The following is a 55,610-nucleotide window of genomic DNA, read 5'->3' as shown; positions in this document are numbered from 1 at the left end:
CCGGCTCACCCATGTCGTGCCGCGTCCCCGAGGGTGGCGCCGCGTGCCTGCGTGTCTGCCCACAGGCCGGTTATCGCGTCGGATTGGACGCGTCCGCCGCGGCGGCGGAACTCGGCCAGCCACGCCGTGCGGGTGACTTCGCCGGCTCCGCGGAGGTACTCATATGCCTCGACGGCGATGTCGAGCCGTTCGGCGCGGGTCGTGTCGTCGTCGAGGGCGGATGCGGTATCCCCGTACGGCGGATGCGCATCCCCGACGATCGAGATGGAACGGAGCCGGCTGATCGGATCCGGGCCGTCGCCGAGGCTGTCGGGGGCCGCGGGCAGCTCCGGGGCGGGCTGCCTGGTCGGGTGGGCAGGGGAGGGTATCTCCGGTGCACCGGCTGCGGCGAGTGCGCGGATGCGGGCGCTGAGGTCGACCAGGAACGCGCTCATCACCACGACGAGGCCGTCGACGAGGACTGGCAGTAGGTGGGCGGCGGTCCCGTCCTCCCCGTAGCGGGAGGCCACGGCGACCATGTGCCGGTACGACACAAACGCGGCACCGCCGCCGAGCACGGTGGCGCCGAGCCAGACGGTGAGGCGGAGCCACCAGCGGGCCGGGGTGGGCGCCCGAGTGATGACCTCCAGCACGAAGAAGAGGGTGAGTGGCGCCCAGGCGCTGATGATCCGGGCGGGGGTGCTGTTCTGTGCGTGGAGGACGTTGGCGGCGGTGGTGCCGGCGATGCCGAGGGCGAGGCCGGTGACGACGAGCGAGCGGAGGCGGCGGAGCTGTCGGAGTTCCTCGTCGGGGCTCATCGGCTGGCCTGCTGTCCGGGGTCGTCGCTGCGGCTGAGGCTGCCGTGGTTGATGTCCCGGTGCCGGTCGCGGAGCTGTGCGAGCTCGGCGAGGTTGCGGCCGGTCTGGCAGAGCGGGCAGGCCGGGCAGGAGTGGATGGCGGCCATCAGCGGGCCACCGCCATGTTCCCGGTGGTGCCGTAGACGAGGCTGGTCTCACCGGCGGACAGGGCGACGAGCGCCCAGGCGGCGAGCGCGCCGTAGGCGATGTACCGGCCGGGGTGGACGCGGGCGAGCATCCACACTCCGGCGGCGGTGTTGTAGGCCCGGCGGGCGGCGATGACGGCCAGGAGGAGGGCGGCCGCCTCGCCGGCGTGGACGAGCAACGTGGGGTGGCTGGTAAGCAACACGAACCCAATGGCCAGGGCGAGTGCCTGACGGGGGCCGGTGCGAACGAGGACAGTGTGCACGGGTTCTCAGAGCTCCCGGTGATGTCGGGATGGATGGGGATCAAGGCCTCGGTCGCGGTGTTCCACCACCACGGCCGAGGCCGTCTTGCGTCAGCTGGCGGGCGGCAGGAGCGATGCCCAGCCGGCGAGGATGACGAGGCCGATCGCGACGGCGAGGCCGAGCAGGGTGACGCTGACCGTGATCGCCTCCCGCCAGTCGGGGCTGAGGTGGCGCCACCAGCGGCTCACAGCGGCCACAGCCGGTAGGTGACGATCGCCGCGCCGAGGCCGTAGAGGGCGATCACGGCGCTGCTGATGCCGATGGCGAGTCCGCCGAGGGTGACAGCGAGGCCGCCGGCCGCGCGGGCGGTGAGGCTGCGCCCGGGGGCCGGATCGACCGGCCGGGCGAGGCGGTGGTGCAGCGTGGGGTCGAGGTCGATCACGCGGCACCGTCGGCCAGGTCGGTGGTCTCGAACAGGTGGAACACGAACCCGCCGCGCGTCTGCGCGGTGCCGATGTACCGGACCGGGTCGACGTCGGCCGGCCAGCCGGTACCGACCACCTCGAACGCCCGAGCGACCGCGCCAGCCGCGCTCGGGTCGTGGGCCTCCCAGAGGAACAGGGCGCCGTTCTGCTCGGCGAAGGTCAGGATCTTCGCGCCGCGGGTGAGGTCGAGGTGGTTCTTGACGTCGGGGAGTGGGTGCTTCCACACGACGGTCTTCACGTGGCACCACCCGTCCGGCGCTGGATCTCGGCAACGGCCTCATCCCGGGCGAGCCTGACCGCCAGAACGTGCGCGCTGGCGGCGACGGCCTGCGAGTAGGCGAGCGACATGAGGGCGTAGTGGTTGCCAAGCTCGATGTCTTGCGATCGGTCGGCGGCCTGGGCGAGGTCGGCGGCCCGGTCTGCCATCTCTTCGGGGGTCACGCGGAGCCGCCCGTCGCCTCGAACGGGCCGTGGCGCAGCACGGCGTGCACCACGATCGGATCCTCCGTCTGGAGCACGCCGAACCTGTCGCGCGGATAGATCGTGAACTCGACGACGTTCCCGAGGCTGCCGGTGATGATGTTGCCGATGTCCTCGTGGTCCGTGTTCTGGAGTTCGCGGGCGACGATTTCCGCGATCCTGCGAGGGTCGGTCACGCGGCACCGCCCGTCCGGCGCTCCAGCTCGCGCGCCTCGGCGAGCACGGCCACGTACATGTCGCGGTGGCCGCACGGGTTGTTCCAGCCCTGCACCCAGTAGTAGGCCCCGTCGTCGCAGGAGTTGATCCCGAACGGCTCACCGCGACGGCCGCCGCAGACCGGGCAGAGCGCGGAGATAGTGATCTTCCGGGTGATCGGGGTGGTCAGGCCGGAGCCCCACGGCGCCTCGGCTGCCCGGTCGCGAACGGTGACCTGCATCGTGTCGGCGACCGCGGCGACCCGCTCGACGGCGGTCGGGGCGGTCACTGGTCGGCCTCGGCAGTGGTCCCGACGGCCAGGCCCAGCTCGATGCGGCGGGCGTAGGACTCCAGCGCGCCCTGTATGCCGCCCCTGAGCCATGCGCGTTCGGCGACCTCGACGTCTTCGGGCCGGATGACGAGCCGGGCGGGCTGGCCGCTGTCGGTGACGAGCGGCGAGGACGCGGCGGGCGGGGCCAGCTCGGGTGCCCGGTCGGCGAGGAGCCGGTTCACGACGCGGACCGCGGCGGCGGCCATGCCGCGGGGTGAGTACTCCGCGTTGCCCATGGCGGTGACGAGGGCGGTGGCGATCGCGTCCCGGTCGGTGTCGCCGAGCACGGCCGGGCTGCTGGCGGGGAGACGCTCGGCGAGCCGGGCGGCGAACACGTCGAGGGCGGCGCCGATCCCCTCGGGGTCGACGTCGGTGTCGTCGCCGTGGCCGACGTAGGCGGCAGCGCAGGTGATCCGGTCGTCGTCGGTGGGCGCGAGGACGCCAGCGATGGCGAGCGCGGCGGTGTCGTCGGGGCCGTGGACGATCCGCCGGGCGGCGTCGAGCTCCGCGGCGGCCTGAGTGAGGAGCCCCGGGAACGCTCGGCTGTCCGGGTCCGCTTCGCGGGCGAGGGCGGTGCCCTTGTTCGCCTCGCGCAGGTGGCTGTCGAGCTGGGCGCGCTCGGCGCCGGTGAGCGGCGGCCGGGCCGGGCCGTCGGTCGGGTTGGGCGGGTCGGTGCGGGTCATGATCCCCCTGTCGGGCGCCAGACGGGCGCCACAGGCCTTCGTGATGTTGGGCCACGCAGGTCAGAGGGCATTTCCAACAATGTGAGCGTGATGGTGATCCAGGCCGGCGCCGCCCGCAAGGTGCTCGACGCCAACCCCGATCTGGCGCGCGAGGCCATCCGTGCGGTCGAGACCAGCGGCCGCAGCGCGATGACCGAGCTGCGTCACGTGATGGGCCTGCTGACGATGAGTGGCGGTGCCCCGGATGGGGGGGACGACGGCCCGGGCCCCAGCCCACAGCCGGGGCTCGGCCGGGTCGACGAGCTGGTGCGGCGCGTTCGCGACACCGGAGTGGACGTCGAGCTGAGTGCGACGGGAACGCCGGTGCCGTTGCCCGCCGGCGTCGACCTGGCCGCGTTCCGCGTGGTGCAGGAGGCCCTGACCAATGCCGTCAGGCACGCCGCCGGGGCGCGGGTCCGGGTCGCCGTGGTCTACGCACCGGGTCTGGTCCGGGTCGAGGTGACCGACAGCGGCGGCGTCCGGGCGGCGGCCGCCGGGGCGGGCAGCGGCGCCGGGCTGCTCGGCCTGCGGGAACGGCTCGCCGTCTACGGCGGCACGCTGGCGGCGGGCCCGCGCCCGACCGGCGGGTACCGGGTGCTGGCCGAGATCCCGCTGGACGGCCCGTGACCCCGCCACGGGTGGTCGTCGCCGACGACCAGGCGCTGGTCCGGGCCGGGTTCCGGATGATCCTCACCGCCGACGGGATCGAGGTGGCCGCCGACGCCGCCGACGGCGCCCAGGCCGTCGACGCTGTCCGGCGGACCCGCCCGGACGTCGTGCTCATGGACATCCGCATGCCGGTGATGGACGGGCTGGAGGCCACCCGCCGGATCCTGAGCGGCACGGCGGAGGCGCCCCGGGTGATCATCCTGACGACGTTCGACGTCGACCAGTACGTCTACGCGGCGCTGACCGCCGGGGCCAGCGGCTTCCTGCTCAAGGACGTCAGTCCCGAACAGCTGGTGGCCGCCGTCCGGCTGGTCCGCGCGGGGGACGCGCTGCTCGCGCCGACGATCACCCGCCGGTTGGTGGAACGGTTCGCCTCACCGGAGCGGGTGGCCGCCGCGACGCACCGCGACCTGGCGACGCTCACCCCGCGGGAGCTCGAGGTCCTCCGGTTCCTCGCGCGTGGTCTGAGCAACGCCGAGCTGGCCGCACGTTTCCAGCTCAGTGAGGCCACGGTGAAGACTCATGTGGCCCGGATCCTCGGCAAACTGCGGCTGCGGGACCGGGTGCAGGCGGTCGTCGTCGCCTACGAGACGGGACTGGTCACCCCGGGGGGCCGCCCCTGAGCGGTCCGGTCGCGCCCGGACCCGGCCCGGCCGGACCCGACGCTTCGGGCCCGGGACCGGCCGCGTCGGCCCCGGGCGAGTCCGCCCCGGGCACCTCGGCCCCAGCTACCTCGGCCCCGGCTACGTCGACCCCGGCAGCACCGGTCCCGACCCGATCACGGCCCGACGCCTCGAGGAGGACGGGCTCCGCCGGCACCGACTCGAGGAGGCCCACCGCGAGCGGGACCGGCTCGAGCGGGTCCCGCTCGACATGGTGGGCACCGCGCAGCGCCGACGCCGCCGCGGCGATGAGGCCGAGCAGGGCCGAGGCCACGAACACGACGACGAGGCCGTCGTGGAACGGCGTTGAGATGAGGTGGGGGAAGAACTCGCGGCCGGTGACGGTCGCCCGGTGGTCCGGCGTCAGGTCGTCCAGCGTGCCGGTCGAGCTCAGCAGGTGCTCGACCGGGTTCAGGCCGAGCACCGCGGCGAACAGCGACGCGACCGGGGGCAGGGAACCGACCTGCTGGGCGACGTCGGCGGACACGCCCTCCGCCCGCAGGCCGGCGGAGAAGGCTCCCGGCAGGCTGCCCGCCAGCCCGGCGACCATGAGTGAGAAGAAGAGCCCGATGGACAGCGCGCCGCCGGCGTTCTGGAAGGTCGAGCGCATCCCGGATCCGACCCCGCGCAGGTGCGCCGGGACGCTGCTCATGATCGAGGACGAGTTCGGCGCGGCGAACATCCCGGCGCCGATGCCGTTCACGGTGATCAGCAGGCCGAACGCCCAGTAGGAGAAGTTGACGGGCAGCAGCATGAGGCCGACGAAGCTGCCCGCGAACACCAGCATCCCGGTGGTGGCCAGGCCGCGGGCGCCGGAGCGGTCGGACAGGAACCCCGACAGCGGGCCCGCCACGAGGACACCGGCGGTCAGTGGCAACAGGTAGATTCCGGCCCAGAACGGGGTGTCGTCGAAGTCGTAGCCGTGCAGGGGCAGCCAGATCCCCTGCAGCCAGATGATCAGCATGAACTGCAGACCGCCGCGCGCGACCGACACCGCCAGGCCGGCCGCGTTCCCGGCGCTGAAGGCCCGGATTCGGAACAGCGAGAGCTCGAACATCGGCGACTCGAACCGCTTCTCGATCACGACGAAGGCTGCCAGCAGCGCCACTCCCCCGATGAGCAGCACCAGGACCTTGGGGCTGCTCCAGGCCATCGCGTGGTTCTTGTAGGGCTGCAGGCCCTCGGTGACGGCGATCAGCACCGCCCCCAGGCCCACCGAGAAGGTGATGTTGCCCCACCAGTCGAAGCGGCCCCGTTCCGGGCGGTCCCGGCGCTCGGGCTCGCGCAGCGTCCGGTAGGCCCAGATGGTGCCGAAGACACCGACGGGCACGTTCACCCAGAACACCGCCCGCCAGTCCAGGACGGCCAGCACCCCGCCGGCGACCAGGCCGATGAACTGCCCGGCGAGCGCGGCGACCTGGTTGATGCCGAGCGCCAGACCGCGCTGGTCGGGCGGGAACACGTCGGTGAGGATCGCGGCCGAGTTGGCGGCCAGCATGGAGCCGCCGACCGCCTGCAGCACGCGCCAGCCGATCAGCCACATCGCGGCGCTGCGCCCGTGGAAGGGATCGAAGGACAGCAGGATGGAGGCGACGGTGAAGACCACAAAGCCGGCGTTGTAGATCCGCACCCGGCCGAACATGTCGCCCAGCCGCCCCAGCGGCACGACGAGCACCGCCTGCACCAGGCGGTATCCCATGATCATCCAGAGCAGATAGCTCACGTTACCGGGCGCCAGCGGATCCAGGTCGATGCCGAGGAAGATCGGAGGCAGGGCGATCAGGACGATGGAGCCGTCGAGCGCCGACATGAAGACCGCGGCGGTCGTGTTCGCCAGGACGGCCCAGCGGCGATCGCCGTGCTTGGTGACGGCCGCCATCAGATGCGCTGCGCCAGGCGCTCGAGCAGCGGCGCGGCGGCCTTCAGGCAGGCCAGCTCGTCGTCGTCGAAGCCGCTGGACAGCGCCCGCGCGAGCTGCTCGCTGCGGGCGTTTCGCCTGTCCCGCAGCGCCTCGCGGCCGGCGTCGGCGAGCGAGAGGATCACCCGGCGGCCGTCGTCGGGATCGGGCCGGCGTTCGACGAGGCCACGCTCCTCCAGGCCGCCGAGGGTCGCCCCCATCGACTGCGGGCTGATCGTCTCCTGCTTCGCGAGGGCCGCGGCGGTGGTCGGGCCGCCGCGCTCAAGGCGCACCAGGGCCGCGATCTCCCCGACGGTCAGCTCACCGTCGGGCTGTACCAGACGCAGCCGCCGCCCCAGCAGGCTCATGCTCAGCCGCAGCCCGGCCGCGATCTCGAGGAGGTCGGCGAGTTCGACGGGCCCGGCGGCGTCCGCCTCGACGATCTCAGCGTCAGCGAACATTCCGTCAGCCTAGACTTACAAGTCCAGCCTGACCAGATGTGTCCGGGTCAGTGGGCCGACGTCCCGGAATCGGGAGCGCCGGCCGGTGATCTGGGCTTACTGTTCGGGCATGGCTGACATCGCGCCGGTGGTTCTCGTCCACGGCCTCGCGTCGTCGAGCGAACACGGCTGGCGTGCAGCCGGCTGGATCGACCTGCTCCAGGAGACGGGCCGCGAGGTCGTCGCGGTCGACCTGCCCGGACACGGCCGCTCCCGCCGGGACACCGATCCGGCGGCCTACCCCGACGCCGCCGCCGAGATCGCCGAGGCGTTCGCCGGGCGCGGCGCCGTCGACGCCGTGGGCTTCTCCGCCGGCGCCCACCTGTTGCTCGAGTGCGCGGTGCGCGGGCTGGCGCCGTTCAACCGGCTCGCCCTGATGGGCGTCGGCCCACGGCTGCTGGAGCCCCGCCCGCAGCGGGGCCCGGTTCTCGGTGCCACACCGTCCGAGGACGACGGCACCGACATCCTGGCCCGCCTGATCCGCGGGCTCGCCCGGCGCGCCGGCAACGACATGGCGGCGGTGGACGCGTTCGCCCGCCGGCCGAGGCGGACGCTCACCACGGCCGAGCTGGCCACCGTCGGCTGCGAGGTCCTGATCGTCACCGGCGAACGGGACGAGGGGGCGGGCTCACCCGAGGAGCTGGCCGCGCTGTTCCCCAAGGCCACCGGACGGACCATCGAGGGCGCGGACCACTATTCCGTGCAGGCCAACCCGCGGGCGATGAACGCCGTGCTGGACTTCCTCGGCGTCTGACCGCCCCGGCGGGCAGGCGCGCGGCCAGGCGCCGACGGGTCGGCACCTGGCCGGCCCGCGGTCTCAGTCGACGTCGATGATCTGCCCGTTGCGGAACATGTCGACGAACAGCGCGTGGTCGTGGTGGACCTGGGCGCCGTAGTCGTGCGCGAACTCGACCAGGGACGCCGTGAACGCCTTCTCGTCCGCCGAGATCGCCTCGTGGATCGCGTCCTCGGTGGAGAAGCTGACCAGGTCGTGCTCGCTCTCGTCGTCGGCGACGGCGTGCATCCGCGCGGTCGACCGGCCGAGGTCGGCGACCAGGGCGAACATCTGCTCCCGCTCGTTCACCTCGGACCAGTCCAGATCCTGGGCGTACGGCGACACCTCGGCGACGAGCTGGCCGACRCCGTCGACCTCGGTGTGGCCGAGCCAGGTGTCGCTGTCGGCCTGCAGCGCCCGCTGCGAGACGGCCGTCCGATGGCCCTGGTGGTGGAAGTACTCCCGGATCCGTTCGTCGGAGACGAAGCGGCTGACCGCCGGGACCTGCCCCTGCTTCATGTACAGGACGACGTCGTTGTCGAGCGCCTCGGTCTGGCCCTCGACCAGCAGGTTGTAGGACGGCAGGCCGGCGCTGCCGATGCCCACCCCGCGCCGGGCGACGACGTCCTTGACGGTCAGCGACACCGGGCGGGTGCGCCGGCCCGGCGGCACCGTCGCCAGGTAGCGGTCGAACGCCTCGAGGACCTTCGCGCGGGTTTCCTCGTCAACCGCGGTGACGCCGTCGACCCGCGCGAAGCGCCGGTCGTAGTGCTCGACCACCGTGAGGTCGTCGAGCAGGCCGACCCGGGTGGAGCGCCGTGCCTGCTGCAGGAACGCGTGCACCACGCCCGAGGTGGACGTCCGGGTCAGCAGGTCCGCCGACGACCCGCCCTCGGCGAGGTCGCGGATCTTCTCCCGGTAGGCGTCCGCGCAGGCCTCGACGAGGCCCGTGATCACGGCGTCGCTGAGCGCCTTGGCGCGGCCCAGCAGCGCGAGGCTCGCCACCAGCCGGCGCAGGTCCCAGCGGAACGGCCCGACGTAGGCCTCGTCGAAGTCGTTGACGTTGAAGACCAGCACGCCGTTGCTGCTCATGTAGGTGCCGAAGTTCTCCGCGTGCAGGTCACCGTGGATCCACACCCGGCTCGTCCGCTCGTCGAGGAACGGGTCGTCGATGTCGTGGACGTCGGCGTAGAAAAGCGCGGCCGAACCCCGGTAGAACGCGAACGGCGAGGCCGCCATCTTCCGGAACTTGCGCCGGAACGCGCCCGGCTCGGCGGCCATCAGCTCGCCGAACGCCGCCGTGAAGACGTCCCCGATCACCTGGGCGCGCTCGGATTCGGGGGCGGACGTCGTCATGCGCTGCGCTCCTCCTCGCGCGACTACCACTGTGGTCCGCGCGTTATCCGTTCAGCATGCCAGCGCTTCCCGGCCGGGGGCCGGGCCGGGCCGGGGGCCGGTCATCTCAGCACGCGGGCGGGCCGTAGAACGCCGTCAGGCCCGCGACCGCGTCCGCCATCGCCGCCCGCAGCTCCGGGGGATCGAGCACCTCCAGCTCAGGGCCGAGGACGAGCAGGTCGCCTCGGGCGTGCCGGACCGACTCGATCGGGAGCTCGGCGCGCACCCAGCCGTCGGCGTCGGGGTCACCCGCGGTCTGCTCGACGGCCCGCGCCACCGCCGGGGCGAGCCGGAAGGGAACCATCCGCCGGCCCTCCGGCGACAGGCGCACCGTGGCGGTCCCCCGGTAGACGCCGGCCTCGTACCTGGCGGTCCACTGCTCCCAGTAGGCCGCCAGGTCGAACCGCTCCGGCCGTTCGAACGTCTCCGGCATCGCCTCGAGACCGAGAATCCTCGCGACCCGGTACACCCGCACGGACGCCTCGAACGCCTCCGCCGTCTCCGGTGTCTCCGGTGTCTCCGCGGGTGGAGCGTCCGCGATGTCGGCCCGGCCGTCGCCGGGGCAGGCGGCGGCTACGACATACCAGGTGCCGCTCTTGAGGACCACGCCGAGCGGCTCCAGCTCGCGGACGACCCGGCGCGGTGCGCGCCAGCGCAGGTAGGTGATCCGGATGCGCCGCCGCCCCCACACCGCACCGGCGACCTCGGCGAGCAGCGGCACCGGCTCGGCGGCGCGGAACCAGCCGGGCGCGTCGAGGTGGAACAGCTCCCGCACCCGAAGTGCCCGCTCACAGGCCTCGGCCGGGAGCGCGGCGAGCAGCTTGAGCTCGGCGGCGGCGACGACCGCGCCGAAACCGAGCTCGGCGGCGGCGTCCGGGAGCCCGGCGAACAGCAGGGAGTCAGCCTCGTCCGAGGTCAGCCCGGTCARCCGGGTGCGGTAGCCGGCGAGCAGCTCGTAACCGCCGGTGGCCCCACGCTCCGCCAGCACCGGGACGCCGGCCTCGGCGAGCGCGTCCAGGTCCCGGTAGACCGTGCGGACCGACACCTCCAGCTCGGCGGCCATCTCACGGGCCGTCAGCCGGCCGCGGGTCTGCAGCAGCAGGAGGACGGAGAGGAGCCGGCTGGCACGCACGACCGAATTCTCCCCCGTCTCCTTCTGTCATCTCCCGGCGATACCTGACAGGAGAAGTCAGTTATCGACGCCAGGATGGGTGTTGACAGCGCACCGACGCGTGGAACCAACGAGCGAAGGAGTTCGACCATGGCAACCACGGAGACCGCCCAGCCCAGCCAGGCCGCGCCCGTGACCTGGGCAGGGCTGATGCTCGACTGCCCGAACGCGAAGGATCTGGCGGCCTTCTACGGCGAGCTGACGGGCTGGGGCGTCGGCGGCGCGGACGAGGAGGGCGCCTGGGCGTTCCTGAGCCCGCCGGGCACCGAAATCATGATCGGCTTCCAGCGCGTCGAGAGCTACCAGCCGCCGAGCTGGCCCGACCAGTCCGCGCCCCAGCAGGTCCACCTCGACTTCCGCGTGGCGGATCTGGATGCCTCGATCAGCCTCGCGGAGAAGCTCGGGGCGACGCAGGCCGAGTTCCAGCCGGGGGGCGAGCGCTGGCGGGTGCTGCTCGACCCGGCCGGCCACCCGTTCTGCCTCTGCCCGCCGGCGCAGGAGGGCTGAGCGCGGCGTCCGCAGAGCGGCGGGTCGCGTTCATGTCACCTGTTCTTCGCCCGATGGTCGCGCTGGGCAGCCACAATTGTACGGATGTGGTACTTCCCGGCGGATCCTGACCCTCGCCCGATCCGATGACACCGGCGGACGGCGACACGCCGAGCGGCCGCCACCGGCGGCCCCGGCGGCAGCCCCGTGACGGTCGCGTCCGGACGGCGTTGCCAGTGGTCGCCACGGCGGGGCTGCTGCTGCTCTGCTCCGGCGCGGCGGCCCGGCCGGAGTCGGAGCCGTTGCCATCCGATCAGGCCGGCCGGTGGAACCTGGCGGATTCCAGGCCGCCGGGCACGGCGCCGACCGACGTGGCGAGCCTCACCGAGATCCCCGCGGGCCTCGACCCACTCGGAGAGGACTCTGGTGCGGCCGGCGATGGCGGTACCGACGCGACGACCGCCCCGGGGGACGAGACCGGCGGGGACGGGAGCGCCGGCAGCGGGAGCGGGAGCGACGACGGGTCGGGGCCGGCGGGCACTGTCATCACGGGTGGGCGGGGCGTCCCCGACCGCGTCCTCGACGCCTACCGCCAGGCCGCCGGGCGCGTCGAACGGGAGCTGCCCGGCTGCCACCTCCCGTGGGAACTCCTCGCCGCCATCGGGAAGATCGAGTCCGGCCACGCGGCGGGCCGGCCGATGGCCGACGACGGCACGGTGACCCGGCCGATCCTCGGTCCCGTCCTCGACGGCCGGGATGGGCGCGCGCTGATCCGTGACTCGGATGACGGCGTGTTCGACGGCGACACCACGCTGGACCGCGCGGTCGGCCCGATGCAGTTCATCCCGACCACCTGGCGGACGTCGGGCCGGGACGGGTCGGGCGACGGCCGCCGCGATCCGCAGAACATCCACGACGCGACGCTCGCCGCGGGCGGCTACCTCTGCGCCCACGGGCGGGACGTGAGCCGGCCGGACCAGCTGCGCGCGGCGATCTTCTCCTACAACCCGTCGACGTCCTATGTGAACGCCGTGCTGACCTGGATGACCGCCTATCGGGAGAAGGGCGCGACCGCGCTGCCCGGCGAGCCGGCGCAGGCCGGTGACCCGGAGCCGGCTATCCCGGAGCTGACCGCCCCGGAGCCGGCTGGCGGCCCCCTGGTCCCAGCCGAGCCCACGACGCCGGCTGAGCCCACCACGCCAGCTGAGCCCACCGCGCCGGCCGAACCGGGCACGCCGGCCCCCAGTGAGCCCCCGGCCGGGCCGGGGCCGTCGCTGCCTGCCGGCGGGGACGGAGGGCCCCGCGTCGAGGTCGTCCCGGAGGAGCACCGGCCGGGTGACGGGGGCGGGGTCGGCGAGGAGCCGGTGTCCGCGGCGCTGCGCGACCTTGGTATCGCGGTCACCGATCTCGCCGTCACACCGGTCGAGCTCGACGGCACCGCCGCCGGCTTCGAGGCGCTGGACCTGACCTCGGCGCGCCGCCCGGCTCCGGCCGGACCACTGCGGGTGGTGGCCACCGCCGCGACGGAGGCCGGGCGCCCGATCGCGAGAAGCGAGATCACGATTCCCGCCGAGCCGGACCGGCCCGCGCAGGCAGCGCCCGGGGGCACGGGAGCGGCGTCCGGGGCCGCTGGAACGACGCCCGGGGAGGAGAAGCCGACCCTGCTCGCGCGGCTTGCCGGCGGGGACCTCGCCGCGGCGGGCCTGCCCGCGGGAAGGTTCGTCCTCACCCTCGAGGCGCATGCCGAGTCCGGGCGCGTGTACACGGTGCGGCTGCTGGTCAGCCAGGTGAACGTGAAAGCCTTCGTCGCCCGCCCGGCGGCCACCGGCACTCCGCCCACCGGGCACGCGCCGTCCCCGAAGCCGCCGGCGTCCGCACCCGGGCCGTCTACCGGATCGCCCGCCGGCACACCGAGAACTCCCGTCCGGCCCGCCACTCCACCGGCCGCCTCGCCGCCAGCCACGTCGACACCGGCCACCTCAAAGCCGGCCACGTCTCCACCGGCCACCTCGCAGCCGGCCACCTCGCAGCCGGCCACCACGGCGCCAGCCGCGGTGGGGTCCGGCCCCGCGACGCCCACGGCGACTCGGACGGGTGACCCGGCGTCCGCGGCGCCGTAGGGCGCGTGTGCGGCGCGGCGCCACCGGGATGAGCACCGTGGAATGAGCGCCGCCGGGATGGCGGCCGCGGCGGGCCCGCTCGTCGAGGCGGCCGTGCGCGGTGCGTGGGCCGGGGACGTCCACGATGGTGGATGTCGGAACGTGGGTGTCGGAACGGGTCGGGAAAGCGGGTGTCGGTGAGGGCACGGACGAACGGGCGGGCGCCGGAGGTGCGGGCGGTGGGCGCCCGAGGTGCCGTGAACGAGGTGCTCGTCGTAGGCGACGGGGAGCCGGTGGTGCTGGTCGCGCACGCGTGGGGGGCGTCGGCGCGGGTCATGCTGCCGACGGTGGCCGGTGTCCCCGGGACGCTGGTCGCGGTGAACTTCCGCGGCTACGGGGGCTCGTCGCCCCGGCCGAACGGCTGGACGTACGCCGACCTCGCCGAGGAGCTGGCCGGCGTCGCCCGCGCGGTGGGGGCCAGCGCGGCGGTCGGGCAGAGCATGGGCGCGGGCGCGCTGCTCGCCCTGGCCGACGGCGAGCCGGACCTGTTCACGGCGATGGCGCTGCTGCTGCCCCCGGCCGTCGACGAGCCGATCCCGGCCGAGATCCACGAGATGTTCCGGCGCGTCCACGTCGCCAGGCTGGCCGGTGACCCGGCGGAGCTGCGGGCCGAGATCGCGCGGTGCATGTCCCCGGAGCTTCGGGACGCCCGCGGCGGCGCCGTCTACCTGCGCGCGTACGCGCTCATGCTGATGGCCTGCTCGGCGCCCACCGAGCGGCCGGGGAACGCGCCCGTCCCGGACCGCGCCCGGCTGGCGCGGGTGCGCGCGCGGACGCTGGTCGTCGGCCAGGAGGGCGACCTCATCCACCGCACGGAGACGGCGCTGGCCCTCGCCGCGGCTCTTCCCGCCGCCCGGTCACATGTGTTCCCGGCAACAGCACCGATGTGGAGCGAACGGCTCGCGCTGCGCACGCTGCTGACCGACCACCTGGCCCCGGCTGACACCCCGGCGCTGGCGGGTCATCGGGCGGTGACCGACCCGCCGGGTACGGCCGATCCGCTGAGCTGACCGTTCACCCGGCCGGTCGAGCCCCGCCCCGCGGCGCGCGGACGGCACGGTATCGTCGATGCCGGTCGAGGGGCGCTGCAACGGACCGAGGTCCGCCACGCTCGATCGGAACCTCATCCGCAAGGGCGCCTCCCACAACCGGGAGGTGTGCGCGATGGCAGGATCCGGATCGCTCGACGAGGTGTCGGTCCCCGCCGGCACTGTCGGAGGCGAGCAAGCCGAGGCCGGCGCCGGCGCACGGCCCGAAGGCGGCGGTGCCGTCCGGCCGGCGGCCACCGGCAGCGAACAGGCACTGCGGGAGCTGCTGGAGCAGCGGGTCGTCGTCCTCGACGGGGCCTGGGGCACGATGCTGCAGAACGCCGGCCTCACCCCCGCCGACTACCGCACGGAGCGGTTCGCCGACCACCCGAAGGACGTCAGCGGCGACCCGGACCTGCTGAACCTGACCCGGCCGGATGTCATTCTCGGCGTGCACCGGCAGTACCTGGCGGCCGGCGCGGACATCACGACCACGAACACGTTTACCGCGACGAGCATCGCCCAGGCCGACTATGGCCTGCAGTCGCTCGTGCGGGAGATGAACGTGCGGGGCGCGCAGCTGGCCCGCCAGGCCGCCGACGAGGCGGGCGGGCGGCGGTTCGTCGCCGGGTCGATCGGGCCGCTGAACGTCGCGCTCTCGCTGTCGCCGCGGGTCGAGGACCCGGCCTACCGGGCGGCAACCTTCGACGAGGTCCGGGACTCCTACGCCGAGCAGATCGAGGCTCTCGCCGAGGGCGGGGTCGACCTGCTCCTCATCGAGACGATCTTCGACACGCTCAACGCGAAGGCCGCGATCGCCGCCGCCCGCGAGGTCGCGCCCCAGCTGCCGCTGTGGATCTCGGTGACGATCGTCGACCTGAGCGGGCGGACGCTGTCGGGGCAGACCGTCGAGGCGTTCTGGAGCTCCATCGCGCACGCGAACCCGCTGGTCGTCGGGGTGAACTGCTCGCTGGGCGCCGACGAGATGCGCCCGCACGTCGCCGACCTCGCCCGCCTCGCGGGGACGTACACGGCCTGCCATCCCAACGCCGGCCTGCCGAACGCGTTCGGTGGCTACGACCAGTCCCCGGAGGAGGCCGGCCGGCTGATCGGCGAGTTCGCCGAGGCGGGCATGGTCAACATCGTCGGCGGCTGCTGCGGGACGACCCCGGCGCACATCGCGCGGATCGCCGCCGCGGTCGCCGGCGCGGCACCGCGCCCGGTTCCGGCGCTGCCGCCGCGCACCCGGTTCAGCGGGCTGGAGCCGTTCGAGATCGGCCCGGACACCGGGTTCGTCATGATCGGCGAGCGCACCAACGTCACCGGGTCGGCGCGGTTCCGCCGGCTGATCGAGGGCAACGACTTCCAGGGCGCCATCGACGTCGCCCTGGAGCAGGTGCGCGGCGGCGCGAACCTGCTCGACGTCAACATGGACGCCGACCTGCTCGACAGCGAGCGGGCGATGACGACCTTCCTGAACCTGCTGGCCACCGAGCCGGAGGCGGCCCGACTGCCCATCATGATCGACAGCTCGCGCTGGAGTGTGCTGGAGGCGGGGCTGCGCTGCGTGCAGGGCAAGGGCGTGGTCAACTCGATCAGCCTCAAGGAGGGTGAGGAGCCCTTCCTCGAGCAGGCCCGGCGCATCCGCGACTTCGGCGCCGGCGTCGTCGTGATGGCCTTCGACGAGCAGGGCCAGGCCGAGACCGCCGAGCGCAAGGTGGCCATCTGCGGCCGCGCCTACGACCTGCTCACCCAGCGGGTCGGGTTCCCGGCCGAGGACATCGTCTTCGACCCGAACGTGCTCGCCGTCGCCACCGGCATCGCCGAGCACAACGGCTACGCCAAGGCCTTCCTGGACGCGCTGCCGCGTATCAAGGAGCGCTGCCCCGGGGTGCACATCAGCGGTGGCATCTCGAACCTGTCGTTCTCCTTCCGCGGCAACGACGTCGTCCGCGAGGCGATGCACTCGGCGTTCCTCTTCTACGCCGTGCAGGCCGGGCTCGACATGGGCATCGTGAACGCCGGCCAGCTCGCGGTCTACCAGGACATCCCCGCGGACCTGCTCGAGCTCGTCGAGGACGTGCTCTTCGACCGGCGCGACGACGCCACCGACCGGCTCGTCTCGTTCGCCGAGACGGTGACCGGCAGCGGCACGAAGCGCGTCGTGGACCTGTCCTGGCGCGAGGGGCCGGTGGAGCAGCGGCTCTCCCACGCGCTCGTGCACGGCATCGTCGACTTCATCGAGGCCGACACGGAGGAGGCCCGCGCCGGCGCGGCCCGCGCGCTCGACGTGATCGAGGGCCCGCTGATGGACGGCATGAAGATCGTCGGTGACCTGTTCGGCTCCGGGAAGATGTTCCTGCCGCAGGTCGTGAAGAGCGCCCGGGTGATGAAGCGCTCCGTCGCCTACCTGGAACCGTTCATGGAGGCTGAGAAGCAGCAGGCGCTGCTGGACGGCACCGCCAGCTCCGACCGCAGCGGCAACGGCAAGGTGGTCCTCGCGACGGTCAAGGGCGACGTCCACGACATCGGCAAGAACATCGTCGGCGTGGTCCTCGGCTGCAACAACTACGAGGTGATCGACCTGGGGGTGATGGTCCCCGCGAAGGTCATCCTCGACACGGCGGTGGCCGAGAGCGCCGACGCGATCGGCCTGTCCGGCCTGATCACCCCGTCGCTGGACGAGATGGTCTCGGTGGCCGCCGAGATGCAGCGGCGCGGGCTGAAGCTGCCGCTGCTGATCGGCGGCGCGACCACCTCACGCCAGCACACCGCCGTGCGCATCGCCCCCGCCTACGACGCCACAACCGTCCACGTGCTGGACGCCTCCCGTGTCGTCGGCGTGGTCTCCGACCTGCTGGACAGCGACCGGGCCGCCGACCTCGCCGTGCGCAACCGGGACGAGCAGCAGCACCTGCGTGAGCAGCACGAGAAGCGCCAGCAGCAGCCGCTGCTCACCCTCGCCCAGGCGCGGGCGAACCGCGAGCAGGTCTCCTTCGACGAGCTGCCCGTGCCGGCGTTCACCGGCGTCCGCGTCGTCACGCCGGAGCTCACCGCGCTGCGCGAGATGATCGACTGGCAGTTCTTCTTCCTCGCCTGGGAGCTGAAGGGCAAGTACCCGGCGATCCTCGACCAGCCGGTCGCCCGCGAGCTGTTCGACGAGGGCAACACGCTGCTCGACCAGATCATCGCGGACGGCTCCCTGCGGGCCGAGGGCGTCTACGGCTTCTGGCCGGCCAACTCGGACGGCGACGACATCCTGATCGACGTCAGCGCTGGTGGTGGCACTGGCACTGGTGGTGGCACTGGTGGTGGCACTGGCGCGGCGGGCCGACTGCGGGTGCCGATGCTGCGCCAGCAGACCGCCAAGCCCGCGGGACGCCCGAACCGCAGCCTCGCCGACTACGTGGCCCCGGCCGGCGATCACCTCGGCGGGTTCGCGGTGGCCATCCACGGCGCTGACACACTCGCGGCCGCCTTCGAGGCCCGTCAGGACGACTACCGTTCGATCATGGTGAAGGCGCTCGCCGACCGGCTGGCCGAGGCGTTCGCCGAGTACGTCCACCTCGAGGCGCGCCGCGCCTGGTTCGAGCCGGGCTCCGAGCCGGCGCTGGAGGACCTGCACGCCGAGCGCTTCCGCGGCATCCGCCCCGCCTTCGGCTACCCGGCGAGCCCGGACCACAGCGAGAAGCAGGCCCTGTTCGACCTGCTGGACGCCGGCCAGGTCGGCCTGGGTCTGACCGAGTCCTTCGCGATGACCCCGGCCGCCGCCGTCAGCGGGCTGATCTTCGCCAGCCCGTCGTCGCGGTACTTCACCGTCGGGCGCATCGGCCGCGACCAGGTCGAGGACTACGCCACGCGACGCGGCCTGACGGTCGGCGACGTCGAGCGCTGGCTGCGCCCGAACCTCGCCTACGACCCCGAGTAGGGATCTCGTCCCGCGCGGCCGGCCAGAACCCGGCCGCGCGGGGCGCACCCCGCCTCTCTCCCCGCCTTCCCTTGTTCCGCCTTCGATGGCGGGCCCGGCGATGCCTCGGTCAGGCATAGCCGAACAACGGAGGAAAGGCGAGGACCACGATCCAGGCCCAGACGGCGTACACCGGCAGGTAAGAGGTCTGCCAGCGTTCGAGCGCCGCGAATGGCGTGTGCCGGCGGACCAGCCTCAGCAGGAGCCACGCCGACCAGGCGAGGTTCGCCAGCAGGATGACGTTCTCCCCGAGTGCCGCGGCCTTGTTGGGCGTGGTGCCGTACTCGGTGATGCGCCCGGTGATTGCCAGTAGGACCAGCACGTCGATGGCCAGCGCGCTTACCACCAGGGCGAGCTGCATTTTGTCGAACAGGTCGGGCGGGGCCAGCGGATCGCGGGCTGACATCGAGTAGAGCAGCAGCCCCAGGACGACGACCAGCAGCAGGTCGAACAGGATCAGCGCGTCACGCTCGACGTCAATGCCGGTGCTGGTCCAGCAGACGGCGACGAGGAAGGCCAGCAGGACTACCGTGAACAGCGGTGTGAACAGCCTGGTGAGCACCGGGGCGATGTTCTCGACCACGCTCTGCTTCGCCTCGACGAGCCACCCGGCCACGATGACCCCGGCTGCCGCTCCACAGGGAAGGAGCCACTGCGAGATGAAGTCGTCCGAGACGATTCCGATGGCTTCGAAGGTGCCGGCCGTGAACACGGTGAGCACACCGCCGCCGAGGGCGATGAGGACGAAGTAGACGAACCATTCGCCGGTGAAGCGGATGAAGTCCATACGTCTACGGGACGAGCGCCAGTCGTCCGCGGCATAGGCCAGGCCCACCACGAGCCACAGTGCGATCGGGAGGTGGATGCTGGTGAGGGCCAGTGACTGCGAGTTGTCGGCGACGGGATAGACGTTGGCCGCCACCGCGCCGAGCGCGAACAGCGCCCCCATGATCCCGATCAGCGGGCGTCGGGCCTGGCGGCGCCAGGCGAGGAAGCCGGCCAGCCAGGGCAGCACGAACAGGCCGAGGTTCGGCCCGTAGAGCGAGGCCGAGCCGTCATCGGTCATTTTCGTGCCGAACAGCTCCGGCGCCTTGAGGGACGCCGCCGCACCCGCGGCACAGAGCACCATCACCCGCAGGTCCCGCCGCGACCGCGTGTCCGCGTCCGGGCCGCCGGTCAGGACCAGCTGCTTCCACAGCCGTTCCGAATGCTCCCGGGCGAACTCGCGGGACAGCTCGTCGAGGCTGCCCATCCGCTTGACCGCGACCAGGAACGCCTCGTCGGCGCTCAGGCCGGCCATGACGAGCTCGTCGACGGAACCGCGGAGATGGTCCTCGAGCTCGTCCGCGTCGGAGGACTGTAGCTCCCGGCGGCGCTGCGCGTAGTGCCGCCATTGCGCGAACTGCGCCTCCAGCGCCTGCGTCTCCACTGCCTCCTGGCCTTCCTGTGCTGTCATGCGTGGCCCTCCACTGGGATCACCGGCAGCGCGGCGCGGTCACCGAGGCCGGTCCAGATCTCCTTGAGCGCGTCGACGACGGTGTCCCACTGGCGGCGCTGCTCGGCCAGTTCAGCCAGGCCCCGGTCGGTGATGCGGTAGTACTTGCGCCGACGTTCGCCGGTGGCCGACCGCCAGCTGGACTCCACGTGCCCGAGGCGCTCGAGCCGGTGCAGCAACGGGTAGAGCAGGCCCTCGGTCCAGTCCAGCTCGCCACCGGACAGCTCGTTGATCCGCTTGAGGATCGCGTAGCCGTAGCTCTCCTCCTCCGCCAGGATGCCGAGCACGATCGGGGTCGCCGAGGCGGCCACCAGATCCTTGGCGACCTTCACGCTGCTTCCCCCCTCGGTAACCTAGAAGCTCGATGCATAGTACTGCCAGGTAATCATGGAGCACCACCGGGCCCGACAGCTGCGCTACGACCTGCGGTTCGAGATGGCCGGGGTCCTGGCGAGCTGGGCGGTCCCCCGCGGCCCGACTCTCGACCCCGCCGTGCGCCGGATGGCCGTCCACGTCGAGGACCATCCGATCGAGTACCTCGACTTCGAGGTGTCATCCCGAAGGGGCGGTACGGCGGGGGGACGTGATCGTCTGGGATCTCGGCACCTGGGCGCCRCACGGCACCACCGACCCGGTCGCGGCGGTCGCCGCCGGCGAGCTGCATGCCGACGTCTTCGGGCACAAGCTGCGCGGCCGGCTGGTGCTGGTCCGCGGCGACGGTGAGCAGTGGCACCTGCTGCACACACGGGACGCCCACGCGGTGGCCGGCTGGGACCTGGAGGAGCATCCGCGCTCGGTGCTCAGCGGCCGGACCAACGAGGAGGTCCGGGCCGATCCCGACCGGATGTGACGCTCGGACCTGCCACCGGCGCTGGCGGCGGGCAGTGTCGCCGTGCAGCAGCAGGCTTTGCGTGACTTCGCGACGGCGATGGGGAACTTCTTCCGCCTGATCCGCGTCGAGGACCTGAAGATCGGACAGATGACCCGCTCGGCTCGGGGCACCGTCGATGCCCCGGGCAGGCACGTCCAGCGGAAAGCCAGGCTGAACCGGGGCATCCTCGCCCACGGCTGGGGTCTACTCGTCCGCCGGTTGGAGCAGAAGGCCCCCGGCCGGGTTGAAAAGGTCCCCGCCGCGTACACGAGTCAGCGTTGCTCTGCCTGCGGGCATGTGGCGTCCGGGAACCGCGAGAGCCAAGCGGTCTTCCGGTGCGTCGCCTGCGGACACACGGCCAACGCCGACGTCAACGCGGCCAGGAACATCGCTGCTGGGAGTCTGGGAGTATCGCGGCCGGACGGGCCGTGACCGCGCGGGGAGGCACGGCGTCGGCCGTGCCCGCGAACCGCGAACCTCAACACCGCGCACCCCTTCCGACGGGTGCGTAGGAGTTGGAATCCCCCGCGGTTCACCCGGGGGAGGACGTCAAGATCTCGCTGATCTGCATGACGGGGGTGATCGTCGTGTAGTTCGTCAGGTCGGCGCTCATGGCCGTACTGTCGGCGCTCATGGCCGCCTGGAGCGCCTCCGCCGACTCGAACAGGAAGTGCGACGCCGCCACGTACGGCCCCCGGATGCCCTGGTCGACCTCGACCTCGGTGAGCCCCCACATCCGGCAGGCCATCGGGATGTGCTTGTTCACGTAGTAGTCGATGTCGAACGTCGCACCCTCGGTCCTGGGGTAGAACACGCTGAGCCGGATCACGGCGTTGACCTCCTCGTTCACCGCGCCTGCCGGATGAGACGCGTTCATCTCAGCTTCTCCCAGAACACACCGCCCACGCACCCGTTGGCCGGAAACAGCGACGCTTACGTACTCGTCAGATGGCTGGGGTCGTCCAGGGCGGCGGTCGTGAGCCATCGGTCGCGGTAGGCGGACGGGCTCTCTCCCGTCCATGCCCGGAAGGCACGTGCGAGCGCGCTCGCGCTGCCGAAGCCCACCTCGGTGGCGATCTCGCCGACCGAGGTCGTCGGCGTGCTCAGCAGTGCCATGGCCCGGATCAGCCGGACCTGCCGCAGGTACTCCCGCCACGACTGCCCGAGGACGGCCGCGAACCGCCGGCGCAGCACCCGCTCCGAGATGCCGACGGCCCGGCACACCCGGGCCGCCGTGACCTCGGCGAGGTGGTCCGTGGTGTAGGCCATCACGTCCCGGACGACGGGATCGTCCGTGGTGGGCAGCGACAGGGGTGCCTCGTGCGCGAGCTGGCCGCGGACCACCGCGGCCAGCGCTTTGAAGAAGGTGTCGGCCTCGGCGTCGTCCTCGCCCCGGCCGATCGGCCATCGGGTCGCGTACCGCATCATCTCCCGCAGCACCGGCGGCACGGGAATGACGGCGGCCCGCGAATACGGGAAGTCGAAGACCGCGGGGTCGAAGAACACCGCGATCGTGGTCACGTTCCTGAGCAGGGGCGAGTGCTCCACCCCGGCCGGCACCCACGCGGCGTAGGACGGCGGCATCAGATAGTGGGTCGTCGGTGTGCGGATCTCCGCGAGACCGGAAACGGCGTACTCGACCTCGTGCAGGTCGTGCCGGTGCCAGTAGGAGATCAACTCGTCCGCCCGGTGCTCCACCGTGCCCGCGCCGACCGTCACGCACCGGCGCATGGGGAGAAATGGCACTGCCGTCACGCTGGAATCGTAGGCGACCAGCCGGTCCGGGCGGGGCCGCCGCGTACGCGGGAAGGCCGGTCCGAACTGGGCCGCCGCGGTACGCGGGAAGGCCGCTGCGGTCGCGCGCCGATGCCCGCGGCGTCCCTACAGTCAGGCCGGTCCGATGGCCACTGTTGCCGAGGAGGCGACGAAGAATGGACGAGCGGGAATTCGGTGCGGCCGCGCAGGCGCTCGCGAAACTGGACCACCTGGGTGTGCCCGAACTCGAGATCCTCTACAAGCTGGAAAGGACGTCGGGGCAGCTCTATTTCCATCTGGCGGACAACATCGGCAACGAGGAGGCCGCCGAGCTGCTTCGCCGCAACGGCCGCGAGGAACTGGGCCACGCCAACCGAATGGGACAGGCCATCGGCATCAAACTCGGACGCGCCTACGAGGCCTCGGCGGACCTGAAGGCGGGATATCCCGTCGCCGCGCCCACCGCCGTCGACGCGGCCCTGCTGAACGCCATCGTGCGCGGCGAACGTGCCGGCGACGCCGACTACCAGCGGTGGGCGGCGTCCGAGGCGGACGAGAAGGTCGCCCGCCTGCTCCGGATCAGCGGCACCGAGGAGTCCGCGCACGCCGACCGGGTGGCCCGCGCGATCACTCTGCTGGATTCGGCCGGCTGACGGCCGACGATCCGCAGGTGTTTCAACCGCGGCCGACGGAGCGGGGGGCTGAGGCCGGGCCGGCCACCGGACGGGGAATCACCGGCGCGTCCCGGCCGGTCCCCCCACCGCCGGCCCTGCCACGCTCACTCACCTTCTCCTCGTGGTATTCCTCCTCGACGTTCACCGTCCAGATGTCGTGCCCGGCGTCGTCGAGGATGTTCTCCACCGTGAGCATGGCGGTCAGCATCGAGTGATCGGCGTTGTTGTAGCGGTGCATGCCGTTCCGGCCGACCGGATGCACATTGGGAACATGTAGCGCCAGCCATTCCCGCATCACCTCCACGTTCCGCCGGTAGAACTGGTCGTAGGTCGGATACGCCTTGGGGACGCGGACGACGTAGCCCTTCTCGACCGCGCCGGGGCGGACCAGCCCGAGGGCCTCGAGCTCGGCGGTGCCCAGCGCGACCAGCTCGTCGTCCGGACGAACCCACATGTCGTCGCCCTCGAAGACGAAGAACTCGAGCCCGAGGCAGGTCCGGCCCTCCTTGACCAGGTACGGGGACCACGACCCGTAGTTCTGGATGCGCCCCACTCGCACCCCGGGGTCGTGGATGTAGATCCAGTTGTCCGGGAAGCTGAACTCCTCCGGCACGATGAGCGCGACGGTCAGGTAGTCGCGGTAGCGCAGATCGTTGGCCGCGTCGAGAACATGCGCGGGTGGCGGCGGATCCATGCTGGTGAGCAATGTCGACATCGGCATCGACGAGATGACGTGATCGGCCGGCACCCGCGAGCACTCACCGGACCGCGTCCGCACGGTGACCGCGACGGCCCGGCCGTCCTCATGGTGGATCCTGGTCGCGGACGTGTTCATCACGACCCGTCCACCGAGCTTCTCGACCTTGGCCGCGGCCGCCTCCCACATCATTCCCGGCCCGTACTTGGGGTAACGGAACTCCTCGATGAGGCTGGTTATCTTCTTCTGGTTGCGCTTCGGCAGCACCGCGTTCACGATGGCGGCGGGAAGCGACAGGCCTTTCACTCGCTGCGCCGCCCAGTCAGCCGGCATCTGGCTGACCGGTATTCCCCACACCTTCTCGGTGTAGGTCTTGAAGAAGGTCCGGTAGAGGCGCCATCCGAACCGCGCCACCAGCCATGCCTCGTAGTTCGTCGCCTGCCMCTTCGGGGGTCGGACGCGCGCCCACAGGTACGACGCGATGGCGAGCGATGCCTCGGCCAGACCGAGGTTAACGAGCGCGTTGAGCGCCTTCAGCGGGTAGTCATAAAGCTTCCCGTTGTAGTAGATCCTGCTCATCCGGGGGCGTAGCAGAAAATCCTCCTCAGGCAGGATCTCCCGCCAGAGTGCGTCCACCTGCGAGACCTTCGTGAAGAAGCGATGGCCTCCGATGTCGAAACGCCACCCGTCACGCACGACGGTGCGACTGATGCCGCCGACCACGTCGTCGGCCTCGTAGCAGGAGACGGGCGCTCCTCTGGTGGCGAGCTGGTAGGCAGCGGTCAGACCCGCGGGTCCGGCCCCGATCACGACGGTGTGCGGGCGGCCGCTGGGCGGGGTGTCGGGGTTGGGCACTCATCTCTCCATTGATCGGAGGCGGGACCGACCCGGCCAGCGTCCCGTTCGACGCGCACAGCCAGGCTTAGGTTGGACGTCCACGCCTAGAGTATTGGACAGCAGTGTCCAAGGTTAGCCTGACCCGATGCCAGGCAACGAAGGTGGGCTCCCGCGAGCGCGGCGCGGCCTTCCCGCGAAGCGGGAAGCGATCATGGAGGCAGCGCTCGATCTCTTCGTCCGCCAGGGGTACGCGGCCACGACCCTCGACGACATCGCCACCGCGACCCCGGTCTCGAGGCAGACCGTCTACAACCACTTCGGCGACAAGGAGACGCTGTTCCGTGCGGTCATCGACACGCACCTGAACGCGACCCTCGAGGCGTTGCACGCCTCAGCCGACCGGCCGACCACCAGCCCGGCCGAACGCCCGGTGGACGCCGAGTCGCAGCTGAACGATCTCGCGAGACGCCTGACAGCGATCTTCCTCAATCCCCGGACGGCGTCACTGCGACGACTCCTCCAGTCGGAGGGCCCTCGCCAACCACATCTGCTCGAGCTGTGGCGCACCCGCGTCGCCGGCCCCGTCTGGTCGGAGGTGATCAGCCAGCTGACCCGGCTCACGCACGCCGGCGCGCTGCGCATCGACGACCCCGTCAGGGCCGCGAGCCAGTTCATCGTCCTGGTCACCGGCACGGCCTGGCAGATCACCGAGGCGGGCGTCTTCCTCTACCCGCCCCCGCCGGGCGTGGACGGCGAGCAGTTGGACACTGCGGTCCGCTCCTGCGTCGCGCTGTTCGTCCGCGGCTACCGGCAGACGACCCAGTGACCCACTTGGCGTGAAGCTCCCAGAACCAAACCCGTCAGTACAGTGAATGCTCGTCGGCCACCCGCGAGGGAGCGCCCGCCCGCTGCTGGGCCGGCCACCGCCGGGCCGGCCGCCCTCACCGCCGGGGGCCGGTCAGCTCGCCGGCGAAGAAGTCGAGGGTGGTGCGGGTCTTCGTCTGCTGCGGCCCGCTGAGATCGACACCGTGCCGGCGCAGGACGTCCGCCGTGCGCCCGGCGACACGCAGCGCCTCGGCGGGCCGGCAGCGGGTGGAAAGCTCGAGGATGYGCGAGCCGTCCGGATACGTCCACCGCTCCGCGAGCAGCGCGCGGTCGTGACCGGCGGGGAGGATTTTGACCCGGCGGGCGTCCACCGGGCCGAACACCGCGAGATCGTCGACGTTGAGCCGGGCCGGCAGGCGGGTGGCGAGCAGCCGCAGCTGCCGCGGGGTGAACAGCCGGTGCAGCGCCCGCCGCCGGGCCATCGCCCGGTCGACGTCGGCGGCGTCCAGCCGGGCCCGCAGCGCCCCGGAGCAGACGTACCGGCCGGGCATACCGTCGATCTCGACGATGAAGTTGCGGGAGCGGCGCAGCCGCGGCGGGACCTCGGCCGGGACGACGGGCCGCAGCTTCACCACCGCGTCGTCGGCGCGGCCGGCGATGCTGCGGACCCGGGCCACCACACCGTTGCGGTGCAGCGCGCGCTCGGGAGTGTCCAGGTAGAAGACCCGCAGCGCCCGGGCGCGGGTGAACTCGATGCCGAGCGCGGCGCAGGTCGCCTCGTGCGCGGCCACGGGCACGACCAGCTTCAGCTCGACCCGGTCGGCCTCGCCGGTCAGCGCCAGGAGGTCGTCGAGATCGGTGTCGGAAAGCTGCCAGAACCGCTGCGCGGCGTGCCGATGCCGGGCGGATCGGGCCCCGCCGGCCACACCCTCCTCGCCGGCCCCAAAGCGGGTCCGGTCACGGGGACTGGAGTGAGCGCGGGACATCAACCGCCATGATAAGAGAAGGCGGCGTTCACTTGCCGGCCAAAAATCGTCTGCGTAACCGTCACCCCCCGTTCACGACACCGTGTCACGCCGCGGCGCCGCGGGCCCGGGGACGGAACGCGGCCGACGCGCCGGACGGTCGGTGGCCGCCCGGCGCCGACCTGTGCGCTCAGTCGTCGACGAGCTTGATGGCCTGCTTGGGGCAGGCGGTGACGGCCGCGCGGACGTCCTTGACGAGGTCCTCCTCGGGGTGCTCGTCCAGCACGTTCAGATAGTCGTTGTCGTCGAGCTCGAACACCGTGGGAGCGAGCCCCACGCACAGCGCGTTGCTCTCACAGAGCTTGAAGTCCACGACCACTCGCATGCTGACCTCCATCGGGCAGTTCGGACAGTGCGGACGTCCGTCGTCCCGCCGGCCTCGGCCTTGCCCGCGGGCCGACCGTCCGATGGACGTCAGAATTTCGCGCGGGGGTGCCGCGCGCGGAGGTCAGGCTACGACTTCTTCGCCCACGAGGGTCGTTCGGTGCATCAACCGGTGCGACGTCGCCGTGTACGGGATCGCCCGGTGCAGCATGCCGGTGTTGTCCCAGATCACGAGGTCGCCGGGGTGCCAGTGATGGCGCAGGACGAACCGCGGCTGGGTCGACCATTCGAGGAGCCGGTCGAGCAGGGCGCGGCTTTCGTCCGCCGGCCAGCCGACGACGTGGTCGGTCGTCGCGCCGACCAGCAGCGACCTGCGGCCGCTGCGGCGGGTCCAGACCAGCGGGTGCTCACGGGCCGGCACCCGCGCCCACAGCGCGCGGGTCCGCTCCGACGCGTCGGGCTCGGCCAGCGACTGCGAGGCCGCGAAGCTGTGCACGACGCGCAGCTTCGCGAACTGCTCCTTCTCTGCGTCGGAGAGCGCCTCGTAGGCGGCGTAGGTGTTGGCGAACTCGGTGTCGCCACCCTCGTCGGAGACCTGGCGGGCCGTCAGCAGCGTGGCCTTCTGCGGCAGCTCGTCGTTGGCCCCGTCGATGTGCCAGAAGAAGGTTCCCCGCCGGTAGGCGGCCAGGACACTCTCGGCGGGGTCCAGAGTGATCTTCGAGATCTCGGGGTGGGTGTCCGTGCCACCCACGGGGGCGACGACCACCTGGCCGAGCAGGCGACTGAAGGCGACCAGGTCGTCGTCGCCGACGTGGGTCTCGCGGTAGACGACGACGCCGTGGCGTTCCAGCAGGGCCTGGCAGTCGGCCGCGACCGCCGGGTCGGCGAGCTGGTGGCCGGCGAGGCCGGCGATCTCGACGCCGACCTCCGGGCTGATCTCGGTGACGGTCACGGCCATGACTACTCCTGTCGGGTCTGGGTGTGCCACCACCCCGTGGGGACGGCGCCGTGCCGGGTCGCTCGTCCGGCGTCTGTCAGGTCTGGGTGAGGTCGTCGTCGAGCTCGAGCTCGAACGAGCGCATCATCAGCGCCAGGGTCTCGTAGGCGCCGACCGTGAAGATGATGTCCAGCAGCTGCTGGGTGTCGTGCTTGGCCGCGAGGGTCTCCCAGCTGCCGGCGCCGATCGCGCCCTCGGTGAGGAGCTCGTCCACCGCGCGGATCAGCGCCGCCTCGACCGGGTCCAGGAAGGGCGCGTCCGGGCCCAGCGCGATGCGGGTGATCTCGTCGTCGGTCAGGCCGATGTCGTGGCCCATGACGACGTGCTGTGTCCACTCGTAGTAGCACTTGCGCAGTGCCGCCACCCGCAAAATGATGATCTCCCGCTGGCGCAGCGTCAGCGTCGTCGCACGCTGGATGTGGCCGTTGAACGTGAAGAAGGCGTGCGCCAGCGTGGGGTGGTGGGCGAGCGTCCCCAGCGTGTTCAGTGCCTTGGGCTTGCCCTCGGAGGGCATCGGAGGGTGCAGCGGCACGGGCGGCGTCAGGGCTGCCAGGGCCGGACGCATCTCCTTCGGCCATTCCCTGAGGGGAAGCGGGTCGATACGTGCCATATCAGAGGTTCCTCCGCCCTTGAACCGGTAAACACCCGGCAACCGATAGTGATACCGATCACACAGCAGGTCAATAGTACTGTGATAACCGGGGCGAGCCGTCCGAACCGAACGAATCCCAAAAAATGCCTATCACCTGACGTTGGTCCGGTCAAGACCCACAGATCAATTCCGGCCGGCCGATCACCGCCTCCGACACCGCGTCACGGACGGTATTCGACCTCCCGGAATGCCGGCGCCGCCACGAGACCCGGAAAACCTTATATGACGCACCCGAGAACCACCTTACCGCTCACAACCCCGCCGGTGACGCCCCAGGACAGGACCCGACCTCCGACCTGGCCTGGTCTGGCCGCTGGTGGGCGTGAGCGCCGCCAGCCGTCGATTGCACTTTTTAGTAACTATCCTCTCCTCAACAGAGAGGATGATTTTCGATCATCAGCGATAACCGACCCGGCCCGGATTAGTTTCTGAACACCCGATTTATCAAGACCCCGGCCCCAGGAGACTCCCCGGCCGGGAGACAGTGCGGAGATACTCGGAGCAGGCGTCCGGCGGGCAGTCAGGTTCCCTTCACGAAGGGATAGATCCGGGTGAAGTCGGCACCGGGTGCCGCGGCCGCGAACCGCTCCCACACCGATGCCGTGACCGCCCCGATCCGCGAGTTCGGTGAGTTCGGTGAGTTCGGTGAGCTTCGCACGGCGCCGTCGCGCTCCTGGACGGCCGCCAGATAGAGCGCGACGTCCTTCGCCATCAACGAGTTGGTGAAACCAGCCGCGTAGCGTTCGGTGAGTACGTGGTTGGGGAACTTGTCGGCGGTCGCCGAGCTCCGGCCGCTCGCGCCGTTCAGCACGTCGAGCATCGTGGCCATGTCGAGCCCGGCCGAGGTGCCGAAGGCGATCGCCTCGCTGGTCGCCGCCAGCGCCGTCGCGGAGAGGAAGTTGTTCGCCAGCTTCAGCGCCTGGGCCAGGCCCGGCTCGTCGCCCACTCTGGTCCGGCGGTCACTCAGGCCGGCCAGGACGGGCGTGACCGCCGCGCAGTCGGCGTCGGACCCGGCGAACATCACCGCGATCGTGCGCGCCCGGGCGCCCGCCACACCACCCGACACCGGCGCGTCGACGTAGCCGACACCGGCGCCGGCCAGCCGGCCGGCGATCCGGCGCGCGGCGGCCACCCCGACCGTCGAGGTGTCGACGACGTACGCCGCCCGCCGGCCGGCCAGCGCGATGATCTCACCGGCGACCTGCTCGGACACCGCCCCGTCGGGCAGGCTGAACACGACGGTGTCGGCCCGGCCGGCGACCTCGGCGACGTCGGCCGCGCCGACCGCTCCCACCGGGACCCGATCCGGGCCGGCCGCGTCGTGGGCGACGACGTCGAACCCGGCCGCGACCAGGTTCGCCGCCAGGGCGCCGCCCATGCTCCCCAGGCCCACGAATCCGACCGTCGCCCTCGTGCCCGCCATCATGCCCATCCTCGTCGCCGCGACCGCCTCGCCCGGGCGGCGGCGGCCCGGTCGGGCCCGGGACCTTCCCCCGGCGCCGCCACGAACGGTAGCTTCGCAGAAAGTAGACTGATGCGTCTACTTGATTCACCGGCGCGATCGAGCCATGGGCACAAACCCGGCGGGGGTGCTTTCCCGCGGCGTTCACCCTGAGTCCACCGCCCGGCAGCCGCAGGCTCCGAGAATTTCTCTCAGCCGCTCCTCCGACGGGTCGGCGGGAGGTTTTCTCGTGGACCACGCGGTTTACCACGTGCTCGAGCAGAGCCGGGAATACGAGGTCGATCTTGTCGTCACCGCCGGCCAGTGGCCGGACGGGCTGACCGGGTTCGCATTTGTCGTCGGGCCGGCCCAGCCGACGGTGCTGGACTTCGCGCCGAGCGGGCCGGGAATGCTGACCCGGGTCGATCTGGCGAAACGCGTCTGGCGGACCCGCCGGGTGGTCACGCCGGACCTGGCGATGCTGGGCGGGCTGCGTGCCGCACTGGCTCCGGAGGAGCTCCAGCGGCTGCTGACCGGCGCCCGCCCGTCACTCAGCCACACCGCGCCGCACTTCTTCGGCGACCGGCTGCTGCTCACCGCCGACCGACAGCGGCCGGTGGAACTCGACCCGGTCACGATGACCTACCGGACGTTCCTCGGCGCGGTACACGAGTATCCCCAGGTCGGGGCGCATCCGCTGTTCCCCGGGGTGCAGACGACGTCCCACCCGGTGGTCGACCCCGACGAGGGCTGCCTGTGGTGGAGCAACATCCACCTGCGCCCGCGCGGCCGGTCGACCACCGACGCGGAGGGCCCGCTGTCGGTGGTGCGCTGGGACGGCCACGGCGAGCTGGAGACCTGGGAGGTCCCCGGGGCGCGCATCACCCAGGGCACCCACGAGATCGCGGTGACCCGCGACTACGTCATCTTCACCGAGATCGGCTTCCAGCCGGAGCCCGGCAGTGTCGCCGGCCGCGGCCGCACCAAGCCGCACCTGCCGTTCACCGACATCTACCTGGTCGCCAAGCGGGCGCTGACCCGCGCCCGGGTCGGCTCCGCGGTGCCGGTGACGCACGCGCGGGTCCCGTACGAGTCGTTCCACGAGTTCGCCGACTACGGCCAGGACGGCGACGACGTCACGATGTACGTCGCGCACTCGAACGGCTGGGACATGAACTACGCCATCACCCGCTCGGACATCGTGTGGCGCACCGGGGACAGGCTGCGCAGCTGCCTGTCCGGGTTCATGCCGACGCCGGTCGACGCCGCACCGGTCGGGCGGCACGTCATCGACGGCCGTACCGGGCAGGTGCGGCAGAGCAGGTACTTCCTCGACCCGCAGCGGCACTGGGGAACCCTGCTCTACGCCCGCGACACCCGCCCGGCGGCGCTCGAGCGGGGCCGCTACCTGTGGCAGGCGTACTGGGGCGCCACGCCCGACACGATGGTCTCGGCGATCGTCGAGATGTACGCCGACCATCCGTTCCGGGTGGTCGACGTCGACGACCTGCCCACGACCGAGATCCCGTCGTCGCTGGTCTGCATCGACCTGGAGTCGATGATCGAGCAGTCGGCGTGGACGTTCCCGGCCGGGACGATCTGCGAGTCCCCGGTCTTCGTGCCGGACAAGGCCGGCGGCGACGGCTGGGTGGTGGTCTTCGTCAAGCATGCGGACCGCACCGAACTGCAGGTCTTCGACGCCCTGGCGCTGGATCTCGGCCCGTGCGCCGTGGCGACGGCGCCAGGCCTGCGAATGCCCGTGCTGTTCCACTCGGGCTACACGGAGACCATCCGCTCCCCCGGTACCGACTACCGGCGCTCGTTCGCCGCCGACCTCGGCACCGGATGGCGCGACCTCTCCCCGGCCGCGCGCGCCATCGTCACCGAGATCGTGGAGGCGTTCGGCTAGGACGCGCATCGCATCAGTCGTTGACTTTCACGGCGGCCAGCCTGTCGGGGTCGAGAATGAGGTCGATCTCGCTGATGCGGCCGTTGACGACGATGAATCCCACGACTGCGATCAGCCCGGCTCTGCCACGCGCGATCATGCCGGCGGCGCCGTTGACGAGGGCGGGTTCCCAGGGGCCGGCGAAGCGTGGGCCCTGGGCGGCGGCGTGGCTGGCGACGTCGCGTGCTCCGGTGAGCAGCGGTGGGGCGAGCCAGGTGCGGGGCCCGGTGTCGACCCGGAGTCTGACGTCCGGGTCGAGGAGTTCGACGAGCGCGGCGAAATCACCGTTGCGAGCGGCGGCGAGGAAGGCTTCGGCCACGCGACGTTGGGTGGGGAGGTCGGGATCCGGCCGGGTGCCGCTGCCCTGGATGCGACGACGGGCGCGACTGGCCAGCTGCCGTGTCGCCGCCGGACTCTTCTCGAGGATGGGAGCGATGTCGTCGAACGGGACGCCGAACATGTCGTGCAGCACGAACGCGAGCCGTTCCGCCGGTCGAAGACTGTCCAGGACGACGAGGAGCGCCAGGCCGACCGAGTCGGCCAGCAGGACGCTTTGTTCGGGATCGAGGGTGTCTGCCTCGGTGATGACCGGGTCGGGCAGCCACGTGCCGGGCAGGTCCTCGCGCCGCGCCCGGCGGGCGCGCAGCATGTCGACGCAGACGCGCCCGACGACGGTGGTCAGCCACCCGGCCAGGTTGTCGATCGCCGTCTCGTCTGCTCGGCTGAGCCGCAGCCAGGCTTCCTGCACTGCGTCGTCGGCGTCCGCGAAGGATCCGAGCATGCGGTAGGCGACGGCGCGCAGCTGGCGACGTTGGCGTTCGAACTGTTCGGCRTACCAGGCGGCGCCGTTCGCGGGGGACGCGGGCTCGAAGGTCATGACAGGTGGTCGGCGGCGGGGTCAGTCACGGCCGAACGCCTCCCGCCGGATCACCTGTAGGAGTGTCGGGGCGTTCTCGCTGGTCGTGATCTCGACCGTCCGGCCGACGAACCGCTTCCCGGTGGCCTGCGTCAGCAGGCAGTGGGCCAGGTCGGCACGGCTGGTGAAGACTCCGTCCAGCGGGCCGTCGCTGACGGTGTAGCGCGAGACGTGGTCGGCATCGAACAGCCCCGAGGATCGGATGATCGTCCATTCCGCGTCACTCTCGCGGACGATCTGCTCCATGGCCCGCATGTCCGCGTACGTGGTCCTGCCGATCGTCCTGACGATCATCGGCTGCATGACCCGGTTGAGCAGGAACCCGCCCTCGCGGTGGGGGTGGGGTTCGACCGCCGTCGAGCTGACGACGGCCAGCCGTTTCACACCGTGCCGCGTCATCGCCTCGAGAATCTTCGCGGCGCCGCGGCTGTAGACGGTGATCGGGCCACGGGTGAACGGCACCCCCAGGCTGGACAGCACCGCGTCGGCGCCCTCGATCGCCGGCGCGAGGGCGGCCCCGTCGGACACATCGCCCCCGATGACGGTGAGCTGCTCACCGGCCAGCGGGAACTCCGCCGGGCAACGCGTCACCGCCGTCACGGCGTGGCCCGCGTCGAGTGCCTGTCGCACCACGAGGCGCCCCGTGGCCCCACTGGCTCCGAAGATCGTGATCTTCATACGCTTCCGTCCTTCGCCTGTGCTCGCGTCCGCGTGGCGGTGCGGTCTGGTTCCTGCGCGCTGCAGGCACCCTGCGGATACGTCGAATCCAGGCAGGTCGGATGTGACAGATTCGCGGTGGATCGCACTCCACCGCGCTGAGCGTCCCCGCGGACGCCAGCGCCGCGGACCGGAACCCGCGCTACCCCGACCACCTGCAGCGGCGGCTGCTCGGCGCCGGCATCCCGGTCTCCGTCGTCAACGCCGGGATCAGCGGGAACATGCTCCTGACCAGCGGTGAGCCGTCGCAGGCGGGGCGCAGCGGGCTGCAGCGCTTCGACGATCACGCCCGCGTCCAATGCCGTCATCGACGGCACCGGCACCGCCCCCGACGGCGAGAACTACCGCCAGCGGATCAACTCCTGGATACGCGGCCAGCGCCTCGCCGACGGGTTCGTGGACTTCGACGCGGCGGTGCGCGACCCCGCCGACCCGTCCGCCGGCTGCCAGCGCTGAGCCTCCCAGCCGAACGAGAGCAGACGAGCGACAGCCGGACGAGAGAGCCGGACGAACGACATCGGCCGGGCGCGTGGGTACGCGCCCGGCCGATGTCACGGATCGGTGGGGTCAGCCCCGGTTCGAGGCGCCCCGCGGGACGTCCCGGAAGGCCACCCCGCGGTCCTTCGCCGGCTCGCGGGGCATGCCGAGCACCCGCTCGCTGACAACGTTACGGGCCATCTCGGTGGTGCCGCCGCCGATGCAGCTCACCTGCCGCAGCAGGAAGTCGTTGCCGCACTCGGCGGTGGCGCCGTCGTCGTCCGTCCAGGCCGCGCTCGCCCCGCCGGCCAGGTTGAACGACAGGGTCGTGGTCCGCGCGGCCGTCACACCGGTGAACAGCCGTCCGATGGCCGCCGACTGGTCGGGCATCCGGCCGGACCGCAGGCCACGGGACAGCCGGCCCTGCAGCGCGTGCGTGACGAGGTCGAGCATGCGGCCCTCACCGATGAGGTCACGGGCCAGCGGGTCCTCGAGCCGGCCGGCGTCGCGCGCGATCTCCACCAGGTGGGTGGCGCGGATCGTGCCGCGCGCCCCGTCGGCGGGAATGGTGACCAGCGGCGAGTTGTGCAGCATCCGCTCGTGGAACATCCACCGGGTGCCCACCGTCCAGCCGTCGTCGACCTCGCCGATGCGGTCGGTGTCCGGGACCCGGACGTCGGTGAGGAACTCCTGGCAGAACTCCTTGTTGCCGTTCAGCATCTCGATGCGGTGCACCTCGATACCCGGCTGGTGAATCGGCAGGATGAACACGGTCAGCCCACGGTGCTTCGGGACGTCCCAGTTCGTCCGGGCCAGGACGAGGCCCCAGTCCGACCACCAGGCGCCGGTCGTCCAGATCTTGGACCCGTTCAGGATCCAGTCGTCACCGTCGCGGACGGCACTGGTCAGCGCGGCGGCGACGTCCGAACCGGCGCTCGGCTCGGACAGGAACTGCATCCACAGCTCCTCGCCCTTCAGAATCGCCGGGATGTGCTGGCGCTTCTGCTCCTCGGTGCCGAAGTCGAGCAGCACCGCGGCACACGGCGAGAAGGTCGGGGCCTGGATGTCGGCGGGATACTCGTAGCCCGAGATCTCCTCGCTGAAGGCCTTCTGGTGGTCCGCGGTGAGCCCCTGGCCGCCGTATTCGCGGGGAAAGGCGATCCCGGCGAAACCCGCGTCGTAGAACATCCGCTGGATCTCGCGCTGGCGCGCGACCGCGGCGAGCTCCGCCTCGTCGCTTTCACCCGCGCGCATCACGCCGATCCCGCTGCCCGCCGGGAGCGGCGCCAGGTTGCCCCGGATCCAGTCCCGCGCCCGCTGGCGGAAGGTCTCGACGTCCTCGATGTCGCCCGTGCTCATGCCCGCTCCTTGAGATGTTCGACCACGCCGGCGATCCGCTGCCGGTGCTCGGCGGGGGTGCCGTACAGCGCGCGGTCGAGGACGACCCGGCGCAGGAAGAGATGCAGGTCGTGCTCGAAGGTCACGCCGATCCCGCCGTGGATCTGGACGCAGTCCTGGAGCAGCTCGGTTCCGTACTCACCGATGAACGCCTTCGCGGCGCTGACCAGCTCGGGGGCGTCCGGCGACTCCGCGTCGACGGCGCTCGCCGCCGTGTCGCTGATGGCGTGCGCCGCCTCCAGCCACGACTTCATGTCCGCGAACCGGTGCTTGAGCTCCTGGTAGGAGGCCAGCGGCCGGCCGAACGAGTAGCGCTCGAACGCCCACTGCACCGTCATGTCGAACGCGGCCTGCATCGAGCCGACGCTCTCCGCGCAGAGGATCACCAGGGCCAGCTGGAGCTGACGCTCCACCTGCTCCGCGGCCCCGCCGAGCTCACCGACCAGGGCGCTCGCCGGCACCCGCACCCCGTCGAACCGGACGGTCGCGAACCGGCGGGTCAGGTCGACGGTGCGCAGCGGCTCAACCGTCAGGCCCGGCGTGTCGGTCGGGACGAGCACCTGGGTGAGACCCGCCTCGCTGCGCCCCGTGACCAGCAGGAACTGGGCCACGCCCGCCGACTCGACCGGGCGCTTGACCCCGTCGAGGACGATCTCGTCACCCTCTACCCGGCAGGTCAGCTCCACCGTGCCGAGACGATCGTTCGGCGCGGGCTCGCCGTAGCACCACGAGGCGATCGCCGTGCCTTCCAGCAGCCCCGCCAGGACGGCCTCGTGCGCCGCGCCGCCGACGGCGCTCAGCGCCGCCGCGACGACGTTCGTCGGCACCAGCGGTCCGGGCGCCGCCCGGAGCCCGAACTCGTGCGCGGCCACGGTCAGGTCGACCAGGCCCGCCCCACTGATAGAGCCGCCGCCATTCTCCTCGGACACCAGCAGGGACGTCCAGCCGAGCTCGGCGCCGGCACGCCAGTAGTCCGCCTCGAACCCCGAGGCGTCGTTCCGCAGCCGCCGGATCGTCTCTGTGGGCACCCGGTCGGTCAGATACCGAGCCGTCGCCTCCCGCAGGACTTCCTGATCGGGATCCAACTCCAGCAGCACAGTCTGTTACCTCCACGACGCTTGAGGCCCTCGCGCGCCACGTGGCACCGCAAGAGGTCAGACTGAAAACGTATAGCGATTTTTGACAGAACTTCAACAGTTACCCCGTTACCGCCGCGAACCCCCGATCCAGCCCACCATGTGGTGACGGAGACCGGCTTGTCCGGCTGCGTCTGGGCCGGAATGCGACGGCCGGTGGCTGGGCGGTCGCCGGACGAGGCCGGCGACCGCGGGCGGCGCGGCGGTCAGGAACCGGCGTTGTAGACGACCTTGCTCGGCGTGATCCGGACGATGATCCGCTGCTCGCCGGGCTTGCGGAACGGGTAGCTGTCGACCCCGAGGTACTTCTTGGCCAGCCGGTCGATGTGGGCGTCGGCGCCCTCGGTGTCGAGCGTGGCCGTCCCCGTCACGCTCACCAGGTGGTAGCGGTCTTCCGGGTCCAGCACGCCCACGGACACCCGCGGGTCCTTGCGCAGGTGCTTCTCCTTGACCCGGCCGACCGCGGTGTTGAACAGGACATCGTCGCCGTCGACGTCGACCCAGACCACCGTGCTGTGCGGCGAGCCGTCCGCGGTCAACGTGGTCACCCACCCGTGGAAGGGCTTGTCCAGCAGTTCCTTCGCCCCGTCATCGAGCTTGCCCACGTCCTAACCTCCGTCGTCGCGAGGCCGTCGATACGGCGGCATCGACCACCGCACGCGACGCACCTCTCCTGGACGACGCCACCCGTCGTGAACGTCGCCACCCGCACGCTCAGCGGCGCCGGACCATCGTGATATTCCCGCACCCGCGCCACCCACCCGACGCCCGCCGGTCCGGGACGGCCGCGCCCGGCCACCGCCCCCGTTGCGCTCTCGGTGCGCTCACCCGGCGGTGTCCCCGCGGACGTCACCGGTGACGTCCGCGGTTCTCGCGGTGACCTCCTCGGTCCCGTCCTCGGTGATGTCGAAGTCGTACTCGAGCGGCACGATCAGCCGGTAGGGCAGGAAGGCCAGCTCCTCGTAGGCCCCGCGGTGCGCGGGGAACCGGCCGACGGCGCGCCAGTACCGCTTGGCCTCCTCGATCCGCCCCATCACCAGCTCGGGCGGGTCCTCGCAGAGCAGCATGTGCAGCACGAGATCCGACCCCGGTGCCGCGTCGACAGCCTCGCCCCCGCCGGCCTCGTCTCCGCTGGTCTCGCTCCCACCGGCCTCGCCCCCGCCGATCTCGTCCGCCCACTTCAGCCGGACGGCGCCGAGGAGGCCGGGCACGGCCGCCAGGTCGGGCAGGTGCACCCGCTCCCACCAGTCCACCGCCTCGCCCAGCCGGGCCGCCGACGGCGCCCGCCCGAGCGCCACGATCACCCCTCGGTGCGCGAGATACGGGACGGCGACGGGGCGCACCAGGCACCCCGGGCGGCTCCAGGCCGCGGCGACCCGCCACCGCGAGCTGTGACGAGGCCGCCCGATCCGCCAGAAGCGCCCGCCTTTGAGGAGCGTCCGATCCAGGGCGAGCCAGCCTTCGCGGGCCTGCTCGCTGGTCATCTCCAGCGGACCGCCGAACCAGTAGGTGGTCAGGTACGGCGGATACCCGCCGAGCAGGTCGGACCGGACGACCCCCGGCGCTTCCCGCAGGTCGCGGGGCGCGACGTAGCGGCGTCCCAGGAGCACGTCGGACTTGGCCAGGTGCTCGGGCATGTGGTCGAGGTCGTACCACCGGTTGTACTCGACCGTGCACTCAGCCGGGATCTCCAGCAACGCCAGCATCATCCCGTCGATCTCCACAGCAACCGACCCCCTCGCGTCCAACGGGACACCATCAAACCGGGCTCCAGCCCCCAGAGCACCTCACCCACCCGAACCCGGCCATCCAGCGACTTCCGCAACCGCGGTTACCAGGGACCGGGCCGACTCCGGGAGGACCGGGCCAGGGCTGGGAGCTGGGGCCAAGGACTGAACCGGGGGCTGCGGTTCGGGGCTGCGAGTGGGGTGAGAAGTGGCGCAGGGGTGGCGGGAAGCATGGGGTGGGGGCGAGGCTAAGGGTGAGCGTTGACCTTTTCCGACTCCCGTGGATGAATATTGATGTCGACGTCGATGTCGGACAGCTTCCCCGGGCTCCCGTCGACCGCGGTCCCGCTCCCGTCCGCCCAGCACCGGCGAAGGAGACCCGATGCATCCCGACAACGCGACCGACAGCCCGACCCTGAGCCCGACCAGCAACGCGAGCGACAGCCCGACCACAAACCCGACCGGCAGCGCGGGTAGCGGCGCGACCGGCAGCGCGACGCGGCCAGAGCAGGTCGACTACGAGGCCGAGCACGTCGACTACGAGGTTGTTGACGAGCACATCGCCGTCATCACCCTTAACCGGCCGCAGGCCGCCAACGCGCAGAACCCCAAGGTCCTGCGCGAGCTCGACGAAGCCTGGCAGGCCGCCGACGCCGATGCCGAGGTCCGGGTCATCATCCTGAGATCGACCGGGAAGCACTTCTCGGCCGGCCACGACATGTCCGGCACCGAGAGCGACGTCCCGCGTCCGGCCTGGACGCCCGACAGCGGCTACGACTGGGAGACCCGGCACTACCTGCACTATGCGAAGACCTGGCGCGACATTCCGAAGCCGTCGATCGCCGCCGTCCAGGGCAAGTGCATCGCCGGTGGGCTCATGCTCTGCTGGCCCTGCGATCTCATCGTCGCCGCCGACAACGCCGAGTTCTCCGACCCCGTCCTGCACATGGGCATCGGCGGCGTGGAGTACCACGGTCACACCTGGGAGCTCGGGGCTCGCAAGGCCAAGGAACTGCTGTTCACCGGCGGTCCCGTCACGGCCGCCGAGGCGCTCGGGCTCGGCATGGTCAACAGGGTCGTCCCGCTCGACGACCTGTACCCGGCCACCCTGGAGCTTGCCCGCCGCATCGCCCGCCAGGACCCGTTCGCGCTGCGCATGGCCAAGCGCGCCGTCAACCACACCCTGGACGTCCAGGGTTTCAGCACCGCCGTCGACTCGGTGTTCGACATGCACCACCTCGCCCACGCCCGCGCCGCGCTGCGGAACAACGGGACTCCCTCCCTCGCCGGGCTGACGTCCATGAAGAACCGCGGCAGGTCCTCGTGACGGCGGCCGTGACCGAGCCGCGTGGCGCCGGGGCGTCCGTCTTCGTCAGCAACGGCGGGGTCCGGTTACACGTGCTCGACAACGGGCTGCTCGGCGCCGCCGCGCCGCCGGTCGTGGTGGTGCCGGGCATGGGCGAGTCCGCGGCCGAGTACGGCTGGCTGCTCGACCAGCTCGGTGAGCGGCGGGCTGTCGTCGTCGACCTGCGCGGGCGGGGTGGCAGCGACGCGCCGGCCAGCGGGTACGCGTGGGAGGACCACATCAGCGACCTGGGCGCGGTCATCAGCGCGCTCGAGGTGGAGCGGCCGGTTCTCGTCGCGTTCTCGCGCGGGTCGTCCTACGCGCTCGGGTATGCGCTCGAGCATCCGGAGCAGGTGCGTGGGCTGGTGGTCGGCGACTACGGGGCACGGCACGTGCGCCCGCCCGACGCCGTCGTCGAGCGGCAGCTGCGGGCGGAGATCCGCGGCGTGCCGATGATCGACCGGATGGCGGAACACGCGGCACGAGCGGTCTTCACCGAGAGCCGGGACGTACCACTGTGGAACCGGCTTTCCGGGCTGAACTTTCCCGTCCTGGTGATCAGGGGCGGGCGCCGCAGCACGGTGGTCACCGACCAGGTCGCCGACCAGTGGCGCCGCGCGCTGCCGGCGGTCGAGATCGCGACCATCCCCGGCGCCGGCCACGACCTGTGGAGCGGTGATCCCGACGCCTACCTCGCAGCCCTCATCCCCTTCCTGGACCGGCTCACCGACGTCGGCCGGGACGGTGCATGAGCGCATAGCGGACCTCGCCGACCCCGGGCCGGCGGACACGCTGGTCGACCTGGGCGCCGGCCACGGCGACACCCTCGCCGCGATCACCCGCCGGTCCCCCTCGGCGCGGCTGATCGGGCTCGACCTGAACCCCGAGCCACTGCGCCGTCTCACCGACGCGCTGCCCGGAGCAGGGGCCGTCCAGCATGATCTGAGCGGGCCGCTGCCGTTCGCCGACGGGCGCGTCGACGTCGTGATCTCCAACAACACGTTCGAGTGCCTCACCGATCCGGCGGCGCTGCTGGCCGAGATCGCCCGCGTCCTGCGGCCGGGTGGGCGGGCGGTGCTCGGCCACACCGACTTCGAGACGATCGCCGTCGCGATCGCGGACCGCGACCTGGCCCGCCGGGTGCTGCTCACCTACGCGGAGCTGCCGGTCCCCTACGAGTACATGGCGGCCACCGACCCGCAGCTGGGACGTCGCCTCGCGGGCCTGGTGCGACGCAGCCCGCTGGCGCTCGAGTCCGTCGAGGCGCACACGACCGTCTCGCCGACGCTCGCGGAGGCCATGCCGCTCCGGCTGGGCGAGATCCACGACGCCGTCCACCGCTGCGCGGACCGCGGTTTGGGCCACGTGAGCCTGGACGAGCTCGCGGAGTGGAGCCGCCAGCTCCAGGCGGCCCAGGACGACGGCGACTTCCTGTTCAGCGAGACCGCGTACGTCGTCACCGCCCGCCGGGCCGGGTGACCCGGCTCCGTCGTGTCGGGCTCAGTCAGGTGGGGGTCTGCCGTGTCGGGGCTGGAACACCGTTCGCGGGACCGTCCGGATCGGGGACGGCGAAGGCCCGGCGGGCGTGGGCGAGCAGCTCGCGGACGGCGGGGCCGACCGGAACCCGCCAGACCAGGGTGAACAGCGCCGGTAGGTCGAGGCCGTCCACGGGGAGCGCGACGAGCCGGTCACCGTACGCCGCCACCATGGACGTGCTGAGGACGGCCACGCCCAGGCCCCGGCCGGCGAGGTCGGCGATGGCGTCCGGCGCGCTGGCCTGCAACGCGATCCTGGGATGAAGGTCGCGGGCCTGGCAGGCCCGGTCGAGCACGGTGCGCAGGCCGGTGCCGGGCGGCATGCACACGATCGGATGCCGACACAGGTCACGCAGGGTGATCCGGGGCCGCTCCGCCAGGGGGTGACCGGGCTGGACGGCCGCCACCAGCCGCTCCTCGACGATCGTCAGCGCCCCCAGCCCTTCGGGGGCCGGGGCGGCGCTGCCCACCAGGGCCAGGTCGACCGTCCCGGCACGGACCTCCGAGACGAGCTGGTCGGAGTTGCCCTCCAGCAGGGAGACGTCCACCCCTGGGTGGGCGCCGCGGAAACCGGCGAGGGCGTCGAACAGCGGTGTGACGGTGCAGCCGGTGACCATCCCGACGGTGAGCTGGCCGCGGATCAGGCCGGTGACCTCGCCGACCGCCTGGCGCAGGGCCGCGGTGGCGGCGAGCGCGGCGCGGGCGCAGCCCAGCGCGGCCTCCCCGGCGGCGGTGAGCGTCGCGGCGCGACCGGACCGGTCGAACAGCTCGGCGCCGAGATCCCGTTCGAGCTGGCGGATCTGTGCGCTGACCCCGGACTGGCTGACGTGGCTGCGCACGGCCGCCCGGGTGAAGTTCCGCTCCTCGGCGACCGCGACGAAGTACTCCAACTGGCGCAGCTCCATAAGCAAAGATGCTAGCTGTGAGCAGATCCATCTGTTGGACTTCTGGCTCCCCCGGTCTCAGGCTGGGCAGCAGGACACAGCCGACCAGGGAGGAAGCCATGCAGCAGCAGCACGCGGACCGCCAGGAGCGGCGCTACCAGGACTACGAGAAGGCGATGCGGCCCGAGGACATCACCCGGCTGTTCGTCGAGCGTTCCAACGCCGGTGACGCCACCGGCGTCGCCGCGCTCTACGAGGAGAACGCGGTGCTGGCCTACCCGCCCGGCGGCCGGACGGTGGGCCGGGAGGCCATCCGGGAGCTGTGGGCGGCGGTGCTGGCCGGCGGCCCCCGCTTCGAGCCGGAGCAGCCGTTGCCGACCCTGGTCAGCGGCGACATCGCGCTGACGTCGACGCCCCCGAAGGACGGGGCCGGCGCCAGGGCACAGGTCGTCCGCCGCCAGCCGGACGGCAGCTGGCTGCGGCTGATCGACCAGCCCGAGTTCGCCCCGCCGGCACGCTGAGCGCGTAGGCCCACGCCCACGGGCGGTCAGGCGTCCACGGTGGTCATCCGGGCACGGTGGACGTCCGGGCGCGGCGGTCGTCCACGATGACCTGGAGGGCGATGGCGGCCCAGATCGGCAGGTTCAGGAGGACGACGGCCCAGGGCAGGGCGAGGCCGGCGGCGGCCGTCCAGGCGATCACGGCCAGCGCGCCGCAGGCGGCCACGACGACGCCGAGGTAGGTGACCGGCGCGGCCTCCAGCGGCGCGTGCAGGGCCCAGAGCAGCAGCAGGAACGCGATCAGGGGCAGCGCGACGGCGAAACCGGCGACGCCGTCCGAGGCGTGGATGTCGTGGACGAGTGTCTCCGCCGTGACCTCGAGGCCCGCGCCGAGCACGGCGAGCGCGGCGAAGATCCCGTAGTGCCCGTAGCCCCAGTAGAACGACATCCCGCGGTGGGTGGCCAGGCCCCGGCCGGCGGGCGCGGCGAAGTACAGCCACCAGCAGCCGAACAGGGCGGCGAGCCCGCCGCCCCCGAGCAGGACGGCGTCGGTGGTGACGCCGGCCTCGACCGCCGGGGTGAGCGCGCGGGACGCCGCGAGCACGCTCTCACCGAGCACGATGATGGTGAACAGGCCGTACCGCTCGGCGATGTGATGCGGGTGCCAGGTGGTCCCCGTGGGCCGCTCGGCCCACAGCGGGACGGCCAGCTCCAGCACGACGAGCACGAAGAAGCCGACGAACCCCGCGGTCTCGGGCAGCGCCAGCCGGGCCAGCCAGCCGGCCTGGATCACGACGGTGCCGGCGGCGTAGCGGTAGGCGGTCGCCCGACTCGCCGGGTCGCTGTGCCCGGCGCGCAGCCACTGCGTCACCATCGCCGCCCGCATGATGACGTAGCCGGCCGTCACCGCGGTGAAGTCGGAGTCCTCGAACGCGGCGGGCACGCCCGCGGCGAGCACGAGCACGCCGCCCATCTGCAGCAACGTCAGCAGCCGGTACGGGACGTCGTCGCAGTCGTAGGCGGAGGCGAACCAGGTGAAGTTCATCCACGCCCACCAGATGGCGAAGAAGACCATCAGGAAGCTGACGAGGCCGTCCCCGACGTGGTCGTCGGCGACGGCGTGCGCCAGCTCGGCCGCGGCGGCCGCGACGGCGACCACGAAGGTCAGGTCGAACAGCAGCTCCAGCGGGGTCGCCGCCCGGTGGCTCTCGTCGGCGGAACGAGCCCCCATCGGCACCCGCCATCGGCGCCCGACGGGGGCGGTCAGCTCGGACGTCTCCGGCACGGTCGGCCCCTTCGTGATCGTTCGCGGACGGCCATCGGCGAGCATGACCGTTCAGGTGGGAGCGCCGGAGATCACCCGGATCGCCGCCGCGCGCCTGGCGACATTCTGCGTGCGTCAAGCACCAGCCGCCCAGGTCAGAGGGCCGCCATTCCCCCGCGCGAGGTCAGCTCCCCGCGCAGGGTCAGCCGGGCGGCAGCCGGATACCGAAGACGGCGCCGCCTTCGGGGGCGTGCCCGGCGAACGGCTCACCGCCGAGGCGGCGGGCCAGCCCGGCGACGAGCGCCAGCCCGACGCCGGTCGAGACGGGCCGGCGGCCCCGGTAGCGCTCGAACAGCGCCGAGCGGTCGAAGGCCACGGCGAGGTCGTCGGCGGTGAGGCCGGGACCGCCGTCCCGCACCTCGAACACCGCCTCCGGGGGGACCACCACCCCCTGAGGGACCACTGCCCCCTGGGGACCGCCGCCCAGCGCCATCACGATCGGCGCGCCGGCCGGGACCACCCGCAGCGCGTTCTCGGCCAGTCCGTCGACGATCTGCCGGAAGCGGACCGGGTCGGTGACCACCGGCACCGGCCCGTCCGGCAGCTCGACCCGCAGCTCGACCCCGGCCGCCGTGCACCGCGGCCGCCAGACCTCCACCGCCCCGGCCACCAGAGCGCCCAGGTCCACGGGCGCGAGGTCGACCCGGAAGTCGTCCGCGCCGAGCCGGGCGAGGTCGAGCAGGTCGGTGACGAGCCGGTCGAGACGGCGGGCCTCCCCGAGGATGATCCGACCGGTGCCGGCGGTGTCGGCCGGCTCGGTCACGCCGTCCGCGAGCGCCTCGGCGAAACCCTGGACGGCCGTCAGCGGGGTGCGCAGCTCGTGCGAGACGGACAGCAGGAACCTGCGCTGCCGGTCCTCGCTGACGGCGAGAGCCGCGGCGAGGCCGTCGAGGGCGGCGCCGACGTCCGCCACCTCGGCCGGGCCGCGCGGACCGCCGGTGCCAACCCGGATGTCGCGCCGGCCCGCGGCGAGCTGGTGGGCGGCGTCGGCGAGGCGCCGCAGCGGGCGGGCGAGCCGGCGCGCCAGGACGGCGCCGGCAACGGTCGCGGCGGCCAGGCCGCACACCAGAGCGATCCCGAGCCGCCGCAGGACGGCGCCGGCGAGCTCACGACTCTCGGACGCCGGTTGCACGAGCGCGATCGCGCCGCCGTGGGCGAGCGGCCGGCCGACGACGATCACCCGCCGGCCGCCGACGGTGTGGGCCGTACCGACCTCCGCACCGGCAGCGACCCGGGCGAGGACGTCGGCCGGGAGCTCGAGGCCCCTGCCGCCACCGGGCCCCTGGCGCGCGGTCGGACGGCCGTCCGGGGCGACCCGGACGAAGGTCACCCGCTGGGCGGCGATCGTCCTGGTCACCCCGGCGCGCAGGTCGGCGGTCGCGTTGGGACGGTCGTAGAGCGCGACGACGACGTCCGCCTGCCGGCCGAGCGCGCGGCGGGCCTCGTCGTCCGCGGCTCCGCCGACGAGACCGGCGAAGATCGTGCCGGTGAGCAGGACCGCGAGCGCGGCGACGGCGGTCGTCGCCAGGGCGATCCGCACCGCCAGCCCGGCGGGCCGCCGATTCCGCGGGTTCGGGCGGCTCCCGGGGTCAGGCATCGGCGGTGTACCCGACGCCGCGGACGGTGCGGATCGGGCTGGCCGGGCCGAGTTTCGCCCGGACCTGGGCCACGTGCACGTCGACGGTCCGGGTGCCGGCGCTCGCCTGGTAGCCCCACACGTCGGCGAGCAGGCGGTCCCGGGTGTGGACCAGGCCGGGACGGCGCAGCAGGGCCGCGAGCAGGTCGAACTCGGTGGTCGTGAGGGTCACCTCGCGGTCGCCGGCGAGCACCCGCCGCCGCCCGACGTCAAGCACGACGGCCCCGGCGCGCAGCACCGGGCCGCCAGGACCGGCGTCAGGACCGGCACCGGCACCAGGACCGGCAGGCGCACCGGCGGCGTCGGTCGACCGTGCGAGCGCGGCAGGCCCGCTGGTGCGCCGCAGGACGGCGCGCAGCCGCGCGACCAGCTCGCGGGGCGAGAACGGCTTCGTGACGTAGTCGTCGGCGCCCAGTTCCAGGCCGACGACGCGGTCGACCTCGTCGTCGCGGGCCGTCACCAGCAGCACCGGCACCCAGTCACCGTCGGCGCGCAGGGCCCGCAGCAGCTCACGGCCGTCCAGGCCGGGCAGGCGGACGTCCAGGATGACCGCGACCGGGGTGAGGGCACGCGCCGCCGCCAGGCCGGCCGGACCGTCGGCGCGGACCTCGACGGCGAACCCCTCCCGGACGAGGTACATGCGGATCAACTCGGCGATGTGTGCCTCGTCCTCGACAACGAGGACAAGCTCGGGAGCGTGGGCGTCCGCGTCCATCTGCGTGTGGGTGTCCACCTCAGTGAGTGTGCTGGTCACGGGAACCGGAGCCGGCCGGCCGGGGCGGAATCGCGGAGCCGGGCCGCTCGCGGGCCAGGCCACGCCTGGGACACGGTCAGAGAAACGCGAGGCGGGGGAAGCTCTCGTCGGACCCGAGCACGGTGCCCGCCTCCGTTCCCAGGACGCGCTCCAGCAGCGTCGCGTACACCGAGCGGAAGTCCGTGGTGACCCGCAGGTCGCCGTCGTCGAGATCGGTGAGGGGGGGCTGGTCGCCGAAGAAGCCGCCGCGCACCGGCCGCCCCAGGAGCAGGACGGGACCGGCGGTGCCGTGGTCGGTGCCGCCGCTGGCGTTCGCGGCGACCCGCCGGCCGAACTCCGAGTAGACCATCGTCGTCACCGCGCTCCCGCGGGGCGTGGCGGCCATGGACCGGTGGAAGCGGGTCAGCGCGGCATCCAGCTGGCCGAGCAGGCGGGTGTGGGTGCCGTCCTCGGCGGCATGGGTGTCGAAGCCGCCCAGGCTCACCGAGTACACCCGGGTGGGCACCCCGGCGGTTATGGCGCGGGCGACCATGTCGAGCTGGGCGCCGAGCTCGCCGCCATCGCCACCGCCTGCCCCGGGGTCCCCGCCGTCGAGCTGGCCCTGGGTGCCGGCGTCGCGTTCCGGGGCGTCGGCGAGCACCGGTGCGAGCGCCCCGGCGACGGTGAACAGGTCCGCGCCGGATGCGGCGGCCCGGGCAGCCAGCGGGCTGTCGGCCGGGTCGGGGCGGTAGAGCGCGTGCAGGTCGGCTCCCAGCCGACCGCTGGGCGCGGCGAAGCCGCCGGTGGGTACCGCCGAGCCCACCGTGTGGTCGCCGACCAGCAGCGGCGGCAGCGTGGGGCCGATCGCCAGCGCCCGCAGCGGATCGGCGCCGCCCGCCTGGCCACCGGCCGAACCGCCCGTCGGGCCGGCCGTCGAACCGCCTGCCGGGCCGCCCGTCGCGCCGTCCTTCGCGGCCAGCGCGTCGAGCCAGCGCCCGATCCAGCCAGACGTCGACGCCGTCCGCGGTGACGCCGTCTGCCAGATGGCCATCGACCGGAAGTGGCTGTGATCCGGCTCCGGGTAGCCGACGCCCCGCACGACCGCGAGGCGGCCCTCCTTCCACAGCCCGGCGAGCCCGGGGAGCGCCGGGGCGAGCGCGAGGCCGTCGGCCAGCGGGTGGACGTCCGGCTCGGCAGGCGCGAGGTCGCCGCGTGCCTGCCGGTAGGCCGGGTCCTGGAAGGGGATGACGGTGTTCAGGCCGTCGTTGCCGCCGTAGAGGGTGACGACGACCAGCACGCCGGTGCCCGCGGCCAGCGGGCGGTCGGCGGCGGCGCCGTGCAGGGCGTCCCAGCTGAGCACCCCCGCGCCCGCGGCGAGGGCCCCGGCTCCGGTGACGCCGGAGGCGATGAGGAAGCGGCGGCGGCTGAGCGGCATGGCGTTCTCTTCCTTCGGATCGGCCTCGGATCGGCCTGGGCCCGGAGGCGTTCCGGGTAACGGACGGGGCGCACGGGCCTGGCGCGTCAGGTGACGAGGTACTCCGGGGCGAGCAGGGCGAGGGTGACGAGCCGGGGCGGGTCGGCGGCCGCGGCGGACAGCGCGGAGCGGGTGCGCGCGCTCCATGCCGGCACGGACAACAGCCGGGCGACGGCGTCCACCCGTTCCGCGGCCGGGACGTCCGCCACGGCCGAGATGTCGGCCGCGTCCACGACCGCCGCCGCGAAGCGGGTCCGGACCAGGCTCGCCGCGGTCGTCAGCCACGCGCCGCCCGCCGGCCAGCCGCCGACGCTGGGCGGCGCGAACGGGACCTGGCCGAGCCCGCGCAGCACTGTGGCCAGGCGCGCCGGCGCGGCGGCACCGCCCGCCCCGGGCGCCGGGACGGTGATCCGCAGCGCGCGGAGCACGCCCACCACGTAGTCGATCGGCGGCGCCACCAGACGCCCGGCGGTGGCTTGGAAGCCGGGCGCGAGGAGCATCGCCCGCAGCGCCGCGCTGGTGTCGAGCCCCGGCCCGTAGGCGGTGAGCAGCGGAGTGAGCGCCTGGTCGGCGGGTGCCACCGGTGCGGCGTACCGGCTCCACAGCCGGGAGCACACCCAGCGCGGCGAGGCCGGGTCGTGGGCGAGCAGGCTGACGACGTCCTCACCGCCGAGATCACCGGTGTGGCCGAGGATCGTCTTGGTGCCCGAGTCGTGCTGCGCCGCGGCGACGGTGAAGCGGCCGGTGCGGCCGGCCCGCCAGCCGGTGAACGCCCGCGCCGTCTCCCGGACGTCGCGCTCCTCGTAGTTGCCGATGCCGAGGGTGAACAGCTCCATCAGCTCGCGGGCGAAGTTCTCGTTCGGGTGCTCCCTGACGTTGCGGCCGGCGTCCAGCCAGATCAGCATCGCCGGGTCGCGTGCGACGGCGAGGGTGAGCGCGTCGAACGGCCCGCGGCCGGACCGCCGGAAGATCTCGTTCTGGGCGAGCATCAGCGCCGGCGAGCGCACCTTCTGGATGGACGTCGCGAAGTGGCCGTGCCAGAAGAGCGTCAGCTTCTCGGTGACCGGGTCGGCGGTCGAGACCATCCGGCCGAGCCACCAGCCGATCAGCGCCTCGGTGCGCTCGCGCAGCCCGCGGGCGTACGCCGCGCGGGCGGTCCGGTCGGACGCGGGCGGTGGCCGGCGGTCGGCCTCGGCGTCCAGGTCGGGCGGGGGTACCGCCCCGGGGTCGGGGCGGTCGTGCGCGTCGAGCAGGCCCCGGGCCGCCGCCTCGTAGCCGGCCCGCTCGGCGGCGTCGAGCTCGTCGGGACGGGCCCCGAAGCCGGCCCGCCGGTACAGGAGCGCGAGCTCGGCCCGCACCCCGGTGGGGCTGTCGGTGGTGACCGCGGCTGCCATGACGACCATGGTGGCGTGCAAAGGTCAGCCGCCGGCGAGCGTCCTGTACGAATCGTGTAAGGATCCGCGCCCGGCCGGCGGACGGTGGCGCCCCGCCGCGGAACTGTGGGAGAAGCGGTTATGGACGGACTACAAGGAAAGATCATTCTGGTGGCGGGCGCGGCCACCGGGCTCGGGGCCGACTCGGCCGGGCGGCTGGCCCGGGAGGGCGCCAAGGTCGTCGTCGGCGACCTGGACCTCGCCGGCGCGGAACGGACGGCGGCGGCCATCCGGGAGGCCGGCGGCGACGCGGTCGCGGCGGGCTTCGACATCTCCGACGACGCCTCCGTCGCGGAGCTGGTCGCCCTCACCGTGCGCACCCACGGCGGCCTGGACGCCGTGCACGTCAACGCCGGTGACATGGGCGCAGTCCAGAAGGACAGCAACGTCGTCGACATCGACCTCGCGATCTGGGACCGCACGGTCGCCGTGAACCTGCGCGGCCACATGCTCGTCAGCCGGCACGCCATCCCGCGGCTGCTGGAGCGGGGCGGCGGCGCGATCGTCTACACGTCGTCCATCGCGTCGTTCACCGGCGAGCCGCAACGGCCCGCCTACGCGGTGACCAAGGCGGGCATCAACGCGCTCGCCCGGCATGTCGCCTCCCGGTGGGGCACCGAGGGGATCCGTGCCAACGCGATCACGCCCGGCCTGATCCTCACCCGCGAGATCCGGGACGGCGCGCCGCCGGACATGCTGTCCGCGATGCTGGCCCGCACCCGCAGCACCCGGCACGGCGAGGCGCGGGACATCTCGAGCATGGTCGCCTACCTGCTCTCGGACGAGGGATCCTGGATCAACGGGCAGGTCGTGAACGTCGACGGCGGTACGGTCCTGCGCTGAACGCGGCAGGAGACGTGGCAGGCAGCGGCGTCAGGTATTCGGGCACCGGCACCGGCACCGGGCTCGTGAAAATTCGAACAGGCCCGCGACCAGAGGCACGGCCGCGTGCCAGTGTGTTAGCGCCACCTAACAGCAGTCCGCATTGACGCAGCGCGACGTAGTCACCACGTTCGCGACGCGCGGCGTCGTCGGAGCCCGCTCGCGGTCCCGTCCCGCACGGAACCGTGCACGTCACGACGTCCCCGCGGCAGGCGACTGCCGTCCCGCCCACCTCGTCCAGTGGAAGGTCAGCCGATGCACTTCGAACTCACTCCGGATCAGGAGCAGCTCAGGGCCGGGGCGCGGGAGCTCGCCCGCAGCTTCGCGGACGACTACTGGGCGGAGAAGGACCAGAAGGGCGAGTTCCCGTGGGACTTCTACAACGCGTTCGCCGAGGGCGGCTGGCTCGGCATCGCCATCCCGACGGAGTTCGGCGGCGGCGGGCTGGGAATCGCCGAGGCGTCGCTGCTGCTCGAGGAGATCGCCGCCTCGGGTGCCGGCATGAACGGGTGCAGCATCATGCACCTGACCATTTTCGGCCTGAACACGATCGTCAAGCACGGTAGCCCGGCCCTGCAGAAGGAGATCCTGCCGTCCGCGGCGGACGGCTCGCTGCACGTGTGCTTCGGCGTGACCGAGCCGAACGCGGGGACGGACACCACCCGGATCACCACCTTCGCCGAGAAGGTGGACGGCGGCTACCGGATCAACGGCCGGAAGGTGTGGATCACCAAGGCCGGCGACTCGCAGAAGATGATCCTCATCGCGCGGACGACGAAGCGCGAGGAGAGCGCCCGGCCCACCGACGGCATGTCGCTGTTCCTCATCGACATCGACCGGAAGCACATCGACCTGCGCGCCATCCCGAAGATGGGGCGCAACGCGGTCTCGTCCTACGAGGTTTTCATCGACAACTACTTCGTGCCCGAGTCCGCGCGCATCGGCGAGGAGGGCAAGGGCTTCAAGTACCTGCTCGACGGCCTGAACCCCGAGCGCATCCTGCTCGCCCACGAGGCGCTGGGCATCGGGCGCGCCTCGCTGGAGAAGGCCACCCGCTACGCCAAGGAGCGGATCGTCTTCGACCGGCCGATCGGCCAGAACCAGGGCATCGCCTTCCCGCTGGCGGAGGCCCAGATCCGGCTGGACGCCGCCGAGCTGATGGCACGCAAGGCCGCCTGGCGCTACGACCAGGGGCTGCCCTGCGGGCCCGAGGCGAACATGGCGAAGTGGCTGTGCGCGGACGCCGGATTCAAGGCCGCCGACCAGGCCATCCAGACCCACGGTGGCATGGGCTACGCCCGCGAGTACCACGTCGAGCGTTACTTCCGCGAGTCGCGGATCATGCGCCTGGCGCCGGTCAGCCAGGAGATGGTCCTCAACTACGTCTCCCAGCACGTGCTCGGCCTGCCGAAGTCGTACTGAGACGACGGGCGCGGATCGACGACGGCGACGACGACGGATGACCGACCCCGGCGGGAGCCTGGACGGGCTCCGTGTCCTCGACCTCTCCCGGGTTCTCGCCGGGCCGCTGTGCGCCCAGCTCCTCGCCGACCACGGCGCCGAGGTGATCAAGGTGGAGCCCCCGGCCGGGGACGACACCCGGGCCTGGGGCCCGCCCTTCGTCGCCGACGGCACCAGCGCCTACTTCACCGGGATCAACCGCAACAAGACGAACATCTGCCTCGACCTGAGCACTCCGACCGGGCACGACGTGCTCGGTCGGCTGCTTGGGGAAGCCGACGTCCTGGTGGAGAACTTCAAGGTCGGGACACTGGCGCGCTGGGGTTTCGACGACCCGACGCTGCGGGCGCGCCATCCCCGGCTCGTCCGGTGCCGGATCACCGGTTTCGGCCCCGACGGGCCGATGGGCGCCATGCCCGGATACGACGCCGTGGCCCAGGCGTACAGCGGTCTGATGAGCATCAACGGCGAGGCGGACCGGCCGCCGCTGCGGGTCGGCGTGCCGATCGTCGACATGGTCACCGGCATCTACGCGTTCGCCGGGATCCTGCTCGCACTGCACGCCCGCGCCCGCACCGGCGTGGGCCAGCTCGTGGACTGCACGCTCGTCGACACGGCCGCCTCCCTGCTGCATCCCCACTCGGCGGCGCACCTGGCGGACGGACAGGTGCCGATCCGGACCGGCTCGGCCCACTCCGCGATCGCTCCGTACGACACCTTCGACGCCGCGGACGGCCCGATCTTCATCGGCGCCGGCAACGACCGGCAGTTCGCCGCGCTCGCCACCGCGCTGGGCCGGGACGAGCTGTCCGGGGACCCGCGCTTCTCCTCGAACGCCGCCCGGGTCGCGAACGTGGCTGCGCTGCGCGCGATCCTGCGTGAGGCGATCGCGCCCCGCGCACGCCACGGCCTGGCCCGGGAGCTGCTGGCCCGCGGGGTACCCGCGACGGCGGTGCACGACGTCGCGCAGGCACTGGCCGACCCGCACCTGCGGCACCGGAACATGGTCGTGGAGCTCGACGGCTATCGCGGGATCGGCATCCCGATCAAACTGTCCGCCACGCCCGGCTCGGTGCGCCGTCCCCCACGGGCGCAGGGAGCCGACACCCGGCGCATCCTGAGGAACCTGGGCTACACGGACGCGGAGGTGGACGCTCTGATCGCCGCCGACGTCGCCCGCGCCCACGACGAGCCGCCACCCACCGGAGTGTGATCGCCACCGGGCGACAGTCGGGCGGCAGCGGGCCCGCGGACGAGACCCGCTGCCGCGGGGGCCTCAGCCAGCTGCTGTCCTGGACGGGCGCTGGCCGGCATGCTCGACGGCCCACTGCAGCGCGTGGTCGGCGACGGCCTCCCAGCCGGGCTCGGCGCAGGTCCAGTGCGACCGGCCCTCGAACTCGAAGTACTCGGTCAGCGCGGCGGAGTTGTGGTACTTCTTCGCGTTCGCCTTGTTCACCGACGCCGGCATGATGTGGTCCGATCCGCCGCCGATGAACAACAGCGGCGCCCGGTCGTCGCGGTCGTAGTCGACCCAGGTCTCCTGGTGTCCCGGCTTGAAGTTGGCGATAAGGCCGTAGACCCACACCCAGTTTCCCGGGGCCGGGATGTGGTAGCGCTCGTGGACCTTGTCGGACTCTTCCCGGCTGAGGGTGTTCGCGAAGGCGTAGTGGAACTCCTCCGGGGTGAACCCGACCGCCTTGTGGAAGTTCCCGGGATGCTTCAGGATCGGGAAGAGCGACTTCACCTGGGACAGCGGGGTGACGTGCACCCCCTCGGTCGGCGCCGAGTCGACGACGACCCCCGCGGCGCCGAGGCCACGGGCGAGCAGCAGCTGGGTGAGGGTGCCCCCGAACGAGTGCCCCATGATGATCGGCGGGGCGTCGAGGCCCTCGATCACCGCGGCCAGATGGTCGACGGTGGCCGGGACGGTGAGGTCGGCGATGACCTGCGGGTCCGCCCGCAGCGCCTCGACCTCCACCTCGAAGCCGGGGTAGGCGGGCGCGATGACCCGGTACCCCTTCTCCTCGAACCGGGTGATCCAGCCCTCCCAGCTGCGCGGGGTCATCCACAGGCCGTGCACCAGGACGATCGTGTCGGGTTTGCCGGAGCCGGCCGGGCCGGCCGCGCTGTCGATGCTCATCGTGTCTCCTTGTTGGTCAGGCGGAGGCGGGGGCGGAGGTGGGGTGAGTGGCGAGAAAAGCCAGCAGGTCGGCGTTCAGCCGGTCCTTGTGCGTCTCGGTGATGCCGTGCGGAGCACCTTCGTACACCGTCAGCTCGGCGCCCTTGACCAATTCCGCCGAACGCCTGCCGCCGACCTCGATCGGGACCACCTGGTCGTCGTCCCCGTGGATGACGAGCGTCGGCACGTCGAACGCGGCGAGATCAGGCCGGAAGTCGGTGGCCGAGAACGCGGCGATGCACTCGAACGCGTTGCGCGCTCCGGTCTGCATTCCCTGCAGCCAGAACGAGTCGCGGATGCCCTGGGAGCGTTCCTGCCCGGGACGGTTCGCGCCGAAGAACGGGCCGTCAGCGAGATCCCGGTAGGCCTGTGAACGGTCGGCGAGCGAGGCGGCACGGAGGCCGTCGAAAACCTCGGCCGGAACGCCGCCAGGGTTGTCGTCGGTCTTCAGCATGAACGGYGGCACGGAGGAGACCAGCACGATCTGCGCGACACGGTCCGTGCCGTGCCGACCGACGTACCGGGCCACCTCGCCGCCGCCCGTCGAGAACCCGACCAGCGTGACCTCACGCAGGTCCAGATGACTGATCAGCGCGGCGAGATCGTCGGCGTAGGTGTTCATGTCGTTGCCGTTCCACGGCTGGGACGACCGCCCGTGGCCGCGGCGGTCATGCGCGACGACGCGGTAGCCGTTCGAGGCCAGGAAGAGCATCTGGGCCTCCCAGCTGTCCGCCTGCAGCGGCCAGCCGTGGCTGAGAACCACGGGCCGGCCCTCGCCCCAGTCCTTGTAGTAGATCTCGGTGCCGTCCAGCGTCGTCACGGTCGCCACGATGTCTCCTCTCGGCGGCCCCGGGGGCGTAGGAACATCCCTGGCGCCGGCCGTCAGCAGGCGTCCCCTCACGTCCACGCTAGGCGGATCGGGTCGGCCGTGCTGGTCTCTGCGCGCACGGTTCTGGACTCTCCGTGCCACATCCGCGACCCTTGGGACGATTGGTCGGGCCGCCCTCGGACGAGCAGGCGACGAGCAGGCGACGGACGATCAGACCACCCGGCGGGGCTTGGGACGGCCCGCGTCCGCCGCGCCGGCCGGACGGGAGGAACACCGGTGGCGACGGTTCTTGATCTCGACCACCTGCCGGCGCACCGGCGCGCCGAGGTCGCCCGGGACGCCATCGTCGCGCTCACCGTCACCAGCCGGTTCAGCGTGCACGCCCAGCACGACATCCGGGGCCGGATCGAGTCGTGGAGCTTCGGCGAGGTCGGCCTGATCCGCACGACCGTCAACGCCGGCCAGCACATGATCCGCACCGCCCGGCACGTGCGCCAGGACAGCGCTCCCCCGGTGCTGTCCTTCGCGCAGCGCCGGCACGGGCGCGCCGTCCAGGAGCAGTTCGGGGTCCGCCGCGAGCTGGCCGCCGGCGAGCTGTACTGCACCGACCTGAGCTCCGCGTTCGAGTACGCCAACGCCGAGGGCGGATGCGGCCAGGGCCTGCAGGTACCGCTGGCCTCGCTCGGCCTGCCCGGCGAGGTCGTCCGGCGCGGCGCCCCGAACCTCGCCCGCAGCCCGCTCTACCCGCTGGTCACCGACCATCTCACCGCGCTGGCCCGCGACGCCGCGGCCCTCGAGCGGGACGAGTCCGCCGCGGGCGTCGGCACCGCGACCGTCGAGCTCGTCCGGGCGTTACTGGTGAGCGCGGCCCGCGGCCCCGACGAGCCCCCGGGAACACCGGCGGAGATCATGCTGGCCCGCGTGCGGCACCACGTGCTGGCCCACCTGGCCGATTCCGATCTGAACGCGGACGGCATCGCGGCCGCGGTCGGGGTGTCCGTGCGTCACCTCTACCGGCTGTGYCGGGAGGCGGAGTTCAGCCTGGAACAGTGGATCGTGCGCAACCGGCTGGAACGGGCCCGCGGCGCGCTCGCGGCCCGGGACGCGCGCGGCCGCAGCATCGCCGCCATCGCGCGCGCCAACGRCTTCGCCGACCCCTCCCACTTCAGCCGCCGCTTCCGGGCCGCCTACGGCACCACCCCCCAGGAATGGCGCCGCCACCACACCCCCCACCACACCTCCCGACCCTGCTGGCTAATTCGGCCTTATGCGGCGTGGGTGAGTTCGAGGCGTGCGAGGTGGCTGGTGCGGGTGCGGTCGAGGGGGTGGCCGTTCC

Annotated in this window: 58 protein-coding genes, 2 pseudogenes and 1 riboswitch; of the genes and pseudogenes, 22 read left to right on the top strand and 38 right to left on the bottom strand. The window is 72.4% G+C overall.

The features are described 5' to 3' along the window. Positions 1-5: 5 nt before the first annotated feature. From BBK14_RS06030 to BBK14_RS37690, 10 genes are all read right to left on the bottom strand, one after another. Positions 6-797 (bottom strand): DUF2637 domain-containing protein, encoded by a 792-nt coding sequence (locus BBK14_RS06030; RefSeq protein WP_071060185.1) that lies wholly within the window; start codon positions 795-797, stop codon positions 6-8. Continuing rightward, a complete protein-coding gene (locus BBK14_RS38745) occupies positions 794-943 on the bottom strand; it encodes a hypothetical protein (protein WP_198541184.1) in 150 nt (49 codons plus the stop codon). Before BBK14_RS38745 ends, BBK14_RS06030 begins: the two co-directional genes overlap by 4 nt. Continuing rightward, positions 943-1,245 carry a hypothetical protein gene (locus tag BBK14_RS06025; protein ID WP_071060184.1) on the bottom strand — a complete coding sequence of 101 codons (303 nt, stop codon included), beginning with the start codon at positions 1,243-1,245 and terminating at the stop codon, positions 943-945. The genes BBK14_RS38745 and BBK14_RS06025 overlap by 1 nt, the downstream gene beginning before the upstream one ends. Before the next feature lie 90 nt (positions 1,246-1,335). Then, on the bottom strand, positions 1,336-1,473 hold the full coding sequence (locus BBK14_RS38105; RefSeq protein WP_157904216.1) for a hypothetical protein: 138 nt from the start codon (positions 1,471-1,473) through the stop codon (positions 1,336-1,338). Further along, complete coding sequence (locus BBK14_RS06020) at positions 1,470-1,667, bottom strand: hypothetical protein (RefSeq protein ID WP_071060183.1); 198 nt, start codon at positions 1,665-1,667, stop codon at positions 1,470-1,472. The genes BBK14_RS38105 and BBK14_RS06020 overlap by 4 nt, the downstream gene beginning before the upstream one ends. Next, the gene (locus BBK14_RS06015; protein WP_071060182.1) at positions 1,664-1,948 is read right to left on the bottom strand and encodes a DUF7352 domain-containing protein; all 285 of its coding nucleotides are present in this window, start codon (positions 1,946-1,948) and stop codon (positions 1,664-1,666) included. The genes BBK14_RS06020 and BBK14_RS06015 overlap by 4 nt, the downstream gene beginning before the upstream one ends. Continuing rightward, positions 1,945-2,151 (bottom strand): hypothetical protein, encoded by a 207-nt coding sequence (locus tag BBK14_RS06010; protein ID WP_071060181.1) that lies wholly within the window; start codon positions 2,149-2,151, stop codon positions 1,945-1,947. The genes BBK14_RS06015 and BBK14_RS06010 overlap by 4 nt, the downstream gene beginning before the upstream one ends. Then, the gene (locus tag BBK14_RS06005) at positions 2,148-2,366 is read right to left on the bottom strand and encodes a hypothetical protein (RefSeq protein WP_071060180.1); all 219 of its coding nucleotides are present in this window, start codon (positions 2,364-2,366) and stop codon (positions 2,148-2,150) included. Before BBK14_RS06005 ends, BBK14_RS06010 begins: the two co-directional genes overlap by 4 nt. Then, the gene (locus BBK14_RS06000) at positions 2,363-2,674 is read right to left on the bottom strand and encodes a hypothetical protein (protein ID WP_071060179.1); all 312 of its coding nucleotides are present in this window, start codon (positions 2,672-2,674) and stop codon (positions 2,363-2,365) included. Before BBK14_RS06000 ends, BBK14_RS06005 begins: the two co-directional genes overlap by 4 nt. Next, the gene (locus BBK14_RS37690; protein ID WP_131802174.1) at positions 2,671-3,399 is read right to left on the bottom strand and encodes a hypothetical protein; all 729 of its coding nucleotides are present in this window, start codon (positions 3,397-3,399) and stop codon (positions 2,671-2,673) included. The genes BBK14_RS06000 and BBK14_RS37690 overlap by 4 nt, the downstream gene beginning before the upstream one ends. Between BBK14_RS37690 and BBK14_RS05990 the strand changes: the two genes are divergently transcribed. Together BBK14_RS05990 and BBK14_RS05985 are read left to right on the top strand one after the other, a co-directional pair. Next, positions 3,313-4,065 carry a sensor histidine kinase gene (locus tag BBK14_RS05990; protein WP_338045425.1) on the top strand — a complete coding sequence of 251 codons (753 nt, stop codon included), beginning with the start codon at positions 3,313-3,315 and terminating at the stop codon, positions 4,063-4,065. The genes BBK14_RS37690 and BBK14_RS05990 overlap by 87 nt on opposite strands. After that, entirely contained in the window at positions 4,062-4,730 is a 669-nt protein-coding gene (locus tag BBK14_RS05985) for a response regulator (protein ID WP_083390750.1), read from the top strand. The genes BBK14_RS05990 and BBK14_RS05985 overlap by 4 nt, the downstream gene beginning before the upstream one ends. Here BBK14_RS05985 and BBK14_RS05980 read toward each other — a convergent pair. After that, positions 4,708-6,648, bottom strand: coding sequence for an MFS transporter (locus BBK14_RS05980; RefSeq protein ID WP_071060177.1), 1,941 nt, complete (start codon positions 6,646-6,648; stop codon positions 4,708-4,710). The two genes, BBK14_RS05985 and BBK14_RS05980, sit on opposite strands and share 23 nt — an antisense overlap. Further along, positions 6,648-7,127 carry a MarR family winged helix-turn-helix transcriptional regulator gene (locus tag BBK14_RS05975; RefSeq protein WP_071060176.1) on the bottom strand — a complete coding sequence of 160 codons (480 nt, stop codon included), beginning with the start codon at positions 7,125-7,127 and terminating at the stop codon, positions 6,648-6,650. Before BBK14_RS05975 ends, BBK14_RS05980 begins: the two co-directional genes overlap by 1 nt. A gap of 109 nt (positions 7,128-7,236) precedes the next feature. On the opposite strand from BBK14_RS05975, the gene BBK14_RS05970 reads away from it, so the two are divergent. Then, on the top strand, positions 7,237-7,920 hold the full coding sequence (locus tag BBK14_RS05970) for an alpha/beta fold hydrolase (protein WP_071060175.1): 684 nt from the start codon (positions 7,237-7,239) through the stop codon (positions 7,918-7,920). A gap of 63 nt (positions 7,921-7,983) precedes the next feature. Here BBK14_RS05970 and BBK14_RS05965 read toward each other — a convergent pair whose 3' ends face one another. Further along, positions 7,984-9,297: a DUF2252 domain-containing protein gene (locus BBK14_RS05965; RefSeq protein WP_071060174.1), complete on the bottom strand. Its 1,314-nt coding sequence runs from the start codon at positions 9,295-9,297 to the stop codon at positions 7,984-7,986. 106 nt (positions 9,298-9,403) lie between these two features. Further along, on the bottom strand, positions 9,404-10,468 hold the full coding sequence (locus BBK14_RS05960; RefSeq protein WP_071060173.1) for a helix-turn-helix transcriptional regulator: 1,065 nt from the start codon (positions 10,466-10,468) through the stop codon (positions 9,404-9,406). Between the two features lie 129 nt (positions 10,469-10,597). Here BBK14_RS05960 and BBK14_RS05955 point away from each other — a divergent pair, with 129 nt between their 5' ends. From BBK14_RS05955 to metH, 4 genes are all read left to right on the top strand, one after another. Continuing rightward, on the top strand, positions 10,598-11,014 hold the full coding sequence (locus BBK14_RS05955) for a VOC family protein (RefSeq protein WP_071060172.1): 417 nt from the start codon (positions 10,598-10,600) through the stop codon (positions 11,012-11,014). 215 nt (positions 11,015-11,229) lie between these two features. After that, positions 11,230-13,113, top strand: a complete 1,884-nt coding sequence (locus BBK14_RS05950; protein ID WP_275078447.1) for a lytic transglycosylase domain-containing protein — start codon at positions 11,230-11,232, stop codon at positions 13,111-13,113. Between the two features lie 218 nt (positions 13,114-13,331). Next, positions 13,332-14,162, top strand: coding sequence for an alpha/beta fold hydrolase (locus tag BBK14_RS05945; RefSeq protein ID WP_071060282.1), 831 nt, complete (start codon positions 13,332-13,334; stop codon positions 14,160-14,162). 61 nt (positions 14,163-14,223) lie between these two features. Beyond that, a riboswitch (S-adenosyl-L-homocysteine riboswitch) is annotated at positions 14,224-14,300 on the top strand. Between the two features lie 16 nt (positions 14,301-14,316). Further along, positions 14,317-18,108 carry a methionine synthase gene (gene metH / locus BBK14_RS05940; protein WP_071060170.1) on the top strand — a complete coding sequence of 1,264 codons (3,792 nt, stop codon included), beginning with the start codon at positions 14,317-14,319 and terminating at the stop codon, positions 18,106-18,108. A 109-nt stretch (positions 18,109-18,217) separates the two neighbouring features. Here metH and BBK14_RS05935 read toward each other — a convergent pair whose 3' ends face one another. Together BBK14_RS05935 and BBK14_RS05930 are read right to left on the bottom strand one after the other, a co-directional pair. After that, positions 18,218-19,603, bottom strand: a complete 1,386-nt coding sequence (locus BBK14_RS05935; RefSeq protein ID WP_071060169.1) for a permease prefix domain 1-containing protein — start codon at positions 19,601-19,603, stop codon at positions 18,218-18,220. Then, positions 19,600-19,974 (bottom strand): PadR family transcriptional regulator, encoded by a 375-nt coding sequence (locus BBK14_RS05930; RefSeq protein WP_071060168.1) that lies wholly within the window; start codon positions 19,972-19,974, stop codon positions 19,600-19,602. The genes BBK14_RS05935 and BBK14_RS05930 overlap by 4 nt, the downstream gene beginning before the upstream one ends. Positions 19,975-20,029: 55 nt before the next feature. Here BBK14_RS05930 and BBK14_RS42705 point away from each other — a divergent pair. The 3 genes and pseudogenes from BBK14_RS42705 to BBK14_RS05920 all read left to right on the top strand — a co-directional run. Beyond that, positions 20,030-20,164: pseudogene (locus BBK14_RS42705) on the top strand (DNA polymerase ligase N-terminal domain-containing protein); the annotation flags it as partial. A gap of 61 nt (positions 20,165-20,225) precedes the next feature. Then, on the top strand, positions 20,226-20,492 hold the full coding sequence (locus tag BBK14_RS42700; RefSeq protein WP_071060167.1) for a hypothetical protein: 267 nt from the start codon (positions 20,226-20,228) through the stop codon (positions 20,490-20,492). Between the two features lie 90 nt (positions 20,493-20,582). Next, positions 20,583-21,025 (top strand): annotated as a pseudogene (locus tag BBK14_RS05920) (zinc ribbon domain-containing protein); the annotation flags it as partial. 20 nt (positions 21,026-21,045) lie between these two features. On the opposite strand, the gene BBK14_RS05915 reads toward BBK14_RS05920, so the two are convergent. Both BBK14_RS05915 and BBK14_RS05910 read right to left on the bottom strand, forming a co-directional pair. Then, complete coding sequence (locus BBK14_RS05915) at positions 21,046-21,390, bottom strand: EthD family reductase (protein WP_083390749.1); 345 nt, start codon at positions 21,388-21,390, stop codon at positions 21,046-21,048. Between the two features lie 56 nt (positions 21,391-21,446). Beyond that, a complete protein-coding gene (locus BBK14_RS05910) occupies positions 21,447-22,268 on the bottom strand; it encodes a helix-turn-helix transcriptional regulator (protein WP_241831193.1) in 822 nt (273 codons plus the stop codon). A 176-nt stretch (positions 22,269-22,444) separates the two neighbouring features. Between BBK14_RS05910 and BBK14_RS05905 the strand changes: the two genes are divergently transcribed. Continuing rightward, complete coding sequence (locus tag BBK14_RS05905; protein WP_071060165.1) at positions 22,445-22,921, top strand: ferritin-like domain-containing protein; 477 nt, start codon at positions 22,445-22,447, stop codon at positions 22,919-22,921. Between the two features lie 22 nt (positions 22,922-22,943). Here BBK14_RS05905 and BBK14_RS05900 read toward each other — a convergent pair whose 3' ends face one another. Then, on the bottom strand, positions 22,944-24,494 hold the full coding sequence (locus BBK14_RS05900) for an NAD(P)/FAD-dependent oxidoreductase (protein WP_071060164.1): 1,551 nt from the start codon (positions 24,492-24,494) through the stop codon (positions 22,944-22,946). 127 nt (positions 24,495-24,621) lie between these two features. On the opposite strand from BBK14_RS05900, the gene BBK14_RS05895 reads away from it, so the two are divergent. Beyond that, positions 24,622-25,302, top strand: coding sequence for a TetR/AcrR family transcriptional regulator (locus BBK14_RS05895; RefSeq protein WP_083390748.1), 681 nt, complete (start codon positions 24,622-24,624; stop codon positions 25,300-25,302). A 115-nt stretch (positions 25,303-25,417) separates the two neighbouring features. On the opposite strand, the gene BBK14_RS05890 is transcribed toward BBK14_RS05895, so the two are convergent. From BBK14_RS05890 to BBK14_RS05870, 5 genes are all read right to left on the bottom strand, one after another. Beyond that, positions 25,418-26,227 (bottom strand): CYTH domain-containing protein, encoded by an 810-nt coding sequence (locus BBK14_RS05890; protein WP_071060162.1) that lies wholly within the window; start codon positions 26,225-26,227, stop codon positions 25,418-25,420. 229 nt (positions 26,228-26,456) lie between these two features. Further along, positions 26,457-26,651, bottom strand: coding sequence for a ferredoxin (locus BBK14_RS05885; protein ID WP_071060280.1), 195 nt, complete (start codon positions 26,649-26,651; stop codon positions 26,457-26,459). A gap of 123 nt (positions 26,652-26,774) precedes the next feature. Continuing rightward, entirely contained in the window at positions 26,775-27,608 is an 834-nt protein-coding gene (locus tag BBK14_RS05880) for a TauD/TfdA dioxygenase family protein (RefSeq protein ID WP_071060161.1), read from the bottom strand. A gap of 76 nt (positions 27,609-27,684) precedes the next feature. Further along, positions 27,685-28,257 carry a carboxymuconolactone decarboxylase family protein gene (locus BBK14_RS05875; RefSeq protein WP_071060160.1) on the bottom strand — a complete coding sequence of 191 codons (573 nt, stop codon included), beginning with the start codon at positions 28,255-28,257 and terminating at the stop codon, positions 27,685-27,687. 562 nt (positions 28,258-28,819) lie between these two features. Continuing rightward, on the bottom strand, positions 28,820-29,722 hold the full coding sequence (locus tag BBK14_RS05870) for an NAD(P)-dependent oxidoreductase (protein ID WP_071060279.1): 903 nt from the start codon (positions 29,720-29,722) through the stop codon (positions 28,820-28,822). A 268-nt stretch (positions 29,723-29,990) separates the two neighbouring features. Here BBK14_RS05870 and BBK14_RS05865 point away from each other — a divergent pair, with 268 nt between their 5' ends. Beyond that, positions 29,991-31,649 carry a carotenoid oxygenase family protein gene (locus tag BBK14_RS05865; protein ID WP_071060159.1) on the top strand — a complete coding sequence of 553 codons (1,659 nt, stop codon included), beginning with the start codon at positions 29,991-29,993 and terminating at the stop codon, positions 31,647-31,649. Positions 31,650-31,662: 13 nt separating this feature from the next. On the opposite strand, the gene sigJ is transcribed toward BBK14_RS05865, so the two are convergent. Together sigJ and BBK14_RS05855 are read right to left on the bottom strand one after the other, a co-directional pair. Beyond that, entirely contained in the window at positions 31,663-32,565 is a 903-nt protein-coding gene (gene sigJ / locus BBK14_RS05860) for an RNA polymerase sigma factor SigJ (RefSeq protein WP_071060158.1), read from the bottom strand. 21 nt (positions 32,566-32,586) lie between these two features. Then, entirely contained in the window at positions 32,587-33,282 is a 696-nt protein-coding gene (locus BBK14_RS05855; protein ID WP_071060157.1) for an NAD(P)-dependent oxidoreductase, read from the bottom strand. 276 nt (positions 33,283-33,558) lie between these two features. On the opposite strand from BBK14_RS05855, the gene BBK14_RS05850 reads away from it, so the two are divergent. Then, on the top strand, positions 33,559-33,777 hold the full coding sequence (locus BBK14_RS05850) for an SGNH/GDSL hydrolase family protein (protein WP_071060156.1): 219 nt from the start codon (positions 33,559-33,561) through the stop codon (positions 33,775-33,777). A gap of 111 nt (positions 33,778-33,888) precedes the next feature. On the opposite strand, the gene BBK14_RS05845 is transcribed toward BBK14_RS05850, so the two are convergent. From BBK14_RS05845 to BBK14_RS05830, 4 genes are all read right to left on the bottom strand, one after another. Next, entirely contained in the window at positions 33,889-35,157 is a 1,269-nt protein-coding gene (locus tag BBK14_RS05845) for an acyl-CoA dehydrogenase family protein (protein WP_071060155.1), read from the bottom strand. Further along, positions 35,154-36,293, bottom strand: a complete 1,140-nt coding sequence (locus BBK14_RS05840) for an acyl-CoA dehydrogenase family protein (RefSeq protein ID WP_071060154.1) — start codon at positions 36,291-36,293, stop codon at positions 35,154-35,156. Before BBK14_RS05840 ends, BBK14_RS05845 begins: the two co-directional genes overlap by 4 nt. Positions 36,294-36,538: 245 nt before the next feature. Next, complete coding sequence (locus BBK14_RS05835; RefSeq protein WP_071060153.1) at positions 36,539-36,937, bottom strand: PPOX class F420-dependent oxidoreductase; 399 nt, start codon at positions 36,935-36,937, stop codon at positions 36,539-36,541. A gap of 219 nt (positions 36,938-37,156) precedes the next feature. Next, entirely contained in the window at positions 37,157-38,080 is a 924-nt protein-coding gene (locus BBK14_RS05830; protein WP_241831191.1) for a hypothetical protein, read from the bottom strand. A 361-nt stretch (positions 38,081-38,441) separates the two neighbouring features. On the opposite strand from BBK14_RS05830, the gene BBK14_RS05825 reads away from it, so the two are divergent. Genes BBK14_RS05825 through BBK14_RS05815 form a run of 3 tightly spaced genes read left to right on the top strand, consistent with a single transcriptional unit; the run spans position 38,442 to position 40,883 of the window. Next, the gene (locus BBK14_RS05825; protein WP_083390747.1) at positions 38,442-39,386 is read left to right on the top strand and encodes an enoyl-CoA hydratase; all 945 of its coding nucleotides are present in this window, start codon (positions 38,442-38,444) and stop codon (positions 39,384-39,386) included. Beyond that, complete coding sequence (locus tag BBK14_RS05820; RefSeq protein ID WP_020459232.1) at positions 39,383-40,156, top strand: alpha/beta fold hydrolase; 774 nt, start codon at positions 39,383-39,385, stop codon at positions 40,154-40,156. Before BBK14_RS05825 ends, BBK14_RS05820 begins: the two co-directional genes overlap by 4 nt. Beyond that, positions 40,149-40,883 carry a methyltransferase domain-containing protein gene (locus BBK14_RS05815; RefSeq protein ID WP_071060151.1) on the top strand — a complete coding sequence of 245 codons (735 nt, stop codon included), beginning with the start codon at positions 40,149-40,151 and terminating at the stop codon, positions 40,881-40,883. The genes BBK14_RS05820 and BBK14_RS05815 overlap by 8 nt, the downstream gene beginning before the upstream one ends. 25 nt (positions 40,884-40,908) lie before the next feature. On the opposite strand, the gene BBK14_RS05810 is transcribed toward BBK14_RS05815, so the two are convergent. Further along, positions 40,909-41,844 (bottom strand): LysR family transcriptional regulator, encoded by a 936-nt coding sequence (locus tag BBK14_RS05810; protein WP_071060150.1) that lies wholly within the window; start codon positions 41,842-41,844, stop codon positions 40,909-40,911. A gap of 98 nt (positions 41,845-41,942) precedes the next feature. Between BBK14_RS05810 and BBK14_RS05805 the strand changes: the two genes are divergently transcribed. Then, positions 41,943-42,344, top strand: coding sequence for a YybH family protein (locus tag BBK14_RS05805; protein ID WP_071060149.1), 402 nt, complete (start codon positions 41,943-41,945; stop codon positions 42,342-42,344). A 43-nt stretch (positions 42,345-42,387) separates the two neighbouring features. Here the strand turns inward: BBK14_RS05805 and BBK14_RS05800 are convergent, their stop codons facing one another. The 5 genes from BBK14_RS05800 to BBK14_RS05780 form a co-directional block, all read right to left on the bottom strand. Beyond that, positions 42,388-43,608, bottom strand: a complete 1,221-nt coding sequence (locus BBK14_RS05800) for a low temperature requirement protein A (RefSeq protein ID WP_083390756.1) — start codon at positions 43,606-43,608, stop codon at positions 42,388-42,390. 181 nt (positions 43,609-43,789) lie between these two features. Beyond that, complete coding sequence (locus BBK14_RS05795; RefSeq protein WP_071060148.1) at positions 43,790-45,244, bottom strand: sensor histidine kinase; 1,455 nt, start codon at positions 45,242-45,244, stop codon at positions 43,790-43,792. Next, positions 45,237-45,998 (bottom strand): response regulator transcription factor, encoded by a 762-nt coding sequence (locus BBK14_RS05790; RefSeq protein WP_071060276.1) that lies wholly within the window; start codon positions 45,996-45,998, stop codon positions 45,237-45,239. The genes BBK14_RS05795 and BBK14_RS05790 overlap by 8 nt, the downstream gene beginning before the upstream one ends. 115 nt (positions 45,999-46,113) lie before the next feature. Continuing rightward, a complete protein-coding gene (locus tag BBK14_RS05785; RefSeq protein WP_071060147.1) occupies positions 46,114-47,451 on the bottom strand; it encodes a DUF1501 domain-containing protein in 1,338 nt (445 codons plus the stop codon). An 86-nt stretch (positions 47,452-47,537) separates the two neighbouring features. Next, positions 47,538-48,884, bottom strand: a complete 1,347-nt coding sequence (locus BBK14_RS05780; RefSeq protein ID WP_071060275.1) for a DUF1800 domain-containing protein — start codon at positions 48,882-48,884, stop codon at positions 47,538-47,540. 120 nt (positions 48,885-49,004) lie between these two features. On the opposite strand from BBK14_RS05780, the gene BBK14_RS05775 reads away from it, so the two are divergent. The 3 genes from BBK14_RS05775 (at position 49,005) to BBK14_RS05765 (ending at position 52,479) form a co-directional block, all read left to right on the top strand. Beyond that, positions 49,005-49,766, top strand: coding sequence for an SDR family NAD(P)-dependent oxidoreductase (locus tag BBK14_RS05775; protein ID WP_071060146.1), 762 nt, complete (start codon positions 49,005-49,007; stop codon positions 49,764-49,766). A 294-nt stretch (positions 49,767-50,060) separates the two neighbouring features. After that, positions 50,061-51,227, top strand: a complete 1,167-nt coding sequence (locus BBK14_RS05770) for an acyl-CoA dehydrogenase family protein (protein ID WP_071060145.1) — start codon at positions 50,061-50,063, stop codon at positions 51,225-51,227. A 37-nt stretch (positions 51,228-51,264) separates the two neighbouring features. After that, a complete protein-coding gene (locus tag BBK14_RS05765) occupies positions 51,265-52,479 on the top strand; it encodes a CaiB/BaiF CoA transferase family protein (RefSeq protein ID WP_071060144.1) in 1,215 nt (404 codons plus the stop codon). Positions 52,480-52,542: 63 nt separating this feature from the next. Here BBK14_RS05765 and BBK14_RS05760 read toward each other — a convergent pair whose 3' ends face one another. After that, positions 52,543-53,406 carry an alpha/beta hydrolase gene (locus BBK14_RS05760; RefSeq protein WP_020459218.1) on the bottom strand — a complete coding sequence of 288 codons (864 nt, stop codon included), beginning with the start codon at positions 53,404-53,406 and terminating at the stop codon, positions 52,543-52,545. Positions 53,407-53,422: 16 nt separating this feature from the next. Continuing rightward, entirely contained in the window at positions 53,423-54,274 is an 852-nt protein-coding gene (locus BBK14_RS05755) for an alpha/beta fold hydrolase (RefSeq protein WP_071060143.1), read from the bottom strand. 276 nt (positions 54,275-54,550) lie between these two features. On the opposite strand from BBK14_RS05755, the gene BBK14_RS05750 reads away from it, so the two are divergent. After that, positions 54,551-55,610, top strand: a 1,060-nt coding sequence (locus tag BBK14_RS05750) for a helix-turn-helix domain-containing protein (RefSeq protein WP_241831189.1), incomplete at its 3' end; no start/stop codon positions are given.

The organism is Parafrankia soli, assembly GCF_001854695.1.
GTDB classification, from domain to species: domain Bacteria; phylum Actinomycetota; class Actinomycetes; order Frankiales; family Frankiaceae; genus Parafrankia; species Parafrankia soli.
The sequence above is the reverse complement of the archived record's forward strand: the minus strand, read 5'-3'. Positions and strand labels throughout refer to the sequence as shown.

What these genes read in the sequence shown, in the direction of transcription:
- BBK14_RS06030 (WP_071060185.1), bottom strand. Translation starts at nt 797, where the DNA reads ATGAGCCCCGACGAGGAACTCCGACAGCTCCGCCGCCTCCGCTCGCTC.
- BBK14_RS38745 (WP_198541184.1), bottom strand. Translation starts at nt 943, where the DNA reads ATGGCCGCCATCCACTCCTGCCCGGCCTGCCCGCTCTGCCAGACCGGC.
- BBK14_RS37690 (WP_131802174.1), bottom strand. Translation starts at nt 3,399, where the DNA reads ATGACCCGCACCGACCCGCCCAACCCGACCGACGGCCCGGCCCGGCCG.
- BBK14_RS05980 (WP_071060177.1), bottom strand. Translation starts at nt 6,648, where the DNA reads ATGGCGGCCGTCACCAAGCACGGCGATCGCCGCTGGGCCGTCCTGGCG.
- BBK14_RS05975 (WP_071060176.1), bottom strand. Translation starts at nt 7,127, where the DNA reads ATGTTCGCTGACGCTGAGATCGTCGAGGCGGACGCCGCCGGGCCCGTC.
- BBK14_RS05970 (WP_071060175.1), top strand. Translation starts at nt 7,237, where the DNA reads ATGGCTGACATCGCGCCGGTGGTTCTCGTCCACGGCCTCGCGTCGTCG.
- BBK14_RS05955 (WP_071060172.1), top strand. Translation starts at nt 10,598, where the DNA reads ATGGCAACCACGGAGACCGCCCAGCCCAGCCAGGCCGCGCCCGTGACC.
- metH (WP_071060170.1), top strand. Translation starts at nt 14,317, where the DNA reads ATGGCAGGATCCGGATCGCTCGACGAGGTGTCGGTCCCCGCCGGCACT.
- BBK14_RS05935 (WP_071060169.1), bottom strand. Translation starts at nt 19,603, where the DNA reads ATGACAGCACAGGAAGGCCAGGAGGCAGTGGAGACGCAGGCGCTGGAG.
- BBK14_RS05915 (WP_083390749.1), bottom strand. Translation starts at nt 21,390, where the DNA reads ATGAACGCGTCTCATCCGGCAGGCGCGGTGAACGAGGAGGTCAACGCC.
- BBK14_RS05905 (WP_071060165.1), top strand. Translation starts at nt 22,445, where the DNA reads ATGGACGAGCGGGAATTCGGTGCGGCCGCGCAGGCGCTCGCGAAACTG.
- BBK14_RS05895 (WP_083390748.1), top strand. Translation starts at nt 24,622, where the DNA reads ATGCCAGGCAACGAAGGTGGGCTCCCGCGAGCGCGGCGCGGCCTTCCC.
- BBK14_RS05885 (WP_071060280.1), bottom strand. Translation starts at nt 26,651, where the DNA reads ATGCGAGTGGTCGTGGACTTCAAGCTCTGTGAGAGCAACGCGCTGTGC.
- BBK14_RS05880 (WP_071060161.1), bottom strand. Translation starts at nt 27,608, where the DNA reads ATGGCCGTGACCGTCACCGAGATCAGCCCGGAGGTCGGCGTCGAGATC.
- BBK14_RS05875 (WP_071060160.1), bottom strand. Translation starts at nt 28,257, where the DNA reads ATGGCACGTATCGACCCGCTTCCCCTCAGGGAATGGCCGAAGGAGATG.
- BBK14_RS05870 (WP_071060279.1), bottom strand. Translation starts at nt 29,722, where the DNA reads ATGGCGGGCACGAGGGCGACGGTCGGATTCGTGGGCCTGGGGAGCATG.
- BBK14_RS05855 (WP_071060157.1), bottom strand. Translation starts at nt 33,282, where the DNA reads ATGAAGATCACGATCTTCGGAGCCAGTGGGGCCACGGGGCGCCTCGTG.
- BBK14_RS05845 (WP_071060155.1), bottom strand. Translation starts at nt 35,157, where the DNA reads ATGAGCACGGGCGACATCGAGGACGTCGAGACCTTCCGCCAGCGGGCG.
- BBK14_RS05825 (WP_083390747.1), top strand. Translation starts at nt 38,442, where the DNA reads ATGCATCCCGACAACGCGACCGACAGCCCGACCCTGAGCCCGACCAGC.
- BBK14_RS05810 (WP_071060150.1), bottom strand. Translation starts at nt 41,844, where the DNA reads ATGGAGCTGCGCCAGTTGGAGTACTTCGTCGCGGTCGCCGAGGAGCGG.
- BBK14_RS05805 (WP_071060149.1), top strand. Translation starts at nt 41,943, where the DNA reads ATGCAGCAGCAGCACGCGGACCGCCAGGAGCGGCGCTACCAGGACTAC.
- BBK14_RS05795 (WP_071060148.1), bottom strand. Translation starts at nt 45,244, where the DNA reads ATGCCTGACCCCGGGAGCCGCCCGAACCCGCGGAATCGGCGGCCCGCC.
- BBK14_RS05790 (WP_071060276.1), bottom strand. Translation starts at nt 45,998, where the DNA reads ATGGACGCGGACGCCCACGCTCCCGAGCTTGTCCTCGTTGTCGAGGAC.
- BBK14_RS05785 (WP_071060147.1), bottom strand. Translation starts at nt 47,451, where the DNA reads ATGCCGCTCAGCCGCCGCCGCTTCCTCATCGCCTCCGGCGTCACCGGA.
- BBK14_RS05780 (WP_071060275.1), bottom strand. Translation starts at nt 48,884, where the DNA reads ATGGCAGCCGCGGTCACCACCGACAGCCCCACCGGGGTGCGGGCCGAG.
- BBK14_RS05775 (WP_071060146.1), top strand. Translation starts at nt 49,005, where the DNA reads ATGGACGGACTACAAGGAAAGATCATTCTGGTGGCGGGCGCGGCCACC.
- BBK14_RS05770 (WP_071060145.1), top strand. Translation starts at nt 50,061, where the DNA reads ATGCACTTCGAACTCACTCCGGATCAGGAGCAGCTCAGGGCCGGGGCG.
- BBK14_RS05765 (WP_071060144.1), top strand. Translation starts at nt 51,265, where the DNA reads ATGACCGACCCCGGCGGGAGCCTGGACGGGCTCCGTGTCCTCGACCTC.
- BBK14_RS05760 (WP_020459218.1), bottom strand. Translation starts at nt 53,406, where the DNA reads ATGAGCATCGACAGCGCGGCCGGCCCGGCCGGCTCCGGCAAACCCGAC.